Source organism: Pseudomonas parafulva, assembly GCF_002021815.1.
GTDB lineage: Bacteria > Pseudomonadota > Gammaproteobacteria > Pseudomonadales > Pseudomonadaceae > Aquipseudomonas > Aquipseudomonas parafulva_B.
The window spans coordinates 1,821,556-1,879,226 of the sequence record NZ_CP019952.1 but is presented as its reverse complement, the minus strand read 5'-3'; the positions used below and the strand labels follow the sequence as shown (position 1 = coordinate 1,879,226).

Annotated in this window: 49 protein-coding genes and 2 tRNA genes (2 of these 51 only partly in view); 34 read left to right on the top strand and 17 right to left on the bottom strand. The window is 60.5% G+C overall.

The genetic code is table 11. From position 1 onward, the window contains the following. A protein-coding gene (locus tag B2J77_RS08325) for a DUF3320 domain-containing protein (protein ID WP_078478365.1) crosses the window boundary here: on the bottom strand, positions 1–3,015 show its start. The gene continues 3,612 nt to the left of window position 1, outside the view; only the first 3,015 of its 6,627 coding nucleotides appear in the window; its start codon is at positions 3,013–3,015; its stop codon lies off the left edge, out of view. A 636-nt stretch (positions 3,016–3,651) separates the two neighbouring features. Here B2J77_RS08325 and B2J77_RS08320 point away from each other — a divergent pair. The 6 genes from B2J77_RS08320 to B2J77_RS08295 all read left to right on the top strand — a co-directional run bounded on the left by B2J77_RS08320 (position 3,652) and on the right by B2J77_RS08295 (position 12,980). Beyond that, a complete protein-coding gene (locus B2J77_RS08320) occupies positions 3,652–4,518 on the top strand; it encodes a hypothetical protein (protein WP_228385169.1) in 867 nt (288 codons plus the stop codon). Beyond that, entirely contained in the window at positions 4,502–7,570 is a 3,069-nt protein-coding gene (locus B2J77_RS08315; protein ID WP_078478363.1) for a hypothetical protein, read from the top strand. The genes B2J77_RS08320 and B2J77_RS08315 overlap by 17 nt, the downstream gene beginning before the upstream one ends. Continuing rightward, positions 7,567–9,933 (top strand): RNaseH domain-containing protein, encoded by a 2,367-nt coding sequence (locus B2J77_RS08310; protein WP_078478362.1) that lies wholly within the window; start codon positions 7,567–7,569, stop codon positions 9,931–9,933. Before B2J77_RS08315 ends, B2J77_RS08310 begins: the two co-directional genes overlap by 4 nt. A 55-nt stretch (positions 9,934–9,988) precedes the next feature. Further along, positions 9,989–11,557: an ATP-dependent nuclease gene (locus B2J77_RS08305; RefSeq protein WP_078478361.1), complete on the top strand. Its 1,569-nt coding sequence runs from the start codon at positions 9,989–9,991 to the stop codon at positions 11,555–11,557. Further along, complete coding sequence (locus B2J77_RS08300; protein WP_078478360.1) at positions 11,542–12,567, top strand: AAA family ATPase; 1,026 nt, start codon at positions 11,542–11,544, stop codon at positions 12,565–12,567. The genes B2J77_RS08305 and B2J77_RS08300 overlap by 16 nt, the downstream gene beginning before the upstream one ends. A gap of 128 nt (positions 12,568–12,695) precedes the next feature. Further along, positions 12,696–12,980 (top strand): hypothetical protein, encoded by a 285-nt coding sequence (locus tag B2J77_RS08295; RefSeq protein WP_078478359.1) that lies wholly within the window; start codon positions 12,696–12,698, stop codon positions 12,978–12,980. A gap of 164 nt (positions 12,981–13,144) precedes the next feature. Here the strand turns inward: B2J77_RS08295 and B2J77_RS08290 are convergent, their stop codons facing one another. After that, positions 13,145–13,540: a hypothetical protein gene (locus B2J77_RS08290; RefSeq protein WP_078478358.1), complete on the bottom strand. Its 396-nt coding sequence runs from the start codon at positions 13,538–13,540 to the stop codon at positions 13,145–13,147. A gap of 236 nt (positions 13,541–13,776) precedes the next feature. On the opposite strand from B2J77_RS08290, the gene B2J77_RS08285 reads away from it, so the two are divergent. Next, positions 13,777–13,968 (top strand): MbcA/ParS/Xre antitoxin family protein, encoded by a 192-nt coding sequence (locus tag B2J77_RS08285; protein WP_078479407.1) that lies wholly within the window; start codon positions 13,777–13,779, stop codon positions 13,966–13,968. A 1,042-nt stretch (positions 13,969–15,010) separates the two neighbouring features. Then, the gene (locus B2J77_RS08275) at positions 15,011–15,421 is read left to right on the top strand and encodes a hypothetical protein (RefSeq protein ID WP_078478356.1); all 411 of its coding nucleotides are present in this window, start codon (positions 15,011–15,013) and stop codon (positions 15,419–15,421) included. Between the two features lie 378 nt (positions 15,422–15,799). On the opposite strand, the gene B2J77_RS08270 is transcribed toward B2J77_RS08275, so the two are convergent. Then, positions 15,800–15,890, bottom strand: a tRNA-Ser gene (locus tag B2J77_RS08270). A gap of 30 nt (positions 15,891–15,920) precedes the next feature. Next, a tRNA-Ser gene (locus B2J77_RS21305) sits at positions 15,921–16,019 on the bottom strand. 127 nt (positions 16,020–16,146) lie between these two features. On the opposite strand from B2J77_RS21305, the gene B2J77_RS08265 reads away from it, so the two are divergent. The 8 genes from B2J77_RS08265 to B2J77_RS08230 all read left to right on the top strand — a co-directional run bounded on the left by B2J77_RS08265 (position 16,147) and on the right by B2J77_RS08230 (position 21,928). Next, positions 16,147–16,818 carry a Bax inhibitor-1/YccA family protein gene (locus B2J77_RS08265; RefSeq protein ID WP_023534840.1) on the top strand — a complete coding sequence of 224 codons (672 nt, stop codon included), beginning with the start codon at positions 16,147–16,149 and terminating at the stop codon, positions 16,816–16,818. Positions 16,819–17,044: 226 nt separating this feature from the next. Then, entirely contained in the window at positions 17,045–18,424 is a 1,380-nt protein-coding gene (locus B2J77_RS08260; RefSeq protein ID WP_078478355.1) for a nucleobase:cation symporter-2 family protein, read from the top strand. 68 nt (positions 18,425–18,492) lie between these two features. Further along, a complete protein-coding gene (gene tusD / locus B2J77_RS08255) occupies positions 18,493–18,885 on the top strand; it encodes a sulfurtransferase complex subunit TusD (RefSeq protein WP_058637907.1) in 393 nt (130 codons plus the stop codon). Next, positions 18,886–19,245, top strand: coding sequence for a sulfurtransferase complex subunit TusC (gene tusC, locus B2J77_RS08250; protein ID WP_078478354.1), 360 nt, complete (start codon positions 18,886–18,888; stop codon positions 19,243–19,245). Then, positions 19,245–19,541 carry a sulfurtransferase complex subunit TusB gene (tusB, locus tag B2J77_RS08245; protein ID WP_078478353.1) on the top strand — a complete coding sequence of 99 codons (297 nt, stop codon included), beginning with the start codon at positions 19,245–19,247 and terminating at the stop codon, positions 19,539–19,541. Before tusC ends, tusB begins: the two co-directional genes overlap by 1 nt. Then, positions 19,538–19,873 carry a TusE/DsrC/DsvC family sulfur relay protein gene (locus B2J77_RS08240; RefSeq protein WP_058637910.1) on the top strand — a complete coding sequence of 112 codons (336 nt, stop codon included), beginning with the start codon at positions 19,538–19,540 and terminating at the stop codon, positions 19,871–19,873. The genes tusB and B2J77_RS08240 overlap by 4 nt, the downstream gene beginning before the upstream one ends. Further along, complete coding sequence (locus B2J77_RS08235; RefSeq protein WP_078478352.1) at positions 19,870–20,871, top strand: glycosyl transferase family protein; 1,002 nt, start codon at positions 19,870–19,872, stop codon at positions 20,869–20,871. Before B2J77_RS08240 ends, B2J77_RS08235 begins: the two co-directional genes overlap by 4 nt. 94 nt (positions 20,872–20,965) lie before the next feature. Next, positions 20,966–21,928, top strand: a complete 963-nt coding sequence (locus tag B2J77_RS08230) for a glutathione S-transferase family protein (RefSeq protein ID WP_078478351.1) — start codon at positions 20,966–20,968, stop codon at positions 21,926–21,928. A 27-nt stretch (positions 21,929–21,955) separates the two neighbouring features. Here B2J77_RS08230 and B2J77_RS08225 read toward each other — a convergent pair whose 3' ends face one another. Both B2J77_RS08225 and B2J77_RS08220 read right to left on the bottom strand, forming a co-directional pair. Beyond that, a complete protein-coding gene (locus tag B2J77_RS08225) occupies positions 21,956–22,738 on the bottom strand; it encodes an SDR family NAD(P)-dependent oxidoreductase (protein WP_078478350.1) in 783 nt (260 codons plus the stop codon). A gap of 87 nt (positions 22,739–22,825) precedes the next feature. Continuing rightward, positions 22,826–23,857, bottom strand: coding sequence for a sigma-54-dependent Fis family transcriptional regulator (locus tag B2J77_RS08220; protein ID WP_078478349.1), 1,032 nt, complete (start codon positions 23,855–23,857; stop codon positions 22,826–22,828). A gap of 158 nt (positions 23,858–24,015) precedes the next feature. On the opposite strand from B2J77_RS08220, the gene B2J77_RS08215 reads away from it, so the two are divergent. Beyond that, complete coding sequence (locus tag B2J77_RS08215) at positions 24,016–24,939, top strand: LysR family transcriptional regulator (protein WP_058637914.1); 924 nt, start codon at positions 24,016–24,018, stop codon at positions 24,937–24,939. Between the two features lie 291 nt (positions 24,940–25,230). On the opposite strand, the gene B2J77_RS08210 is transcribed toward B2J77_RS08215, so the two are convergent. From B2J77_RS08210 to B2J77_RS08200, 3 genes are read right to left on the bottom strand one after another with little or no spacing between them, the layout of a single operon-like run. Beyond that, entirely contained in the window at positions 25,231–26,022 is a 792-nt protein-coding gene (locus B2J77_RS08210; protein ID WP_058603452.1) for an SDR family NAD(P)-dependent oxidoreductase, read from the bottom strand. Between the two features lie 12 nt (positions 26,023–26,034). Then, positions 26,035–27,915 (bottom strand): TRAP transporter large permease subunit, encoded by a 1,881-nt coding sequence (locus B2J77_RS08205; RefSeq protein WP_058603453.1) that lies wholly within the window; start codon positions 27,913–27,915, stop codon positions 26,035–26,037. Beyond that, a complete protein-coding gene (locus tag B2J77_RS08200; RefSeq protein ID WP_078478348.1) occupies positions 27,915–28,946 on the bottom strand; it encodes a TRAP transporter substrate-binding protein in 1,032 nt (343 codons plus the stop codon). Before B2J77_RS08200 ends, B2J77_RS08205 begins: the two co-directional genes overlap by 1 nt. A 388-nt stretch (positions 28,947–29,334) precedes the next feature. On the opposite strand from B2J77_RS08200, the gene B2J77_RS08195 reads away from it, so the two are divergent. The 5 genes from B2J77_RS08195 to B2J77_RS08175 all read left to right on the top strand — a co-directional run bounded on the left by B2J77_RS08195 (position 29,335) and on the right by B2J77_RS08175 (position 34,415). Continuing rightward, a complete protein-coding gene (locus tag B2J77_RS08195) occupies positions 29,335–30,504 on the top strand; it encodes an acetyl-CoA acetyltransferase (RefSeq protein WP_058637917.1) in 1,170 nt (389 codons plus the stop codon). Continuing rightward, complete coding sequence (locus B2J77_RS08190; RefSeq protein ID WP_207059809.1) at positions 30,501–32,081, top strand: acyl-CoA synthetase; 1,581 nt, start codon at positions 30,501–30,503, stop codon at positions 32,079–32,081. Before B2J77_RS08195 ends, B2J77_RS08190 begins: the two co-directional genes overlap by 4 nt. Beyond that, a complete protein-coding gene (locus B2J77_RS08185) occupies positions 32,078–32,629 on the top strand; it encodes a hypothetical protein (protein ID WP_058637918.1) in 552 nt (183 codons plus the stop codon). Before B2J77_RS08190 ends, B2J77_RS08185 begins: the two co-directional genes overlap by 4 nt. Continuing rightward, positions 32,626–33,024: a PPC domain-containing DNA-binding protein gene (locus B2J77_RS08180; RefSeq protein ID WP_078478347.1), complete on the top strand. Its 399-nt coding sequence runs from the start codon at positions 32,626–32,628 to the stop codon at positions 33,022–33,024. Before B2J77_RS08185 ends, B2J77_RS08180 begins: the two co-directional genes overlap by 4 nt. A gap of 65 nt (positions 33,025–33,089) precedes the next feature. Beyond that, positions 33,090–34,415, top strand: coding sequence for an OprD family porin (locus B2J77_RS08175; RefSeq protein ID WP_078478346.1), 1,326 nt, complete (start codon positions 33,090–33,092; stop codon positions 34,413–34,415). Between the two features lie 243 nt (positions 34,416–34,658). On the opposite strand, the gene cysG is transcribed toward B2J77_RS08175, so the two are convergent. The 6 genes from cysG to B2J77_RS08145 form a co-directional block, all read right to left on the bottom strand. Beyond that, positions 34,659–36,050 (bottom strand): siroheme synthase CysG, encoded by a 1,392-nt coding sequence (gene cysG, locus B2J77_RS08170; protein ID WP_078478345.1) that lies wholly within the window; start codon positions 36,048–36,050, stop codon positions 34,659–34,661. Next, on the bottom strand, positions 36,051–37,331 hold the full coding sequence (serS, locus tag B2J77_RS08165; RefSeq protein ID WP_058637921.1) for a serine--tRNA ligase: 1,281 nt from the start codon (positions 37,329–37,331) through the stop codon (positions 36,051–36,053). A gap of 29 nt (positions 37,332–37,360) precedes the next feature. Then, positions 37,361–37,735: a fluoride efflux transporter CrcB gene (gene crcB, locus B2J77_RS08160; protein WP_027916182.1), complete on the bottom strand. Its 375-nt coding sequence runs from the start codon at positions 37,733–37,735 to the stop codon at positions 37,361–37,363. Beyond that, entirely contained in the window at positions 37,732–39,057 is a 1,326-nt protein-coding gene (locus tag B2J77_RS08155) for a replication-associated recombination protein A (RefSeq protein ID WP_058637922.1), read from the bottom strand. Before B2J77_RS08155 ends, crcB begins: the two co-directional genes overlap by 4 nt. A 12-nt stretch (positions 39,058–39,069) precedes the next feature. Continuing rightward, entirely contained in the window at positions 39,070–39,693 is a 624-nt protein-coding gene (gene lolA, locus B2J77_RS08150; protein WP_058603462.1) for an outer membrane lipoprotein chaperone LolA, read from the bottom strand. Positions 39,694–39,754: 61 nt separating this feature from the next. Further along, positions 39,755–42,346, bottom strand: coding sequence for a DNA translocase FtsK (locus tag B2J77_RS08145; RefSeq protein ID WP_416231923.1), 2,592 nt, complete (start codon positions 42,344–42,346; stop codon positions 39,755–39,757). Between the two features lie 381 nt (positions 42,347–42,727). Here B2J77_RS08145 and aat point away from each other — a divergent pair, with 381 nt between their 5' ends. From aat to infA, 3 genes are all read left to right on the top strand, one after another. Next, a complete protein-coding gene (aat, locus tag B2J77_RS08140; protein ID WP_078478344.1) occupies positions 42,728–43,408 on the top strand; it encodes a leucyl/phenylalanyl-tRNA--protein transferase in 681 nt (226 codons plus the stop codon). A 56-nt stretch (positions 43,409–43,464) separates the two neighbouring features. Continuing rightward, positions 43,465–44,172, top strand: a complete 708-nt coding sequence (locus B2J77_RS08135) for an arginyltransferase (RefSeq protein ID WP_058603464.1) — start codon at positions 43,465–43,467, stop codon at positions 44,170–44,172. A 101-nt stretch (positions 44,173–44,273) separates the two neighbouring features. After that, positions 44,274–44,492 carry a translation initiation factor IF-1 gene (gene infA, locus B2J77_RS08130; RefSeq protein WP_002553999.1) on the top strand — a complete coding sequence of 73 codons (219 nt, stop codon included), beginning with the start codon at positions 44,274–44,276 and terminating at the stop codon, positions 44,490–44,492. An 85-nt stretch (positions 44,493–44,577) separates the two neighbouring features. Here infA and clpA read toward each other — a convergent pair whose 3' ends face one another. Further along, the gene (gene clpA, locus B2J77_RS08125) at positions 44,578–46,848 is read right to left on the bottom strand and encodes an ATP-dependent Clp protease ATP-binding subunit ClpA (protein ID WP_078478343.1); all 2,271 of its coding nucleotides are present in this window, start codon (positions 46,846–46,848) and stop codon (positions 44,578–44,580) included. Positions 46,849–46,878: 30 nt separating this feature from the next. Beyond that, positions 46,879–47,241 carry an ATP-dependent Clp protease adapter ClpS gene (gene clpS / locus B2J77_RS08120; protein WP_023534830.1) on the bottom strand — a complete coding sequence of 121 codons (363 nt, stop codon included), beginning with the start codon at positions 47,239–47,241 and terminating at the stop codon, positions 46,879–46,881. 230 nt (positions 47,242–47,471) lie between these two features. Here clpS and cspD point away from each other — a divergent pair, with 230 nt between their 5' ends. From cspD to B2J77_RS08075, 9 genes are all read left to right on the top strand, one after another. Then, positions 47,472–47,732, top strand: coding sequence for a cold shock domain-containing protein CspD (gene cspD, locus B2J77_RS08115; protein WP_145254748.1), 261 nt, complete (start codon positions 47,472–47,474; stop codon positions 47,730–47,732). A gap of 462 nt (positions 47,733–48,194) precedes the next feature. Continuing rightward, complete coding sequence (locus B2J77_RS08110; RefSeq protein WP_078478341.1) at positions 48,195–50,420, top strand: NADP-dependent isocitrate dehydrogenase; 2,226 nt, start codon at positions 48,195–48,197, stop codon at positions 50,418–50,420. Between the two features lie 95 nt (positions 50,421–50,515). Beyond that, positions 50,516–50,956 (top strand): NUDIX hydrolase, encoded by a 441-nt coding sequence (locus B2J77_RS08105; protein WP_058603468.1) that lies wholly within the window; start codon positions 50,516–50,518, stop codon positions 50,954–50,956. Positions 50,957–51,014: 58 nt separating this feature from the next. Continuing rightward, a complete protein-coding gene (gene mnmA, locus B2J77_RS08100; protein ID WP_058603469.1) occupies positions 51,015–52,139 on the top strand; it encodes a tRNA 2-thiouridine(34) synthase MnmA in 1,125 nt (374 codons plus the stop codon). Then, positions 52,136–52,762, top strand: a complete 627-nt coding sequence (hflD, locus tag B2J77_RS08095) for a high frequency lysogenization protein HflD (protein WP_058637928.1) — start codon at positions 52,136–52,138, stop codon at positions 52,760–52,762. Before mnmA ends, hflD begins: the two co-directional genes overlap by 4 nt. A 271-nt stretch (positions 52,763–53,033) precedes the next feature. After that, a complete protein-coding gene (gene purB / locus B2J77_RS08090) occupies positions 53,034–54,404 on the top strand; it encodes an adenylosuccinate lyase (protein ID WP_058637929.1) in 1,371 nt (456 codons plus the stop codon). Positions 54,405–54,485: 81 nt separating this feature from the next. Next, on the top strand, positions 54,486–55,652 hold the full coding sequence (locus tag B2J77_RS08085) for a cupin domain-containing protein (RefSeq protein ID WP_058637930.1): 1,167 nt from the start codon (positions 54,486–54,488) through the stop codon (positions 55,650–55,652). Beyond that, entirely contained in the window at positions 55,645–56,079 is a 435-nt protein-coding gene (locus B2J77_RS08080; protein ID WP_058603472.1) for a GNAT family N-acetyltransferase, read from the top strand. Before B2J77_RS08085 ends, B2J77_RS08080 begins: the two co-directional genes overlap by 8 nt. Positions 56,080–56,378: 299 nt before the next feature. Further along, positions 56,379–57,671, top strand: the 5' portion of a protein-coding gene (locus B2J77_RS08075) for a DNA topoisomerase III (protein ID WP_078479405.1). 678 nt of this gene lie beyond the right edge of the window; the window shows 1,293 of its 1,971 coding nt (coding positions 1–1,293); the start codon lies at positions 56,379–56,381; its stop codon lies beyond the right edge, outside the window.

Genomic DNA, 57,671 nt, shown 5'->3' with positions numbered 1-57,671 from the left:
CAGCAGTTCAATACCCTGCTTCGCATCGGCCACAACGCGAGAAGGCCAGAGCGGCGAAAGCTTAGCGTTGATCTCATGGTGTTGTTCAACCCACGCACAGCCATCGCTTAGCCGTTGAGAAATGGAACGGGCATCAGGGCGCAACGCGAAGCGCCAATCCTGTCCTGCTGCCGCGGGCAGTGCCTGGGAAAGAAGTGACAACCCCTCCAGTACACTCGGGGTGTAGTCCGAAGCAGGAAGCCCAGCTAATTCAACGAACCGATCAGCCGCACGCTGCACATCCAGCACAGCAGGCAATACATCGCGAGCTGCCTGCACCAGCTGTTGCTGCCAATGGGGCGACCATTCCGCCTGGCCTATAGCGGACAACGCATTGCCCACTAAGTGGCTATATCCCACAGCCTGCGCGTTTACTTCAAGACGATCGGCCAACTCACGTAGCTCGAGCATGGCCTTCTGGTCATGCATGTCAGGTGACACCCAACCAACAGGAGCAACAGCTTCATCGCCACCCGAAGTGACGGTGCCAATCGCATCGTAAATGGTGTAACCGTTGCGATGGCGCTGGTGCAGTCGCTCCACGTAAATGTTGAGGCTGTCGCGCAGCGTTGCGAGGCGCTGAGCCTCAACCTCCCATGCAGCGGAATCGACCTGTCCTTTCGCCTCCCAAGCGGACTGCAGCTGGGCCAGCACATCAGTTTTCCGAGCTTTGCTGGAGTGAAGCTCCAGACAGAACTCACCCAAGCCAATCTCGCGCAGGCGACGGTACACGACATCAAGCGCGGCGATCTTCTCTGAGACGAACAGCACGCGACGCCCTTGAGCGATCGACTGAGCGATCATGTTCGAGATCGTCTGGCTTTTGCCCGTACCGGGCGGGCCGATGAGCACGAAGTCTTTGCCCTTGGCTGCCGCCATCACTGCAGCCAACTGAGATGAGTCAGATGGCAGTGGGCAGAAAACATCGGTCGGGCCGTAATCACGATCCAGTGACTCAGCCTCTGGGAATGGTGTGTCCGAAACGAACGAATCGCGTGGGGTATCCAGGAGGTGCTGAACGACAGGGCTCTGCCGCAGATGCTCAGCGTTCTCGGCCAGATCCTTCCACATGAGGTATTTGGCAAACGAAAACATCGACAGTACGACGTCTTCGCTCAACTCCCAGCCTGGGATGTCCTTGATGGCATGTCCGACCTTGTTCCAAATGCCGGCGATATCAAGACCAGAATCGTCCCGAGGCAACTCGTGCTCCAGGGAACCCAAGCCCAACTCAAAGTCCTGCCGAAGCATCTCAATAAGGGTTGGGTTGAAGCGTGGCTCATCATCGTGGAGCACCATGGTGAAACCGGAACGAGCGCTTCTGCGCTCCAGCGTGACCGGAACCAGCACAAGGGGCGCTTTATACTTCTGCCCTGCCCTGTCCTCACGTGTCCAACTCAGGAAGCCAATAGCCAGGAAGAGCGTATTGGAGCCGCCTTCCTGCAGCGCGGTACGAGCACCTCGGTACAGCTCGGTGAGTCGAACATCCATCTCGTTGGATGTCAGCGCAACGAACACCTCTCTGCGCTTAAGTGCATCCTCGGCATGCCGGCGACGAACATCCTCACGCTCGCGTTGCTCGTAGAGAGCGCGTTCCCGCGGATCAGCACCATCCATGAGGTCTGGACGGGTGAGCAGCTTCAGCGACTGACCACTGGCCAATATGTCCTCAAGGGCTCCTGGATCCGGGGACTCCAATTTCAGTGCCCGCTTGCCCATCTTGAAGTTCAGAAGGTTGTTTCGAAGAGAAAGATCCAGAAGCTTGCGCTGCCAGCGGCCCAGACGATCCGCAGGATCGAGCTTGGAAAAGTCATCGACGACCACCTCATGAGCTTCATCAGGCATGTCCAAGCCGTCTTCAACCAGCAGCGGAGCGTTCTCGTCCGGTACTTCCGGAACAACTCGTGGTATCTGAGCCTCGGAGCTCGCCAGGGGTTTGATACGCTGCAGACGTGCGCGGCGTATGTCGAGCAGCATCTCGAAGTCGCTGTCCGAGTCTTCGGCTATCTGTTTCGCTCCGCGCTCGACGGCATAGGAGAAAGACGGAGCAAGGTTCTGAGTAACAAGGGTGGTCTCGAAAAGTATCAGCTCACGTAGCTTTACCCGTTTACGCACTGCGGTCACATCATCCACCAGAGCAGTTGTAAACTCTTCTGGCTTCATCCACAGACCCACGAAGGCATGCCCCCGGGTAAAGACGATCACAGGGTTCAGCCCAATTTGCTCAAGAGCTGCACAGAAAAGCAGAGTGAGATCCATACAGGTCGCCAAACCAGTGTCGGCGATTTGGCTGGGACTGCGCACTTTTTGGCCAGTCTGCTCAAAGCTCGCCGGTGGCAACGCGTAATCAAGCTTCATTCGTGCCACGGCGCCCCAGACTGCTGACGCCAGCTGCCAGACACGCTTCGCACCACCCTCGTAGCCATCGAGCGCCGAAGACTTCTCACTGAGGCGCAGCAATTCAGCCGTCTGCTTCAACAACCGTTCAACTGCCGGATCATTGGGTTGTACGAAAGCGGCAGTCGTATCTGGGATATGACGAAGCCCACCCCACTGGTTACGCGGCAAAAGGTCTACAACCTGCTCCAGGCGAGCAACTTCCTTCCGACCACTTTCGGACGCCTTGTCATCGGCCTCAAGGACAAAGGTAAAAGTGGAAAGCTCCGCCTCTGTAAGGCGACTAAGCAATGGGCCGTCCAAGACCAGATCAAGCCCCGGAATAACTCGAAAGCTGTCAGGTGCGACTTCGTCGATTCGCCAGACCTTGGCCTTGAACACCTCAGGCTCTGAGGTCAATGTCAGGGTCACATTGACGAAGCGTTCTTCGGTCTCGTTCGCGATGCGAAGCTCTCGGATCACGGGAATGGCGTTCTGGAAGTCGGCAAGGTTCAGCTTCGCCACCAACGTGGCCAGAATCTTGACTTCTTTAGGTGGGATTTCTTCTTGAGCAGCGAGGGGCTGAACGATGTCGTCCATGCGCAACCTTCCTTGTCGTGATGCCCAAGGGAGTGCCGGAATTGGCCGGCCAGAGGGCCCCCGCTTGAGCTAATGGCAGGATGATAGCGCTTCCTGCTTCAGTCGTAATGATCCTTTGGTCGTGAAATGCAAGACATTTCCAGGCTTCTCCAATTAAGTCAGCAGCAGTCTTTGGCTAGACCGCAATTAATGCATGACACATCCCATTGAATAGCTATCCGGATACGAATAAATCCAACTGAATTCCTTTCACGCTTACAGCCCATTCCCACACAAAACGTCACACCTTGAGTAGTGGCAAACTAAAATCAATTGTTAGATCATCGGGTTAAGCAAGACAACGCTCGGAACAGATAGACCTGCCGCGTGGCGGCCTCATCCTCGCTCCTTGACTGCTTGCCGTTGCCGGCTTTCGCACGATTGCGAGCAAGCCTGGCCCTCTTGGGATAAGGCGCAGGGGACGTACACGTGGACACCCAACGATCGGAGTACTTACTCAGGCTTCTGTCAAAGGCAGCGTCCCAGTGCGAGTCGGATCGAGGCGCCGCACTGTTGTTGCTCCGAGAGGCCCAGGCACATCTTTGGCGCCTCTCTCCCGGCGAGCCCCTCAGTTCAGCCCTGCAGCTGGAACGTCAATTGTCGCTCCCATTGGAGTCATGGCTTCCAGAGTCCGTACGGTTTGATTACACCGGCCCCCTCCTCGCTTCTGGTATCTCTACCCAGACCTGCAATGAAATGCTCCTCGAGCTCGATGTTCATCAGCTCTGGGAAGAGATCCAGTCGATCGTCCGAGAAGTACGTGACCTGTGCCAAGTGATTTCCAAAGGGGATGAGCTCTACAGGCGCTTCAGACGCTTCCTGATCGAGAACGCCGTAATCGATCCTGTGCGGGCGGCTAGCGTTTTCATCCCGCTTGGCAGGAATCTCGATGACTTTTATGAGCCCATTCCGGAGCACCTTGCTCACAACGGAAAGCTCTATCAGTGCCCAGAATGCCGCTGGCCCATGAACCCACAGCGACGAGAGGTTCAGTGCGACTCTGCCTGGTGCAGAGAGAAAAGTAGCCTGTACCGATGGATGCAAGGACGGCTGATCAATGTTGTTACCGACCAAGTGCTGGAAGGCGAAGCTGCAGGTAAGCGCCACATGCTCAAAAGCGCACTCTGGAAGTACACATTGCTGCCCGGGCTGCTCGAGCTTCAATTGGCCGAGAAACTCTCAAAGCATGGACTCGATGTCACCCTGTGGCCAGACGTAGACCGCTCAGATCTGCGAGTCACCTACGGCGGGATGACGCTCGACATTGATGCGAAGGTCTGGATATCACCGCGTGCCTTGGGCGCCTACTTGGAATCAATGCGACCAACAACGATGCGCTGGTTCGTCATCCCGGATTACCAGCAGGCTCATGTTCCATGGCTCAGAAGTGTATGCCCGGGCTTGCAGATCTTCACCCAAAGCGAATGCATCAAGGAACTGACCACTCGTGCGAACCCTTTCTGACGTCGCAACCACGCTGTTCATGGCACTGGCGGCACGCCACACTGAAGGCACGCCTTGCTTAGCAGATGCAGCTGCACTCATTGCTGGGCGCACCCACAAGTGGAGCACCTGGGACAGCCTCACTGACGAGCAGCAGATCACGATCGCAATGGGGCTTCGGCTCCGACCCTCATCGCTCGCACAGCCGGCGCGGTTCGTCGAAATTGCAGCGATCGTTCTTGCAGACGAGCTATGCCCCTTTGAACTGATTGAACCCGAGAACTTGCGGCCAAAGCTGGCCGAGGGTGATCACTACCGCATCAAAGAGATCTTGGATGTCGACCAGGTTATCCAGGAAAGCTTGGATGCGTTGAAACGTTGGCATCAGCCCCCTGCCATCGCAAAGCTGCCTGAATCCGGCAACCTAGTCTTCAAGTACATCACAGCTGAACGCACCCGTATCTTCAGCATCCCGGCCAACGAGAGGAAGCGACTACCGTCCTCGGGTCAATGCCTCAAGATTTCTGATACGCCAGCGATCTCTGATATCAGCTGGAACTACGAAAATCTCCGATCGATTGCCGAACGACTAGATGCCGCCTCGACGCCGCATACGCAACACTGCGCATCCCTTCATAACATTTGGGGCAACAGCAGCCAGCGATCGGCAAGCTCGGGCAACTTCTATCGTGTGAATGCCGCCACCGGTACTGGCAAGACGGTAGTGATGTCATTGATGGCGCTTGACGCCGCAAGTCGCGGCCACAAAGTCGTAATCGCGGTTCCTGGCTACGTGGAGCTGGACAATACCGTGAGGATCATGCGACTAGCGGCATCAGTCGTAGCGCCAAACCTGAAGGTTGCGCCATTACATTCTCTTTCTCGAACCCATGAGCGCGCGGGCGTACATTTCAAGCAGCGCAATGAGGATCATCCCTACGATTACGCTTGCTTGCTAAACGCCTACTCGACCGAGTTGGAAGCTATGCCGACAGGCTCGGAGCCTTGCTTCAAGCTTCATGTCGTGTCCTCCAAAGGCAATGCGAAGGAGGAGACAAAGCGCTTAAGTCATTGCCCCTTCCTATTCTCTTGTGGTCGGACAAAGATGCTGTCGCAAGCGCTGGATGCTGACGTGATCGTCATCAATCACCATGCCTTGCTGTCCGGCACATCGCGCATACCGCTTAACGATTCAGAACAGTTCCCGGGCCCTCGTAGCTTCATCGAGCTGTTACTACGTATCTCACCCGTGTTCTTGATCGATGAGATCGACGGGCTGCTCAAAACCGCGATCGACACAAGCGCCTTCAGCCTCCAGTTAGGCAACACGGGCGAGGCAAGCCCGCTCGTTCAGCTCTTCACGGCGATTTTCAGCAGACTGAATATTCCAGGCATCGAGGAAAGTAGCCGAATTCGCTTGTCCTTAGCCCTCGGCTTCTGCTGCACCAACGTCGATCAGTTGATGAACCTTCAACAACGCAAGTACTTCGACTGGCCCAAGAAGGAAACAACCTGGGCGGAGGCGGAAGACGGCTACATCATGACCAAGCTGGAGATTGACTTCGAGACGCTAAAGGCGCTGTACAGCAGCGGTAATACCAGCGTCCCGGAGCACCTGCGTAGCTTGCGAGAAAACCTGATCTACTGGCAGACGAATGAGATGGCCAGCAGGCCTGAAAATCAGGCGATGGAGTTGGGTCGATTGCTCACAACACTTGCGGGTAGCGGTCATCTGAAGGCAAAACTGAACACGAAAGACCTGCAGCGCCTCAAAGCAGCACTGATTCTGCGCGGCATTCTGGACAATCTTGAAGTCGCCTTACGGAATCTGCAGATCGAACTGCCCAGCTTTGCCAATGCCGAAGTCCCCTATGCTCAAGAGGTCTACAGCAATCTGAAGGGCCGCGAGCCACTCTCGTTCAGTCCCATCGGCCCACTGCATCGCACCGTCTTTGGATTCAAACGCAAGCCGGCCAGCGAGGCGACATCATCACTGAACGTTGTGGCAATGCGAGGTGACCCCCACGGCACCCTTCTAGCTCTTCCCGAGCTCGCGTCGCTTGGGTATGCCGGCGTCAGACGCATGTTCATGGGTTTCTCGGCCACTGCTTACTTCCCCGGTGCCAGTGCATACGACCTCAAGGCCAAGGACTTCATTGATGTGCCTGACGCCGCAGGCCAAGTTGCATTTGAGAATGTAGGACTCACCACGACGGTTTCAGGTGCACCTTTCTTCGAGCGAAAGGATCGGATCAAGCAACTTGCCGCCGAACTATGGCCTTGGATTGAGAAGCGCCTGAAAGCATTGGCCAAGGATCCAGTCACCGCGGATCGTGCTCGACTGCTCCTGGTTGCCAGCAGCGACGCCGATGCTGAGCTACTGGCAATCACGCTTGCTGGCCTATCTCCCACCCCAACTGTTGGCTGGGTGCGAGGTCGAGCTAGCGAGTACAAGCCCACATTGCTAAACGCTGAACACACGCTGGTGTACGACGATCTTGCGCAGTTCATTGAGGGGGTACACCGGGACAAAACGATTCTGGTCAGCGCCCTCCACCCTATGGCTCGCGGTCACAACATTGTTAACAAAGATGGCCTATCAGCGATCGGTGGCGTGGTGATCTGCGTGCGCCCATTACCTGCCTCCGATAGCCCCGAGAACAACCTTGCGCACATCAGCTACGAAACCTGGAACCGGATGCGTCCCGAGCCCAGCCTCCAGCATGTGCTGCACAAAGAACGTGCTATCGCGAGCTCAATCCTCAACGAGATTCGCACCGCTCCGCCAGCTTTTGGCCAGCAGCCCGCCAACATCCGCCATTACACCATGATGAACATACTGGTGACCCTCACTCAGTTGATCGGGCGTGGCCGGCGCGGCGGCACACCGGTGACCTGCTACTTCGCAGATGCAGCGTTCACCAATGGCCGTACGCCGTGGGCAAAACTGCTCTCGGAGTCCGTCCAAAGACTGAAAAATGAAGGCAGCTGGAATCAGTTTTTCCTGCACCACAACGGCATCGCGAGTGCTATCACGCACTACATTGATCGATCAGCTAAGGAAGCTCGATGAAGAACCTTGACCTGCGCACCAGCCTCTACAGTTTCGACCCGCAAGCCCTCGCGCATGCCTATCGTGCCCAGATCGGAGAGCACTACCTGGCTGCTTGGCAAGTCTTGCAGAACCTGGGGAAAAAGCATCACCCTGGATTGCCTACGAATGCGCTGAAAGAAATGCTGGCCGCAGTCTCGGGCGGGCCCGTTGACGTCAACCTGTTCCCCTACAAAGACAAAGGTGCGTCAGCAATCCTCATGCTGAAGCCCCTGCCCGTCGATACGATCAATCAGATCCTGTATCTCTGGTCGCTCGAAGTGATGCGCATGTGGGACGAGCAGGTTGAGGGACTGGAGGCCAAGCTCGCAGTCACGGAGCTTCATCCCCTGCTACCAGGCGACTTGATCAATTCCGACGGAGTTTCGCCCCTGGCCTACACCGTTGTTCCGTGGCTGATTGGCCAGGCAATGTGCTCGACACCTCTTGAGTCGACCCAGAACGGAAACCCCGATCCCATTCCCAAACTCATTTCCTTGCAGCAAGCCTCCGACGGCTCGCTGATTGCCTGGAACGATCCGATCATGCCCGCGGGTGATCGCAATGCCAGCGCCCTGCATGTCATCGAGCCCAGCCTGAAGCTACTTCGCGACTGTACTGAGCCTTTCATCCAACTGCGCGTGAAGCTAAGCCAGATCATGCCCAACTCGATCGGGCGTAAGCGACACGCTTGGGTGCACACTGGCCAATCGATTGTGAAAGCGGGTATTCGAAGCAAAAAGACTGACACCGGCTGGCAGACTGTTTACGACTTCCCGACCAACAAGCTGCTCGCATTCATGGGCGTTCAGCCTCTGCCCGATCTCATTGAAGGTGATATACCCGTCGACAGTCTCGTTAGGCCAATTTACGTCACACCACCACTCAAGCCCGCCATCGGCTCCGGCCCAGGGCCCCTCTTCCTCGACCAAACTTGCTTCCACCTATTGCGCAACCTCCAGGGCTCGCAGCCGCTGCTCGCTCGTAAGGCCGTTTCCAGTATTCGCGTGGCAAAAAATGTGACGGGCTCAACGCCTGTGAAGGTGCATGCTGCGGTACTGGCAGCACACTCCGAGATCATGCTGCGACTGGTCAGAGCCAGCGAGACCTTGGGCACGGCCATGCCGTTCTTCAAGAAAAACGCGCCTCCAGAAATTCTACTGACGCGCCTAGCTGTCGAAGGCGCAACCTCCATGTTGGAGGGCAGCGCTTCTTCCATTGAACTCGATGGGTGGCTTAGAAACAGCGTCGTCCCCGAAATCAAGAAGCTCGGCACATCAATCCTGATCGTTGAAACCAGTACCGTAGCTGCAGCACTCGATTCAGACAGAGACCCAAAACATTACATCCGCAGGGTACTGGCCGAGCATGGCATCGTGACTCAGTTCATCATGCATGAGGTACCAGACCCGGACAAACCGAAGCCCAAAAAAGAGTCGCGGGACTACAAGGCGCTCAACACTGTCACCGAGGTGATCCGCCTAACGGGTTACTTCCCAACCGCTTTCGTAAAGGCGAAGACCATCCCGACAGGCACAACGATTTTGTCTATTCGCCTGGATCGCATTAACGAAAAGGGTGACATGATCTACCTGCCAGTCATCACCAGGACGGTGGTTGATACTCAGAAATGCGAGGTCTACTGGTTCGTCAAGAACGACCCTAGCCGCGGGCAATGGTATCCGTTCACTGAGGGCGTCGCTGCCATTCATGCCGCGCCTTCGCTGATTAACCCTGAGGCCATCAACAAGCTCGTGACGTGGTCGATGCTGGTGGCCACGGATGAGGCAGACACCCCGCTGATTGTCTGCCTCGATAGCAATTTGCGAACATTCTATCGGGGGCTGAAGGACAGCCCCGACAACGGCCTGCCGCCCGTCCCGGCCAATGCGGCCATTGTGCGAATCAGGGTTGATAACGACATTGCTCAGATGTCCGGCAATCACTCCGAGCACCCTAGCCAGCCCCAGTACATTGGGCAGAAAATCGGCGTCTTCCAGTCACTTCGAAGCCCTGCCGTTTATTACTTCGTATCGCCTTCAAAGATCTACAGCAAGGCTGAAGGCCAGCGTAAAAACACCCGCTATCAGGTCGGTGATTTCTTGTTGGCAGATCCCTGGCAGCAACTCGGCGTTACCGAAATCACCGTCATAGAGCCGGCTTCCTTTGCCTCATCAACCGCGATCGCAGAACAAGTCGCCCTGCTCTGCCGTAACGCGCCCTTGTGGGACGGTCAGCTCAAACTGCCAAGCCCCATGCACCTGGGGGCTCAGATCGCCAACGACCACCCCATCATGGAAATGCGCCGAAAGAGTGATGCCAATCGCCTGGCCGAGAAGGCCTGACCACTCGATATCCGCTAGCCAACCTTGAACTCAAACACTGTGGGAATGATTTGAGATGCCTGCCATCAAGAAAGTGATGCTCCAAAACTTCAAGAAATTCGAGTCGCTTACGCTTGAGTTCGATGCTGGGGTGAATGTACTGATCGGTGACAACGAGACGGGCAAAAGCAGCGTATTGCTTGGCCTCGATCTCGCACTCAGTGCCAGCCGTAGTCACGTTGAAACCATCGGGTACGAGTCATTGTTGGCGCAGTCTGCGGTAAAGGCTTTTCAGCAGGGGCCACGTACGCTCGACCAGTTGCCAGAATTGGTCGTGGAGGTGTTTCTCGAGGAAGGCGATGATCAAGGCTACTACGGTACGCAGAATCTAGCCGGCGCCATGACTGACGGCATTGGGATGAAGATTGCTCCGCTGATCGAGGAATTCGGCACAACGATCCATCAGCTCTTGCAAGACGACCCGGAAGGTTTCCCATACGAATATTACGGCGTGAAGTTCTACACCTTCTCGGGTGGCCCCCATGTCAGCTATCGCCGCCCGGTGAAGCACCTTCTCTTGGACAGCTCTCGTATCGACAGTGAATACGCGGCGAGGGAGTACACCCGCACAGTGTTCAGCTTCAACGCTGAGCCGCCAGAACGTTATAGCCTGGAAAACCGCTACCGTCGCGGCAAGGAAGCTTTTCGCGACAATCAATTGGCCGCACTCAATGCCGACCTGGGCGCCTACCAATTTGGTGTGAGAACCAGTATCCGCTCCAATCTCGAAACCGACCTCGTCATCACCAAAGATGGCATCCCGATCGAGAATCGAGGTAAGGGTGAGCAGTGCTTCATCAAGACCGAGTTCGCGCTGCGCCGGCATGAAGCCAAGGGCGAACTCCATGCCCTCCTCCTGGAAGAACCTGAGAATCACCTCAGCCACACAAAGATGAAGCTACTGGTTGAGCAACTGGCCGCCACGGCAGGAACGCAGCTTTTCATTGCCACTCACAGTAGCCACATCTGTTCGCGACTCGACCTCCGGCATGCACTGCTCTTGGGTAGCGACCAGCAGGCTGGTCGTCTGAAGGCGCTCACCGAGCCGACTGCCAGCTTCTTCATGAAAGCACCGGATAACAATGTCCTGGAGTTCGCGCTCTCCAAGAAGGTCATTCTGGTGGAGGGTGATGCCGAGTTCATCCTGATCGAAGAGCTCTACAAGAAGCACTCCAATGGACGTACGCCACACGCCGATCAGGTGCACATCATTTCGATCGGTGGCACGAGCTTCAAACGGTATCTGGAGCTCGGGAAGCTACTGGGCATCCGAGTCGCAGCGATCCGTGACAATGACGGCGACTACCAGCAGCACTGCGTGGAAAACTACAAAGACAGCCTGTACAAGGGCGCACAGATCTTCGCTGACAGGGATGACGCACGTTCGACGTTCGAGATCGGGTTGTACCAGGACAACAAGGCGGCTTGCGATGAGCTGTTCGCAGCCGGACGTAAGAAGCTGACCGTCCAAGAGTACATGCTGAAAAACAAGGCCGACGCTGCGTTCGAGTTGCTCAGGAAGAAGTCTGCCGCGCTTGTAGCCCCTCAGTACATCAAGGATGCGATCGCATGGATAAACGAGTGATCTTTGCGGTGGCTGGGTCGGGCAAAACGACCCACCTCATCAGCAAGCTCAGCCTTGAGAAGCGCGCCCTGATCATCACCTACACGGAGAACAACTACAGCCATCTGCGCAACAGCATCATCAAGAAGTTCGGCACCCTTCCGTCGAACATCACCGTCATGACGTACTTTGCGTTCTTACACGGTTTCTGCTTCCGACCATTCATGCAGAACGAGATGAACACTAGAGGCCTGAATTTCAGGAGACCGCCGCAGCGTAATTACGCACTGACCGATAGAGAGCGGTACCGTGATCCGAGTGGTCGGCTCTACCACAACCGACTGGCCAAGCTGATCGAGGTCGAGGGATTGCTACCTGGGGTCAAGGCGCGAATCGAGCGTTTTTACGACTCAGTCTACGTTGACGAGGTTCAGGATTTTGCCGGCCATGACTTTAACCTGCTGCTTCAGGTATCAGCCGCTAACACCGAGATGCTGTTCGTAGGTGATTTCTACCAGCACACCTTCGACACCAGTCGCGATGGTTCGGTGAACAGCACCCTGCACGACGACATCACAAAATACGAGAAGCGGTTCGCCAAGGCTAAAATCAAGGTGGACAAAGAGACCCTGAGCAAGAGCTGGCGTTGCGGTACGACAGTTTGCGATTTCATCAGTACCCACCTGCAGATCAAGATTGACTCCCACAAAGGCAGGGTGACCCAGATCATCAAGGTCGAATCTCAGGAGTTTGCAGACCGTCTGCATGCTGAACACGGCATCGTTAAGCTGTTCCAGGAGCAACACTACAAGTACGACTGCTACTCGCAGAACTGGGGGGCCAGTAAGGGCCAGGATCACTACGAGGATGTCTGCGTTGTCTTGGGCATCAAGGCATGGAAACAGTACCTGGATGGCAAGCTTCATGAGGCTGTGGCTCAGACGCGGAACAAGCTTTATGTGGCGTTCTCACGAGCCAGAGGGGAGGTTTATGTTGCGCCGGACAAGCTGTTCAAGGCTTATAAATCATAAGCTGGATTCAGCTGCACATTCGCATCAAAAGCAGGCGTGAGAGCGGGGTCAACGAAGGAGCAACAGAAGCTTGAAAAGCCTTCGATTAACCTCGATCATGCCATTATCAGCTAAAAAAGGAGCGATCGATGGCGGTATTTATGGTGACATGGAACCTGAACAATGAGCGTAGCAATTATGCTCAGGCGCGAACCGCTTTCATCCAACATATAGAACGCTACCAAAATGTCAAAGACCCTGGATTGGAGTCCGTGCGCTGGGTCAGCGTCAATGCGACGGCCGAGCAGGTCTGTACCGACCTTAGAGCCAAGCTCGATGCCAATGACCGTATTTTTGTGACTCAAATTACTGCCAGCACCCATCAAGGGTGGCTTGGAAAAGCCGTTTGGGACTGGATCAACGCACGTCTCTAAAGCATTCCGGAGCGCTTCCCTGTACAAGCGCCCTGAATCATCTCTCATGAATCTCTCGTGCGCGGAAGCGTGGTACGAGCACAACCGCACTCAACAACATCGCTAAAGGAATTATCGAGCAGGTAACTCCCGGGTTCAGGCTATTTCTTACCCGCCTACAACCTTTAGCCAGTGCAATGAAGAGCCACCCGACGGGAATTGCAGAATTCTTGATTAGGCCAATAATTTTGGAAGATGTTGTAGTCCAGTCGTAGAGCTACCTCCCGGGCTTTATTGTCCACTGCCGCCCATGCCGCGCGCATCCGCTCTTCCCAGCTCTGAGCGGCTAGCAATCGGTCTACAACCTCACTAGCCCACCCTTCTCCGCCAAAAATCCCCCGCGCAACGCTAATAGCAGATTGCCCTAATTCCTGACTTACCTGAATAGCTGAATCCAGCATATGATAAAGAAGCCCTAACGCTTGAAATTTCGACAGTTCCTCGCTCTCTTGCCTTTCGATGCTGTGCTTGATGTTCAACTTACCATCGGAAATTTCAAAAAAAATCTTGAACTGCGACATGGCGTGCCCCTTATTATTTTTCTTTCTTATAAGATATCGTTGAGCTCTCGCCTAAACAAGCTTAGCGATGCAAATAAATCTTATCGGATTAGGGCGGCATTCATATCTAAACTCTTACCAGCGCCTCCGCCAAAGATACCTATTGCGCTCACTGAACTGCTTGCCGCACTATGAGGGAGATAGCAACCCATGTCGAAATGAGCACGGCTGGAGCTGCGGATAACAAGGGAGACTACATGGACTATGTGAACCACATGCTGGCTGAGGCCGAGAGCGTATTTGGTGACAAACAAAAAGCTGCCGCATGGCTTTCTAAGCCACGTCCTGCTTTTGGCGGATGGACTGCCTTGGAGCTCGCGCACGATCAGCCAGGACACCAGAAGGTGATGGAAGAACTGAAGCGCCTGGGGCATGGTTACGGCTGCTAGTGCCGGCTAACCCCAGACGCGCTTGAGGCTTAAACTCGATTAACCTAAAGCCTTGATGATTGGGTGCCTTCGGCGCAACTGATTAGTAACCTGCTTAAAGCACCCTGTGACCACAAACACTGTGGCGCACACAGCAACATAGGGGAAAGATTCCCAGAATGTCATACCGTGGATAAGCTCATGAGTGGCCCCCGCAAGCTTCCACATTTCCTTGCCTGCCATGGCCAGGCATCCGGGAATGAGTACCCAGGCACCGAACACCTTGGCTTGTTGGGTTTGGGTGTATCTGAACAGCTCACATAGGGTTTTCACCTTTGCCTCCTTTGGCGCTTAGAAGGCCAGCAGATTGACTCATATTCCGAGCGATGGCGAACCAAAATGGGGGGGCGAAATTCGTTGCCAGCCCCTCTCCGTCGCTTCCAGAAAGGCAACCACGCAGGCCTGACCAGGCATCACGCGAGCGCAGCACATTGCTCGATGCTCCCTAGCCAGGCTCACGCAACGACATGGGCCGTAACGGTCGTTGTGACGCTCGGTTAGTGCTTCAGTGCTTGATAATTTTTGCTTGTTGAATAGCCAATCTAAAATGCCCCCTGCTCCCCTGGAAAATTGAGCGCTTCGTGATTGGTTACGGATACATCCGAGGCAATGAGTTCTCGGCTGGGCTGCCCCTAAACTGGGGATGGCCCCAGTTCTGACCTCGCCTCGGGCATTACGCGGGTAGCCACTAAAGGGCTGGAGGCCCTCAGATCAGTTGAGATGGTGTGCGCTGATCTGATTGAAGCCGAAGAAAGCGTTTGCTCGAACGCTGCAAAGCCGGTCGTGATGGTGGCGGGGGGGATCCTCTAGGCCGAGCATTGGCCAGATAAGCCCTTTCTAAGCTTTTCGCCCATTGACGCTTACCGGATGCGTCTTTCGGAACAGCAGTGTCTAGGCTGGTCGTACATCCACCGCCTCAAGCCCCTGCCTGACGAACCTGAGCCATTGCTGTCTCAGGTAGACTACCTGCCTTCCACCATTAGAAGTAAATGAGCAAACACCAATGCTACATGACGAGCGCAGCGCGCAGCTCAGCGCCACCCTCTATGACATCACGATCATCGAGATCACCTGCAGATCAATTTCACCCGAATCGCTCGCGCAGGAGATCGATGCCTTCTTTTTTGATTTTATTGATGATCAATCCAGCTCCGACGCGATGATTGATCTGTCGAGATTACCTTCGGAGCACGCCCAAGCCCTCTTTGATGCCTTCATGGCCGTATCCCAAGAGCGCGGCTATCGGTTCGGAATTGCATACCTAGGCTGTCTGTCAGACTACGAGGGATGGTGTGTTCCTCTTGATCACTATCCCCTAAGACAATTTGCTCAGCATCTCCTGGGCGCTATGGACTCTGACGCCCTTCACCCAGAGCTTCGCGATTTCAAGTTCGCTGCAGATTTGGGTCTGTAACGATCTGAACGGCACAACGACCCTTTCACTCTACGTTCATCAGCCGACTTTTTCTTGAGGTTTTTTGAGGGGCTCAGCAAGGAACAGGCGCAATGGTAAGCCGGGTCGCCAACGAACAACAGTTCAGGTGCTGAGTGCAAAACAAGGGGGGGGGGGTACGAGACTATGCGGGGAGTCCAGGAAATCTGCGGCCTGCAAAGCATGCAGTCGAAATCTCTCTCATTCCAAAGCGCGCAGCAAGCGGCAGTAGCGTGCAGCTAGTGAAATGCACCCTTGGCCTTCCGAGGCGCAGGCCGTGCCTAGGTCTGCAGGGAATACAAGAAATGATCGGCCATAAAAAAGGGCCTAGATCGCTCTAAGCCCTGATTTTACTGAGTTTGGCGGGAAACCAGGGATTCGAACCCTGGGTACGCTATTAACGTACGCCGGTTTTCAAGACCGGTGCATTCAACCACTCTGCCAATTTCCCGATGCATGCACGGCTGATGAAGGTGTAGTGTGCAGCTGGGAACCACCTTAGATAAGAACTCTAGGATAGTTGCCCATCGACGGTTTTCAAGACCGTTGCCTTAAACCACTCGGCCACGCTTCCAGCTGCTTTGCGGCCGCCATAATACCGGAATGAAACACGCTGTCAAACTCTCTGTGTCGCGGGTTGCAGGAGCTCTGGTAGACTCCTACCATCTTCGACGTTTCATATCACAGGTTCACCAAGGAGTGTCGCCATGCGCGAACAGGATTATGCCGTACACCACGGCCAGCAGGTCGAGCAGCAGGAGATCAGCAAGGTCCTGCGCAACACGTACAGCCTGCTGGCACTTACCCTCGCATTCAGCGGCCTGATGGCCTTCATCTCACAACAGATGCGGTTCGCCTACCCGAACGTGTTCGTCGTGCTGATCGGCTTCTATGGCTTGTTCTTCCTCACCGCCAAGCTGCGCGACTCGGTATGGGGCCTGGTCTCCACCTTCGCCCTCACCGGCTTCATGGGCTTCATTCTCGGCCCTATCCTCAATCGCTACCTGGGCATGAGCGGCGGCGCCGAAGTGGTCAGTTCGGCCTTTGCCATGACGGCGCTGGTGTTCGGTGGCCTGTCTGCCTACGTGCTGATCACCCGCAAGGACATGAGCTTCCTCAGCGGCTTCATCACCGCAGGCTTCTTCGTCCTGCTGGGTGCGGTCGTGGCCAGCTTCTTCTTCCAGATCAGCGGCCTGCAACTGGCCATCAGCGCCGGCTTCGTGCTGTTCTCGTCGGTATGCATCCTGTTCCAGACCAGCGCCATCATCCACGGTGGTGAACGCAACTACATCATGGCGACCATCAGCTTGTACGTTTCGATCTACAATCTGTTCATCAGCCTGCTGCAGCTGTTCGGCATCATGGGTCGTGACGACTGATCCAACGTGTGTCCAAAGAAGCCCGCTTACGCGGGCTTTTTTGTGCCTGCGTTTTTTATCGAACATGCACGGTTTGAAAGCGGTACAGCGCCCATACTTATTGACCTAAAAGTCAGGTAACAAAGGCGATGATCGTCGAACAGGCGGCTAACCGGTATTCCCCTACCGCATTCCCTATTCTGCCCGTAGAATGCGCTCCTTTTTTATAGACGGGCAGCGCTGCGCAATGAGCTCACAGGAACACAGCCCAGGTGCAACAGCGCCTGACAACGAACTGGTACTGGGTCTGGAAGACAAGCCACGGCTGCTCATCGGCTTGCTGGCAGCGCTGCAACACCTGCTGGCGATCATTGTGCCGATCGTCACCCCTGGCCTGCTGATCTGCCAGGCGTTGGGCGTCTCTGCCCGGGATACCAACCTGATCGTGTCCATGTCTCTGGTCATCTCCGGCATCGCCACCTTCATCCAGTGCAAACGCTTCGGCCCTTTCGGTGCCGGCTTGCTGATCGTGCAAGGCACCAGCTTCAACTTCGTCGGCCCGCTGATTGCTGGCGGGGCCTTGATGGTTAAGCAAGGCACGCCTGTGGAAGGCGTCATGGCCGCCATTTTCGGCGTGGTCATCGCAGGCTCTTTCGTCGAGATGGGCGTGTCTCGCATCCTGCCCTTCGTCAAACGGCTGATCACCCCGCTGGTGACCGGCATCGTGGTGCTGATGATTGGCCTGACCCTGATCAAGGTCGGCCTGATCAGCATGGGCGGTGGTTTTGGCGCCATGGCCAACGGGACCTTTGCCAACGGCGAGAACCTGCTGCTGTCAGGCGTGGTACTGGCGATCATCGTCATCCTCAACCGCATACCGGTGGTCTGGCTGCGCAGTTGCGCCATCGTCATCGCGCTGGCGGCGGGCTATGCCCTGGCCGGCTATCTGGGCCGCCTGGACTTCACCGGCATGCACGAGGCGGCGCTGTTCCAAGTGCCGACACCCTTGCACTTTGGCCTCGGTTTTTCCTGGGCACTGTTCATCCCGATGCTGGTGATCTACCTGGTGACCTCTCTGGAGGCCATCGGTGATGTAACCGCCACCAGCAAGGTCTCGCGCCAGCCCGTGGAAGGCCCGGTATGGATGCAGCGCATCAAGGGTGGCGTGCTGGTCAACGGCGCCAACTCACTGCTGGCTGGCGTGTTCAATACGTTCCCAAGCTCGATCTTCGCCCAGAATAACGGCGTCATTCAGCTGACCGGTATCGCCAGCCGTCACATCGGCGTATGGATCGCGGGGATGCTGATACTGCTGGGCTTGTTCCCAAGCGTTGCCGGGGTGATTCAGGCGGTTCCAGAGCCTGTGCTGGGCGGCGCGGCCATGGTCATGTTCGGCGCAGTGGCAGCCTCGGGTATCAATATCCTGGCCAGCACCCGGCTCGATCGCCGCGCCTTGTTGATCATCGCCGTATCGCTGGCCTTGGGCCTGGGCGTGGCGCAGGTACCCGAATTCCTTGCCCATATGCCAGCGGCGATTCGCAACGTGATGGAGTCAGGAGTTGCTACCGGAGGCATCTGTGCCTTGGTACTCAACTGGTTCCTGCCCGAGGGCCAGGCAAAGGCCTGAATACCACGGGCCTGCAGCAGTCAGGCCTTTTTGTTTATCATGGCGCGATTCAATAGCACGAGTTCGCCATGAAATTTGCTATCGCGGTGTTTTCCCCCGCACAGGCACCCGCTTCCCGCCGGGCGCTGCGCTTCGCCGAGGCAGCGCTGGCTGCGGGGCACGGCATCACCCGCTTGTTCTTCTACCAGGACGGGGTGCACAGTGCATCGTCCAACGTGGTAGCCCCTCAGGACGAACAGGACATTGCGCAGCAATGGCGCACGTTCGTTCAGGCCAATCAGCTCGATGCAGTGGTGTGCATCGCCGCCGCCCTGCGTCGTGGCGTACTGGACGAACGCGAAGCCAGCCGCTATCAACGCCCTGCCGTGAATCTGCAGCAACCCTGGGAACTGTCCGGGCTTGGTCAGTTGCATGAAGCGGCGCAAACGGCCGACCGGCTGATCTGCTTTGGAGGCGACTGAATGGCCAAGTCCATGTTGATCATCAGTCGCAGGGCGCCCTGGAGCGGGCTGTCTGCCCGCGAAGCGCTGGATATCGTCCTGGCCGGCGGCGCCTTCGATCTGCCGCTGGGCGTGCTGTTCCTGGACGATGGCGTGTTCCAGCTGGCCTGCGACCAGCACCCCGCCGCCCTCGAGCAAAAAAACCTGGCTGCCAACCTGCAGGCACTGCCCATGTTCGGCGTAGACGCGTTGTACGTCTGTGGCCATAGCCTGGCTCGGCGCGGCATGACGCACGCAAGCCTTGGCCTGCCGGTAGAGGTACTTGACGATGCGCAGCTTGCGGCTTTGATCGCACAGTTCGACGAAGTGGTGACGCTCTGATGACAACCTTGCATGTGATAGCCCACTCCCCGTTTGGTGACGAACGCCTTCACAGCTGCCTGCGCTTGCTCGGCAGCGAAGACGCCGTGCTGCTGTGTGGCGATGCGGTCTACGCCCTGCTCCCAGGCAGCGAGCCGTTGCGTTTGCTGGAGCAGGCCCAGTTAATCGGTCGCCTTTATGCACTGGAAGAAGACATTCACGCCAGGGCCATTGCGTCCTCGCTGGCAACGACGGTCGACTACCCAGGCTTCGTTGCGCTGTCCCTGCACCATGACAAGGTCAACAGCTGGTTATGAACACACTCGATATCGAAGGCAAGGCCATTGCCCTGGACAAGGACGGCTTTCTGGTCAACCTTGAGGATTGGTCACCGGCCACCGCGCAAGGCTTGGCTACCCGCGAAGGCATTGACCTGACGCCTGACCACTGGGAAATCCTGTCATTGCTGCGCGCGTTCTATCTGGAGTATCAGCTCTCGCCCGCCACGCGTCCGCTGATCAAATACGCAGCGCTCAACCTGGGCCCGGAAAAGGGCAATAGCGCCCATCTCAATCGCCTGTTCAATGGCACTCCCGCCAAACTTGCCGCCAAACTGGCGGGCCTGCCCAAGCCGACCAATTGCATATGACCAGCCTACGCCCGCTTACCCTGGAAACCCCCGCTGAACACCCCTTCGCCGAGTACGTGCGCATCCTCGGCAAAGGCAAGCGTGGCGCGCGCGGCCTGACACGCGAAGAAGCCCGCGCCGCCATGACTTTGCTGCTTGAGGGTAAAGTCGAAGACGCGCAGCTGGGCGCCTTTCTCATGCTGCTACGGCACAAGGAAGAAAGCGCAGAAGAGCTCGCCGGCTTCACCGAAGCGCTGCGCGCGCACTTGCAAGCGCCTGCCATGGCCGTGGACATCGACTGGCCGAGCTATGCCGGCAAGAAGCGCCATCTGCCCTGGTACCTGTTGGCCGCCAAGTGCCTGGCCGGCAATGGGGTGCGTATCCTGATGCACGGTGGCGGTGCGCACACCGCAGGCCGCCTGTACAGCGAGCAACTGCTCGCGCTGCTGCACATACCTCTGTGCCGCGGTTGGCAGGCCGTCAGTGAGGCCCTGGACCAGCACCACCTGGCCTTTTTCCCACTGCAGGACTGGGCGCCTGAACTTCAGCGCATGATCGACCTGCGGAACATTCTGGGCCTGCGCTCGCCGATCCACTCCCTCGCACGGGTGCTGAACCCGCTCGGCGCACGCTGTGGCCTGCAGAGCATCTTCCACCCGGGTTACCAGGCCGTACACCGCGAGGCCAGTCGCTTGTTGGGCGATCATGCGATCGTGATCAAGGGTGATGGCGGCGAAATCGAGGTGAACCCGGATGTGCTCAGCCATCTCTACGGCACCACTGACGGCAAAGCCTGGGACGAAGAATGGCCTGCCCTGAGCGAGCGGCGCCACGTCAAGCCGGCAGCGCTTGAGCCTGAGCACATGCTGGCCTTTTGGCGTGGTGAGGTTGAAGACAGCTATGCCCAAAAAGCAGTGCTAGCCACCATGGCGCTGGCGCTTCGTGGGTTGGGGCAAGACCGCGAGCAGGCGTTTGCCCGTGCGCAAGCGTGGTGGGCTGATCGCAATCGATCGATTTAACCGATCATACCGCCCCACTCTTTGCGCTATTGCTTCGAACGTCTTTCTCTAGACTGGGCTCCAAAGACAAATCGCTTTTGTTAAGGAGCTCATCATGGGCCTGTTGGTCGACGGTCGCTGGCATGACCAGTGGTACGAAAATGGCAAGGATGGCGCGTTCAAGCGTGAGGACTCACAGCGGCGCAACCCATTGCCTTCCGCTGAGCCGGGGCGTTACCACCTGTACGTTTCGCTGGCCTGCCCCTGGGCTCATCGCACTCTGATCATGCGCGCGCTCAAAGGCCTCGAGCCGCTGATCGACGTGTCGGTGGTCAGCTGGTTGATGCAAGGTGACGGCTGGACCTTCGACCGCCAGAACGGCTCTTCGGGCGATCACCTCGACGGGCTCCAGTACCTGCACCAGCGCTACACCCAGGACGACCCTCATTACACCGGGCGCGTGACCGTACCGGTGCTGTGGGACAAACAAGAGAACCGCATCGTCAACAACGAGTCGGCGCAGATCGTGCGGATCTTCAACCATGACTTCAATTCGCTGACCGGCAACCTGCTCGACTTCTACCCGCAACCGTTGCGAGCGGACATCGACGCCTTGAACGAACGCATCTACCCGGCCATCAACAACGGCGTTTACCGCGCAGGCTTTGCGACGACACAGCAGGCCTACGAAGCGGCCTTCGACGAGGTGTTCAGCGAATGGGATCACCTCGAAGATGTGCTTAGCCGACACCGCTACCTGGCAGGCGAGTACCTCACCGAGGCCGACGTACGCCTGTTCACCACGGCGGTGCGCTTCGATGCCGTTTACCACGGCCATTTCAAGTGCAACCTGCGCCGTCTGAGCGACTACCCCAACCTGACCCACTGGCTGCGCGAGTTGTATCAATGGCCAGGGGTAGCCGACACGGTGAACATGCAGCACATCCAGAACCACTACTACCTCAGCCATACCACCATCAACCCCAATGGCATCGTGCCAAAGGGGCCGCTGCTGGACTTCAGGCTGCCCCATGATCGCGCACGCTTGCCCGGCAAGGGTATATGGGGTGGGAGCTGAACTAGCCTGTGCCCTGCCCAGACCGAATCAGTCGCGCATGAACCCGCCATCGACGTCCATGATCTCGCCGGTCACGAACCCGGCCTCCCGCGAGGCCAGGAAGCATACGGCGGCGGCGATGTCGCGGGGCGTGCCGGCGCGGCCAAGCGGCATCTGTGCGAGCACTTCTGCCCTGGCCTGAGGCGCCAGCGCGCTTGTCATCTCGGTGTCGGTCAGTGCCGGCGACACCGCGTTGACGGTGATGGCATAGGGGCCGGCTTCTCGCGCCAGTCCTTTGGTCAAGGCGATCACCGCGCCTTTGGCCGCCGCGTAGCAGCTATTACCCAGCAAGCCACCCCCACGCTTACCTGCCACCGATGCGATATTGATGATGCGCCCGCTTTGGCGCGCTATCATGCCCGGCAGCACGGCCTTGGCGCAGAAAAACACGCTGTTCAGGTCAATGGCCATCACCCGGTTCCATTCCGCGGTGGTGACCTCCAGCAAAGGGCCAGTCGAGACGATGCCTGCGTTGTTGACCAGGATGTCGACCCCTCCCAACAAGGCTTCCACCTGGTTCACCATGGCCTGAACCTGAACCTCATCGGCAACATCCGCTCCCACGCCAACCGCCTCGATCCCGGCTTCTCGCAACCGAGCCGCAGCCGCCTCGGCCGCCTCGGCATCCAAATCGCACACCCCTACTCGGGCACCGGCCTGGCCCAGTGCCGTGGCGATCGCATGACCAATGCCACGGGCGGCGCCCGTTACCAGGGCCGTGCGGCCGGTCAGGGTGAAATTGAGTGCAGCATGCACAACGGGAGTGCTCATGGTCGTCATCCATCGAAAATGGCCGCAGCCAGGCGCGCCTGCTCATTGGCAGCAGGCGGTCGTCTAAGGTGCTGGAGGGTCAGGGCATCACGCGGTGCCGCAGGCGCCGAGCGCCAACTGCTCCTTGAGCGGGGGAATGTCCAGCCGGCGCATTACCCGGTACAACGAAGGCCGGCAGATCCCCAGAGCGCGGGCCGCCGCCGACATGTTCCAGCGGCAGCTCTGCAAGGCCTGTAACACCTCACTGCGCTCATCGCCTGAAGGCGCCGCCCGGCGGATGGGCGTGATGTTGGCAGGCAACGCAGCCGGGGTCTGGCACTGCTCGATGAAGTCCAGCGGCAGATCGCTGCGCAGCATGCGCGGGCCTTCCATCACGGCGCAGGCGTAACGCACGACCGCCCGCATCTGGCGCAGATTCCCCGGCCAGGAGTGGGCCATCAGCAAGCTCCACACCTGCGCCAGTACCTGGCGTGGATCACAGCCTGGCAATTCATGGGTCACCATGTTGCACAACAGCTCGCCACGGTCCTGGCGCTCGCGCAGCGGCGGTAACTGCACCACGCCCGTGGCGATGCGATAGAACAGGTCCTCGCGGAAACTGCCCTCGGCAACCCGTGCCGAGAGGTCCTGGTGCGTCGCGCAGACCAGCGCAAAGTTGACTGGGATGCTGCGCTCGGCACCCAGGGGCGTTACCTCACGTTCGGCAATCACCCGTAGCAGGCGCGTCTGTTGTTCCAGAGGCATGTCGCCGATTTCATCGAGAAATAGCACGCCGCCATCGGCTTGCTGAACCTTGCCTTTCTTGCCGCCCGGTAAAGCACCCGAGAACGCCCCGCGGCTATAGCCGAACAGCTCGCTTTCGATGAGGGTTTCGGGAATGGACGCGCAATTGAGCGCCACCAGTTGTGCACCGCGGCGTTGACTGTGCGCGTGCAGGGCGCGGGCGAGAATTTCCTTGCCGGTACCGGTCTCCCCGCGGATCAGTACGGCAATGCCACGCTCTATCAGCCGCAAGGCCCGGTTAAAGGCCTGACGCACCACAGGGTCACTGTCTTGAGCGATGTTGCACGCCTCCACGACGGGTTGGAGCGCACGAACGGCAGGGTTACAAGCGGTCATTAGCGTCACCTTTTTCTTGTTCTATAGCTTTTGACTATGTCGACTGGCGGGCTTGTGACGCCGCCTCGGCCGAATGACGTTGCACGGTTCACATTAGGGAGGCGCAGTTATATTTTCCAATACATAATCATGCATCGACTGATACCTTTGAGAGCATCATGATTGAGCTCAGGCATCTGCAGTACTTCCGCACGCTGGCCGAAACCCTTCACTTCGGCCGAGCGGCCGAGCGCCTGCATATTTCACAGCCACCGCTGTCGCGGCAAATTGCGCTTCTGGAGGAAGAGCTTGGGGTCAAGCTGTTCGACCGCTCCCGGCGCAGGGTCGAGCTGACGGAGGCCGGCCAGCGCTTCTACCTCGATACCGGCACGGTGTTCGCAGCCTTCGAGCAAGCCAAGCGCAATGCACTGGCCGCCGCGCGCGGTGCGGCGGGGGCACTTTCCGTGGGGTTCATGATGTCCACCGCTTACAGCATCACACCGGCGATCACCCGCCGTTATGCCGCGCTGTTCCCCCAGGTGAACTTGAAGTTGACCGAGACGCTGCCATTGGACCTGGCCCAGGACATTACCAGTGGCAACAAGGATGTAGCGATCATGTACCGGCCTCAGGACTGCACAGGCCTGGAAACCGTCACGCTGTACCGCGAGGAAATGACCCTGGTACTGCCGCCCGGCCACCGCCTGGCCGAGCAAACCGTCGTGGAGCCACGTGAGCTTGCCGGTGAAACCTTCATCATCGTGCCACGGCGTATTGCCCCTGCCCTGCATGACATGATCTGCAACTACTGCCTACAGCATGGAGTCACCCCCAACATCGGCCTTGAGATCAACATGCAGCAGACCATCGTCAACCTGGTGGGCGAAGGCCTGGGGGTGGCGATGGTCCCCCGGTCGATGCGCAACATGCGCCTGGCCAGTACCAGCTTCAGGCCCCTGCGCGAAGCACCGGTGATCGAAGTGGTGGCCGTGTGGAAGGCCGACAATCACAACCCCTGCATCGCCACCTTCGTCGAAACGGCCTTGCAAGCCGGGGAACAGGCGACCCGAGAGGATGAGGCGCAACGCGGTTCAGAGCAGTGAGTATCTGGTCTGGAGGCCGGCGACCGGCCATGTGGGGCTGAAATCCTGGGGCCGCTGTGCGGCCCATCGCGGCGCGAGGCCGCTCCCACAGGTATTTGAGCTGCGCCCCAAATGTTGGACATCCGTCCACTTTTAGGGCGCAGCTCAATTGCTCACCCTCGATACTTTGCTCTCTGTGGGAGCGGCCTCGCGCCGCGATGGGCTGCACAGCAGCCCTAGAATTTCGGCGTTCACACCGGTCCAAACCCGTTTACCGCTACGACCCCGCCACCTCTCCCACGCTGCCCCCGCTTAAATCTCCAGAATCCCGGACGCCATGAACCCCCCATCCACCGGGATCACATGCCCACTGATGTAAGACGCATCATCGGACGCAAGAAACGCCACCGCCCCCGCCATCTCCGCCGGTGTGCCGTAACGGCGCAAAGGCACCGCACGGGCATAGGATTCGCGTGTCGCCGCAGAATGCAGTGCCTGTGTCAAAGGCGTGTCCACCGGGCCCGGGGCAATGCCGTTGACCGTGATGCCATGTTCGGCCAGCTCGATCGCCATCTGCCGAGTCAGGCCGATCACCGCTGCCTTCGACGTGCCATACGCAGTGCGCCCCATGCTCGCCCGCATGCCGCTGATGGAGGCAACGTTGATGATGCGCCCCCACCCGTGCTCGCGCATCACGTGCGCAGCCTGCTGGCTGCACAGCAGTGTGCCGGTCAGGTTGACGTTCATCAGCCGCTGCCAGCCTTCCAGGTCCGTGTCCAGAAACGACTGGGTGCGGGCGATACCGGCATTGTTGACCAGTACATCACAGCGTCCACAGCGTGCACGCAGCTCATCGAACAACGCCGTGATCGACGCTGCGTCACCAATGTCGATCGCCAGTGCCAAGGCATCGATGCCCTGCTCACGCAACCCCTCCACCCTGAGTTCGGCAGCCTGCAGGTCGATGTCGGCCACCACTACCGTGTGGCCATCATGCCCCAGGCGTTCGGCGATGGCCGCGCCGATCCCCATGGCCGCACCTGTGACCAGCGCCACGCGGCCCACGGCAGTTGCAGGCAAAGTCTTTTTTGCAAGTTGGCTCATGTCAGCGCTCTCTTAAAGGAAACCGATAGAAATCCATGGGAAACAGGCAACGATCACCAACGCCACCAGCAATGCCCCGAGGTACCCCCAGACGCGGCGAATGACATGATCGGACGACGTCTTGCTGATGGCGCAGGCAGCGTAGAAACCCACACCCAAGGGCGGTGCGAACAACCCGATGCCCATGGCCAGGATCACGACCATGGCGTAGTGCACCGGGTGAATGCCGAGCATTTCGGCCAGGGGGAACATCAGCGGGCCGAACAGCACGATGGCCGGGATACCCTCCAACACACTGCCCAGAATCAGGAAGGTGAGGATGGTGACCACCATGAAGCCCATCACCCCGCCTGGTATCTCCTCGATCAGTTCCACCAGCGACTGCGAGAAGCCCGACTGCGTCAGCGCCCAGGCCATCGCCGAGGCCATGCCGATGATCAGCAGGATCGCCCCGGACAAAGCCGCCGCTTCCAGCAACATCGGGTACAACCGGCGCCATTCGATATGGCGCATGAACAGGTGCATCACCAGCCCCACCAGCACCACGTAGGCCACACCAATGGTCGAGACCTCGGTAGCGGTGGCCGCCCCTTCCAGCACCGCCACCCGGATCAGCAACGGCAGCGCCAGGGCCGGCAGGGCAATCAGGAACGTCTTGGCCACGCGGGACAAAGGTGCCCGCGCAATCGCCGGCGCCTCGTCCTTGCGCGAGCGCCACCAGCACACCACCGCAATGGCCAGGGTGGCCACCACCGCAGGCATCAACCCGCCGATGAAAAGCGCCGTGATCGACACGCTGCACACCGCACCGATGGTGATCAGCACCAGGCTCGGCGGTATGGTCTCGGTCATCGCCCCCGTGGCCGACAACAGCGCTGCCAGCTCTTCAGGCTTTGAGCCGCGCCGCTTCATTTCAGGAAACAACGCCGGGGCCACTGCGGCCATGTCGGCAACCTTCGACCCTGAAATACCCGACACCAGGAACATCGCCCCCAACAGCACATACTGCAGACCGCCACGCACGTGCCCCAGCAGCGAAGCCATGAAATCGATCAGCGTGCGGGCCATGCCCGACAATTGCAGCACCACACCCAGCAACACGAACAGCGGCACGGCCAGCAGGACCATGTGGGACATGCCCTCGTCCATGCGGCCGACCACGATCGACAGGGGCGCGTGGGTCGCCAGGGCCAGGTAGGCCATGGTCGCCGTGCCGAACGCAAAGGCGATAGGGATGCCGCCAAACACGCAGGCGCCCAGCAGCACCAGGAAGAACACCACCAGGTTGTAATTGCCCATCGCTGCCAGTATGGGCTGCGCCAGCCACAAGGCCGCGGCCACCGTGGCCACCACCGCCAGCCCGGCCATGAACTGGCGCACGGTCGAATAACGGGCCATACGCGCGACGGCCGCCAGCAGCATCAGCACAGCCCCTACCGGCAGCGCTGCAGCACGCACGCCGTCGGGAATCCCCAGCGCCGGTGTGGTGATCCACATCTGTTCATGGGAATGCTGCATGGCCGGCGAGATGATCATCGCCACGAACAGGCAGACGATCAGCGCCGACAAGGTTTCGCTGAATCCGCGCCAAGCCTGCGGCAGCTTGTTGACCAGCGCCGACATGCGCATGTGCTCGCCACGGTCCAACGCCAGCACCGCGCCGAACATGGCCAGCCAGATGAACAGTGACGAGGCCAGTTCGTCGGACCAGACCAACGGGCTATGCAGCACGTAGCGGGCAATCACGCCGGCCAGCAGCACGAAGGTCTCGATCACCATCAGGGCAACCGCGATCACGCCCACTAGGCGCATGGCCCACTGGTTGAGGCAGATGAGCACCCGGGCCGGCAGGCGCTGCGAAACGGTGGAGGCCGGTAGCGCTGGCGCGCGCATCACGCCAGCTTCCCGGCGTATTGCTCAAGGATGCCCCAGGCCTGGTCGCCGAACTTGTCGTGCCACTGGGCGTAGTAATTAGCACTGCGCAGCTTGTCGCGAAACGGATCGGCAGGCGCCTCGACCAGTTCCAGGCCTTGCCCTTTCAAGGTATCGCGGGTACTGCCCTCGAGCTTGGCCAGGTCCTGGCGTTGACCCATCACCGCCGCGTCGATGTGCTTGCGCAGGATCGCCTGCATATCCGCCGGCAGGCGCCCGATCGAGGCACTGTTGCCGAGCATCCAGAAGCCATCCCACACGTGATTGGTCAGCGAGCAGTACTTCTGCACTTCATACAGCTTGGCCGTCGACACCAGGGTCATGGGGTTCTCCTGCCCTTCGACGATGCGGGTCTGCAAGGCCGAATACACCTCGGCGAAGTTGATACTGGTCGGCGCAGCATCCAGGACGCGGAAGATCGACATGATGATCGGGCTAGGCGGAACACGCAGCTTCATGCCGCGCAGGTCGTCCGGGCTTGCGACCGGCCGGGTGCTGGTGGTGGTGACGCGAAAGCCGTTGTCCCACATGTGGTCGAATGCGAACAGGGTGCCGGTCTTGGCGATCTCCGCACGCACATGCTCGCCCAAGGCACCGTCCATGGCGCTCCACACTTGCTGGTAGTCCTTGAACGCAAAGCCCACAGCGCTGATCTGCACCGATGGAACCAGGGTGCCCAGGATCACGGGCGAGAGGGAAAACAGATCGACCGCACCGGAGCGCACCTGAGCAAGGGTATCGGTGTCGCTGCCCAGCTGGCTGCTTGGAAACACCTGCACCACCAACGCGCCGTTGGTCTCCTCCTTGATGGCCTTGGCCATGGCCCGAGCACGCACGTTCATGGGGTGGCTGATGGGCAGGTTGTTGGCAAACTTGAGTTTGAAGTCGGCAGCCCGGGCGCCAGTGCTATACAGGCCCAGGCCGGCAGCGGCGACGGCGGCCGATGCCAGGGAGGCCGTCTTGATGAAGGAACGGCGGGTGAAATCGCTCATGAAGCTCTCCTGACCTATTTGTTCTTATTGATCGAGTGGGATACGGCGATGGTGCAGATGACATTGCAATTGAGGTGCCACACTCAAGCGGGTGCACGGGATAGCGTAGTGGGCATCCACAAAGCGCGCTTAACTGACTGATTTTGAAGTGCTAAATAAAATCTCCTGGGGCGTGGTGCTGCGCCAATGGGCATTTCGGGCCTGCTTGAGGGTGTAACAGGTGTCTCTCTTGAGTGTCGCCTGCCACGTCAATGCGACACCTGTAGCACGTGTTCGCTACCCGCAACCACCGTCGAACGTGCCACGAATGCGCATGGCAGAGCGCTTGCCGCAGGCCTGGCACCGTTCTTGCCATCGACCTCGCCAACCCCGAGCGAGGATTACTCTCATGCATTCACCCCTCATCAACGGCTGGTACCACGCCCCCTTCGGCAAGTTTCCCGACATCGACCCCGAGCGCATGATGGCTGACGCGGCCCTGGGCGCCCTCGACCACGCAGGGCTCGATGCGCAGCAGATCGATTCGGTACACGTAGGCCACTTCAATGCAGGGTTTCTCTACCAGGACTTTCCATCCGCGCTGCTCGCCAATCACTTGCCAGCGCTGCGTTTCACCCCGGCCGTGCGCGTGGAGAACGCCTGTTCCACCGGTTCGGCAGCCATTCACTCGGCCTTGCACGCCGTACTGAGCGGACAATCGCGCCATGCCCTGGTGGTGGGTTTTGAAAAAATGAACAGCCTGCCTACCGCCGAGGTGGGCAAGATCCTGCTCAAATGTTGCTACACCCCCGAAGAAGCCAACATCGAGAACGGCTTTGCCGGGGTGTTCGGCAACATCGCCAGCGCCTACTTCGAACGCTACGGTGATCAGTCCGATGCACTGGCCATGATCGCCGCCAAGAACCACGCCAACGGCGCACTCAACCCGTATGCGCACATGCGCCGCGACGTGGGCTACGACTTCTGCCGCACACCTTCGGACAAGAACCCCTTCGTGGCGGGCCCCCTCAAGCGCAGTGACTGCTCGCTGATCAGCGACGGCGCGGCCGCCCTGGTGATCAGCCGGGGCGATCAACCGACCGGGGGCGGTCAAGCCGTTCGTTTTCGCGCGGCCGTCCAGGTCAACGACTACCTGCCATTGTCACGGCGCGACCCCACGGTCTTCGAAGGCGCTGCACGGGCCTGGCAGCAGGCGCTGAGCCAGGCGCGCCTCACACTGGACGACCTGTCCCTGGTGGAGACCCATGACTGCTTCACCATTGCCGAGCTGCTCGAATACGAGGCCATGGGCCTGGCCGAGCGCGGTCAAGGCGCACGGGTGATCGCCGAGGGCGTGAGCCGCAAGGACGGCAGGCTCCCGATAAACCCCTCCGGTGGCCTCAAGTCCAAGGGCCACCCCATTGGTGCGACCGGGGTCTCGATGCACGTGATGGCGGCCATGCAGCTCACCGGCCAGGCCGGCGACATGCAACTGCCGCGCGCAGACCGGGCTGGCGTGTTCAACATGGGCGGGGCGGCCGTGACCAACTACGTGAGCATTCTGGAGAGCGTACGATGAACGGAATCGACAATGTCATGAACCTGGGGGAGCTGCTGGGCCAGGTGGCTCGGCGTTTGCCTGACCTGCCGGGCTTCATTCGCGGCGAGCAACAGGTGTCCTGGCGTCAACTGCTGCACCGTGTAGACAGCGTCGCTGCCGCGCTGCGTGCACGCGGCCTGGGCAAGGGCGACCGCTTGCTGGTGCACTCGCGCAACAACCTGCCGCTGTTCGAAAGTGCCTGGGTGGCCTTTCGCCTGGGAATGGTCTGGGTGCCCACCAATGTGCGCATCACCCCCCCTGAAGCTGCCTACCTGGGCAGTTCCAGCGGCGCAGTGGCGATGCTCTACGACGAGGGCTTTGAGCATTACGTGGACGCTGTGCGCCAGGCATCACCGGCACTGCGGACCGTGATTGCCATGGCTGCGCCCCGCGCGGGTGAACTGGCCTACGATGCCCTGCTCGATGAAGGCGCCCCGCTTCAGCCTGGTTTTCGCCCGGCTGAGGTGAACTACAACGATCCGCTGTGGTTCTTCTACACCTCCGGCACCACCGGGCACCCCAAGGCAGGGGTACTGACCCACGGGCAAATGGCGTTCGTGGTCAACAACCACCTGGCCGACCTGATGCCCTGCCTGAGCCAGCAGTCACGCTCGCTGGTGCTGGCTCCCTTGTCCCACGGGGCCGGTATCCATGCACTGGTCAACGTAGCCCGGGGTGCTGCCTGCGTACTCCCTGTCGGGGACCGGCTGGACTGTGACGAGGCCTGGCGCCTGGTGCAGCAGCACCGTATCGACAACCTGTTCACGGTGCCGACCATCGTCAAGATGCTTACCGAAGACCCGGCCGTCAGCCGTTACGATCACAGCAGCCTGCGCTACGTGATCTACGCAGGTGCCCCCATGTACCGCGCCGACCAGTGCCATGCGCTACGCACATTGGGCAAGGTGCTGGTGCAGTATTACGGCCTAGGCGAAGTCACCGGCAACATCACGGTGCTGCCCGCCGACTGCCATGATGCCGACGATGGCCCTCAGGCCAAGGTCGGTTCCTGCGGCTACCCACGCACCGGCATGCAGGTGGCCATACTCGATGAACAAGGCCGCGAGCTGCCCACCGGTACGGACGGCGAAATCTGCGTGCGCGGCCCGGCCGTGTTCGCCGGCTACTACGACAACCCCCAGGCCAATGCCGAATGCTTCCGCCATGGCTGGTTCCATACCGGCGATCTGGGGCATGTGGACGAGCACGGTTACCTGTTCATCACCGGGCGCGCCTCGGACATGTACATCTCCGGCGGCTCGAACGTGTACCCGCGCGAAGTGGAGGAAGCGTTGCTGACCCACCCTGCTGTCACCGAAGTGGCCGTGCTCGGCATGCCGGACGACAAATGGGGCGAATGTGGTTGCGCGGTGATCGTCACCACTGCCCAGGTCAGCGATGACCAACTGCTCGCGCACCTGGAGCCCCGCTTGGCACGCTACAAATGGCCCAAGCAGTTTGTACGCTGGCATGAGATGCCAAAGTCCGGCTACGGCAAGATCGTCAAGAAACACATCCGCACGTTGCTCGAGACCGGCACGGAGCAACCGGCATGACGCCCCATTTCGAACTGCGCGGCGGGGTGCGCCACTTCAACCATGCAGGCCCGGCCCGCCTACCCAGGCTGCTCGACTGTGAAGTCGCGTGCAGCCAGGAGTTGCGCGTCGAGCTTGCCCCCGGCAGCCAGGTGGGCGAAAGCCTGCTGTCAGTGCTCGAGCGCTGTCGCTACCAGAGTGCAGTCGGCCGCGTGTTGTGGGGCAGCGCGTGCACCTTGGCCTACCACCGCATGGTGACCACAAGCGACAGCCAACGCCCTTACGACTACGGCAAGCCCGTGGTGCTTACAGGCCCTGTCACCTTCATCAGTGGTGCATTGACTGTCGGCAGGGATGCCAGCGGCGCCCCGCTGCTGCATTGCCATGCCGGCATGCTCGACAGCCTTGGGCAACAGCACGGCGGGCATCTGGTATTGCAGCGAGTCGTGGTCGGTAGCGAACCCCTGGTATTGCGGCTATGCCTGTTCGAGCATGTCGCCTACCAGGTACAGCCAGACACCGAGACCCAATTCAACCTGCTGCACCCTGTGCTCAAGGAGGCCTCATGACACCTGCCCTGCCCTCTACTACCACGCAGGTCCAGCAAGGCCGTCTCGGGCGGCTGGTGGTCGCCCGCCTAAAGCCCAACGAGGATGTGATCGACAGCGCCGAAGCCCTCTGCGCCAGCCACGGCATCGCCTGCGCCGTGGTCCGTGGCGGGCTGGGCAGCCTGATCGACGGCGAACTGCGTTACCACGGCGAGCGCGGCCATCAAGCCATTCATGTACCCGGGCCTGGTATCGAGATCCTCAGCCTGAGCGGTGAGGTCATCGCCGGCCGAAGCCACCTTCAGGCAGTGCTCGCCGATGCCGACGGCAAGCTCTTCGCCGGCTGCCTGCAACGGGGTCGGAACCTGTCCTTCATTACCGTGGAGCTCACCCTGCAGGAGTGGCTGCCGGACTGACTGCCCACACTGCAGCACCCTTGGCGCCCGCTCTCTGGGCGCCTATCACCCTCAGGAAGAAAACAATGACAAGAAAGCCCTACGTGCCCCTGTACCTACTCACCTTGACCACCCTGGCCGTTCCGGCTGCCAAGGCGGCCTTCATCGAGGACGGCAAAGCCAACCTGCACCTGCGCAACTACTATTTCAATAACGATTACCGCGACCGCCCCGGCCCTGCCGGCCAGAGCAAGACGGCCGAATGGGCGCAGGGCTTCATGCTCGACTACAAGTCCGGTTTCACCGACGGTACCGTGGGGTTCGGCGTTGACGCCCTTGGCTTGCTGGGCCTACGCCTGGATGGCGGTGCAGGCAATCACCGAGGCAGTTCGATGATTCCGGATGCCAGCGATGGCAGCGCGGTGGACGAATGGAGTCGCCTGGGCTTGACCGGCAAGGTCCGTTTTTCCCAGACCGAGGCACGCTACGGTACGCTGCAACCGAAACTGCCGATTCTGGTGGCCAACGATGGGCGCTTGCTACCGCAGACCTTCGAAGGCGGGATCGTCACCTCGAAAGAAATCGATGGCCTGACCCTGACCGGAGGCCGCCTGGAGCATACCACCGGCCGGGGCTCGACCAACCGCTCAGGCCTGGCCGTGGCGGGGGGTACACGCGAGAGTAATGCGTTTGTGTTTGCCGGGGCCGATTACCAGCTCACCCCCGCCTTGAAGCTGCAATATTACGGCGCCCAGCTGGAGGATTACTATGTCCAGCATTTTGCGGGGCTCGTGCACACCTGGGCCCTGAGCGACAACCAGTCGCTGACCACCGACCTGCGCTACTTCAAGACCGACGCGGATGGACGCAACGACTCAGCCAGCGGGCGCGCGGCAGGGTATCGCGTCACCGGCCTGGGCGATACCGCAGGCAAAATCGACAATGATACCTGGAGTGCCATGTTCACCTACGCCATAGGTGGCCACTCGGTCTTGCTTGGCCATCAGCGGGTCTCGGACAGTGGCAATTTCGTGCAGATCAACCAGGGCAATACAGGCGAAGGCGCAGCTGGCTCGAGCCTGTATCTGTTCACCGACCGGCTGGTGACCAGTTTCACCCGTGCAGGTGAACGCACCACCTTCGGCCAATACAGCTACAACTTTGCGGCATTGGGCATGCCCGGCCTGATTGCCTCGCTCACCTACCTCAAGGGCACGCACATCCGCACCGCTGCCGGCGGTGACGAAAAGGAATGGGAGCGTGACATCGCCCTGGACTATGTGGTGCAGGACGGTGCGCTCAAGGGGCTGGGCTTGAGCTGGCGCAACGGCATGCTGCGCAGTGGGTTGCCCAGCGAGTGGGCACAGGATCAGAACCGGGTGACCGTCAGCTACACCGTGCCGTTGTTCTAGGGCACTGATGTCCGTGTTCAAGCAGCCTTGTGCGTGCTCAGCCTTGTGTGGGAACGGCCTCGCGCCGCGATGGGGCGCGAAGCGGCCCCAGGATTTCAGCGTCGCCGCTAACGTTGCCGGGGCCGCTTTGCGGCCCATCGCGGCGCAAGGGCCGCTCCCACAGGAGGGCTGCATTGGATCTGCAGGCTTGAGGACCATGAGGGACAACTGCCTTGCTCACCCCCTCAAAGCGTTCGCAGACTGTCAGCCGTGCTGTGCCCCCTCGAACCACGCCAGCTTCTCGCGCAGTTGCACCACCTCGCCCACGATCACCAAGGTAGGCGCATGCACTTCATGGCGTGCAACCAGCGCTGGCAAATCTGCCAAGGTACCGGTGAACACACGCTGGTTGCGCGTCGTGCCTTGTTGGATCAACGCCGCCGGCGTGCTCGCTGCCCGCCCGTGGCGGATAAGTTCTTCGCAGATGGTCGGCAAGCCGACCAGACCCATGTAGAACACCAGCGTCTGGGCAGGCGCGACCAAGTCGTCCCAAGGCAGGTTGCTGCTACCGTCCTTCAAGTGCCCGGTGACAAAGCGCACCGACTGGGCATGATCGCGGTGGGTCAGCGGGATGCCGCCGTAAGCGGCACAACCGCTGGCAGCGGTGATACCCGGCACCACCTGGAACGGGATGTTGTGCTCGGCCAGCTCCTCGATCTCCTCGCCGCCACGGCCGAAGATGAACGGGTCACCACCCTTCAGGCGCAGCACCCGCTTGCCTTGCTGGGCGAGGTCCACCAGTAGCCGGTTGATCTGGTCCTGAGGAACGGCATGGTCTGCACGACGCTTGCCGACATAAATGCGCTCGGCATCCCGACGGCACATGTCGATGATCGCAGGCGCCACCAGGCGGTCGTAAAGCACCACATCGGCCTGCTGCATCAACCGCAGCGCGCGAAACGTCAGCAGGTCCGGGTCTCCCGGGCCAGCACCGACCAGGTAGACTTCGCCGCCCTGCTGCACCGGCGCGCCATCGACCATCGCCTGCAGCAACCGCTCGGCCTCTGCGCCCTGCCCGGCCAGTTGGCGCTCGGCAATCGGCCCCTGGAAGACGGTTTCCCAGAAACCCCGGCGCTGGTTTACATCCGGGTACAACGACTTGACCGTATGCCGGAAACGCGCCGCCAACCCGGCCAACTCACCGTAGGCAGCAGGGATCCAGGCTTCGAGCTTGGCCCGGATCAGGCGTGCCAGGACCGGTGCATCGCCCCCGCTGGACACCGCGATCACCAAAGGCGAGCGGTCGACGATGGCCGGAAAGATGACCGTGCACAAAGCCGGCGCATCGACCACGTTGACCGGCAGGCTCAAGGCCTGGGCATCGGCCGATACCTGGGCATTGAGCCCAGGATCGTCCGTGGCGGCGATCACCAGCCGGCAACCTGTAAGGTCACCCGGCTGGTAACCGCGCACCAGCACCTGGCCACCGCCTTCACGCGCCATGCTGGCCAGCTGGCCATCGATTTCTGGCGCCACCACACGCAGCGCGGCGCCAGCATCGGCCAGCAGACGCGCCTTGCGCAACGCGATCTCGCCACCACCAACCACCAGCACCAAGGCGCCCTGCAGTTTGTGGAACAGCGGCAGGTAGTCCATTTAGCGGATCACCTCAACGCCACCCATATAGGGCTTGAGCACTTCGGGCACCCGGATCGAGCCGTCGGCCTGCTGGTAGTTTTCCAGCACCGCGACCAACGTGCGGCCCACGGCCAAACCGGAACCGTTGAGGGTGTGCACCAGTTCCGGCTTGCCGGTTTCCGGGTTGCGCCAGCGCGCTTGCATGCGGCGGGCCTGGAAGTCGCCGCAGTTGGAGCACGAGCTGATCTCGCGGTATTTGTCCTGGCTGGGCACCCACACTTCCAGGTCAAAGGTCTTGACGGCGCTAAAGCCCATGTCACCGGTGCACAGTGCCAACACGCGGTACGGCAGCTCGAGCAGTTGCAGCACACGCTCGGCATTGGCCGTCAGGCCTTCGAGCGCTTCCATCGACTTGCCGGGCTCCACCACCTGCACCATCTCGACCTTGTCGAACTGGTGCTGGCGGATCATGCCGCGCGTGTCTCGGCCCGAAGCACCGGCTTCACTGCGAAAGCACGGCGTGTGCGCCACGAACTTGAGCGGCAGTTGCTTGGCGTCGAGAATTTCCCCAGCCACCAGGTTGGTCAGCGACACCTCGGCGGTCGGGATCAGGTAGAAGTCCGCCTCGCCTTCGCGGGTGATCTTGAACAAGTCTTCCTCGAACTTGGGCAACTGGCCAGTGCCCTGGAGGGCTGGCGCCTGCACCAGGTACGGGGTGTAGTGCTCTTCGTAGCCATGCTCACCGGTGTGCAGGTTGATCATGAACTGCGCCAGTGCGCGGTGCAGCCGTGCGATTGGGCCGCGCAGTACGGCAAAACGCGCGCCAGACAGCTTGGCCGCCGCTTCGAAGTCCAGGCCGCCGCTGAGTTCGCCCAGGGCGACATGGTCCTTGATCTCGAAATCGAACGACTTGGGCGTGCCCCAGCGACGCACTTCGACGTTCTCGTCTTCGCTGGCACCGACCGGCACACTGGGATCGGGCAGGTTGGGAATGGTCAGCACGATGCTGTCCAGTTCTGCCTGGATACCGTCCAGCTCGGCTTTGCCGGCGGCCAGCTCATCGGCCATGCGCTCCACATCAGCCATCAGCGGGGCAATGTCCTCGCCCTTGGCCTTGGCCTGGCCGATGGATTTGGAACGGGCATTACGCTCGGCCTGCAGTTGCTCGGTACGGGTCTGCACCGCCTTGCGACGCTCTTCCAGTGATTCGATGCGCGCGACATCCAGGCTGAAGCCACGGGAGGCCAGGCGATCCGCCACTTCCTGAAGTTGGCCGCGTAACAGTTTGGAATCGAGCATATCGTTCTCTCGTTATGTGTAGGTGTTGGTCAGAATCGAGTGAGGGACAATCCCGCCCAGGTCGCGAGCAGCCCGCCCACGACACTGATGGCCGAATAGCCCAACGCCAGAGGCACCTGCCCGCTTTCCAGCAAGCGTACGGTGTCCAGCGAAAAGGAGGAAAACGTGGTCAGGCCGCCCAGAAACCCCACGATCAAACCAGCCCGCAACTCGGCCGGGACCATGGGTTTGTGCAGAAACAGGCCATACAGCAGGCCGATCAACAGACAGCCCACCAGGTTGACGGCAAGCGTACCTATATAGAAGTGCCGCGGCCAGTGGGCGACCACCCAATTGCCTGCGGCAAAGCGCAACAGGGTACCGGCGATACCGCCGGCACTGACGGCGGCGATCAGCGTGATCATGGCTTTCTCCGCTGTCGCGGGCTACTGCGATCAAGATCGGCCAAGTGCCGGAGTTTTTCGCCAATCTTGAGCTCGAGCCCGCGCGGCACGGGTTGGTAATACTGGCGTGGCTCCAGCGCTTCGGGAAAGTAGTCTTCACCGGCTGCGTAGGCATCCGGTTCGTCGTGGGCATAGCGATACTCATCGCCGTAACCCAGCTGTTTCATGAGTTTGGTTGGCGCATTGCGCAGGTGCAGCGGCACCTCCAGCGAACCATGCTCGGCCGCCTCGCGCAGGGCAGTCTTGAAACCGACGTAAACGGCGTTGCTCTTCGGGGCGCAGGCAATGTAGGTGATGGCCTGTGCCACTGCCAGCTCACCTTCAGGGCTGCCCAGCCGCTCCTGCACGTCCCAGGCAGCCAGGCACAGGCTCAGGGCGCGGGGGTCGGCGTTACCGATGTCTTCGCTGGCCATGCGCACCACCCGGCGCGCAATGTAGAGGGGGTCGCAGCCGCCATCGAGCATGCGCGCAAACCAGTAGAGCGCCGCGTCAGGGTCCGAACCCCGTACGGATTTATGCAACGCCGATATTTGGTCATAGAATGCTTCCCCGCCCTTGTCGAACCGGCGACGACTGTCTCCCAGCAGGCTTTGCAGCAGATCGACGTCGATCTCACTGCCGTCCTCGGCCAGGTCAGCAGCATTTTCCAGGAGGTTGAGCATGCGCCTTCCGTCACCATCGGCGGCAGCCCTGAGCATGTCGAAGGCCTTGTCGCCAACGCGCAAGTGACGTTTGCCTAGCCCCCGCTCCTCGGTGAGGGCGCGGTCTACAAGCTTGCGCAGCGCAGGCTCATCCAGGCTCTTGAGCACGTAGACACGCGCCCGTGACAACAGCGCGTTGTTCAGTTCGAAGGACGGGTTTTCGGTGGTAGCCCCGATGAACAGCAAGGTGCCGTCTTCCACGAAAGGCAGGAAGGCATCCTGCTGAGACTTGTTGAAACGGTGCACTTCGTCGACGAACAGGATGGTACGACGCCCGTACTGGCCGGCCTGCTGCTTGGCCACTTCCACCGCCTGGCGGATTTCCTTCACGCCCGCCAGTACCGCCGACACCGTTTCGAAATGCGCATCGCAAAATTGCGCCAGCAGCCGCGCCAGGGTCGTCTTGCCAACCCCCGGCGGGCCCCAGAAGATCATGGAGTGCAGTGCACCCTGCTCCAGTGCTTCACGCAGCGGTTTACCGCGGGCAAGCAGGTGCTCCTGGCCGACATACTCGTCCAGGTTGGACGGGCGCAGACGGGCGGCCAGGGGCTGGGCGACAGGTTCGCTTCGAAACAGGTCCATGACAGGCTCTGGTTACTCCTTGATGACGTCTGCACCTTTGGGGATGTCGAACTTGAAGGTACTGTCCGCCACCGCCTGGTTGGCCTTGACGCCATTGAACAGGATGTTGGTACGCTGGCCAACGCTGTCGATCAGCTGCATGTCATTGATCAGCCCCTTGCGGAACGATACACGCAGCGAGTCGAACAGGGTGTCCTTGGTCTTGGGCTTGAGGGTAAAGTCCATCACATCGCCCTGCTGACGGGAGACGATATCGAAGCTCTGGCTGATCTTCGACACATCACCGGAAAGCAGCAGCGCCGGCGTCTGGTTCAGGCGCACGTCGAGTTTCTTGACGGTAGCCTGCTCGAGGTCCGGGTCCCACAGGGTGACGTTCTTGCCGTCCGATACCACCACCTGCTCTTGGGGCGCATTGGTGTGCCAGTAGAACAGGCCTGGGCGCTTGACCGTCATCTTGCCAGACGTTTCCTGCAGGCTGGTGCCGCCTGCATCCAGGGTCAGCTGGGAGAAATTGGCTTCGATGGTCTGCGACTTTTCCAGCAACTGGGTCAGGCGCTGGACATCCTGCTCGCCGGCGAACGCCGAGACCGGGCCCAGGGCAAGGGCCGAAACCAACAGCATGCGAATAGCGCGCATGGGAATCCTCATTGAGCGTTGAATGGGCCGAGCACCACCGTTGGCGCCCGGCAGGGTGATATCAATCGCGTGGGCCGCCTGGAGCAATCACTTCCCGCGAGCCGTTGCTGTTCATCGGAGTGACCACGCCGGCCATCTCCATGGCTTCGATCATGCGGGCCGCCCGGTTGTAGCCGATCTTGAGCTTGCGCTGCACGGCGGAAATGGACGCGCGGCGGCTCTCGAGCACGAACTGTACAGCTTCGTCGTACAGGGCATCGCTTTCGGAATCGTCGCCATCACCACCGCCACTGCCACCTTCGAAGCCGCTGCCGGCTTCTTCAACACCGTTGAGGATGTCGTCGTTGTAGTCAGGGGCACCGCGCTGCTTCCACGCCTCGACCACACGGTGCACTTCATCATCGGACACGAATGCGCCGTGGACACGGATCGGCAGGCTGGTGCCAGGCGGCATGTACAGCATGTCACCGTGGCCCAGCAGCTGCTCGGCACCGCCCTGGTCGATGATGGTACGCGAGTCGATCTTGCTCGACACCTGGAACGCCATGCGCGTCGGGATGTTGGCCTTGATCAGGCCGGTGATCACATCCACCGACGGTCGCTGGGTCGCCAGGATCAAGTGGATACCGGCAGCCCGCGCTTTCTGCGCGATGCGCGCGATCAGTTCCTCGACCTTCTTGCCGACGATCATCATCATGTCAGCGAATTCGTCCACCACCACCACGATGGTCGGCAGCGTCTTCAAGGCAGGCGGTTCATCCTCCATGCTTTCGCGGCGATACAGCGGGTCGTGGATGATTTCGCCGGCTTCCTGGGCATCCTTGACCTTGCGGTTGAAGCCCGCCAGGTTGCGCACGCCCATGGCGGCCATCAGTTTGTAGCGCCGCTCCATTTCCGCCACGCTCCAGCGCAGGGCATTGGCCGCGTCCTTCATGTCGGTGACCACGGGGCACAACAAGTGCGGAATGCCTTCGTAGATCGACAATTCGAGCATTTTCGGGTCGATCATGATCAGCCGTGCATCTTCGGGGCTGGATTTGAACAGGATCGACAGGATCATCGCGTTCACGCCCACCGACTTACCCGAGCCGGTCGTACCCGCCACCAGCAAGTGCGGCATCTTCGCAAGGTCGGTGATGACCGGCTTGCCGCCGATATCGTGGCCCAGGGCCAGGGTGACCGGCGACTTCTGGTCGTCGTACTGCGGGGTGGCAAGTACTTCGGAGAAACGCACCATCTGGCGATTTTCGTTGGGAATCTCGATACCCACAGTGGTCTTGCCCGGGATCACCTCGACCACCCGCACACTGGTCACGGCGAGCGACCGCGCCAGGTCCTTGGCAAGGTTGGCGATGCGGCTCACCTTCACCCCGGCGGCCGGTTGGATTTCGTACCGGGTAATCACAGGCCCTGGATGAATGGAGTCCACCGCTACCTCGACACCAAACTCCTTGAGCTTGATTTCCAGCAGTTGACCAACACCAGCCAAGGACTCGGGGGAATACTCGATCTTTTTCTGTTCAGCCGGGTCCAGGATGGAAATCGGCGGCAAGGTGCCTTCCACTGCGCTGTCGATGAATTGCGGCGCCGGGGTTTCTCTGGCGATGCGCTTGACTGGCTCGGGCGCCTTGGCAGCCGAGGGTGGCACGATGTTGGAGATCAGGGCCGGCGCGGCCGCTGGCGCGGGCGCCGAAGGCCGGGCCGGTGCCGGTTCGCGTGTGATCACAGGTTCGCGCTGCACCACCCCTTGCTCACGCGCAACCGGGTCACGCATCGTCACAGGCTCACCGCCCAGGGTCGGTTCGCGCGGCTCGGGCTGAGCAGGCGCAGGCTCGCGCTTGAACAAGCGTTCGCGCAGTGCAGGCTTGGCCGGCTCACGGGGTTCGGGCGCCACAGGCTTGGCCTTGATGACGGGCTCGTCCTCGCGCAGCTGCGCTTCCAGGCGCTTGCGTTCGTTACGCGCCTCCCACCAGCGCGAGGCCGCGCCCTGCACCAGTTCCAGCAGATCCAGCGTGATCTTGCCGGTCATGTCCATCACCTTGAACCACGACAGGTCGGTGAACACCGTCAGCCCGAACAGGAACAGGGCGATGAACATCAGGGTGCTGCCCTGCACGTTCAGGAAGTTGCGAGCCAGGTCGCCCAGGCTTTCGCCCAGGGCGCCGCCGGCTGAGAACGGGATGCTTGCCGGAGGATGGAAGTGGATATGGGCCAGCGCGGCCCCGGACAACACCAGGAATATCAGGCCTATCAACCGCCAGGAGAACAACCAGCCGCTCCAGTCCCAGGGCTGATGGCGCTGGCGGAAAATCTGCCAGGTCTTGATCGCCAGCAGCAACGGGAAGATGTAGGCGAAGTAGCCCAGCACCATGAACAGGATATCGGCGAAATAGGCGCCGGCTCGCCCGGCGGCATTCTGCACCTGGTCGACGGTGGCGGTGTGGCTGAAGGCCGGGTCCGAGGTGTCGTAGGTCAGCAGCGCCATCCACAGGTACAGGCACAGGGCGCCGACAGCGATCAGCGCACCCTCCTTGAGACGGTAGTGCAGCTGCTGCCGCCACAGGGGCACGGGCAAGGGAGCTGGGGTTGCGGTGGATTTCTTCAAAACGCGTCTATTCCTGCGCGTGGTGCGCGTCCAATAGTGATCGGCCAGGGCCGAAGCCAACGGATCACTACTTTTAACATTACTGCCCGCCAGCCGCCATGGCGGCACGCCGTCTGGGGATCTGGCCGGGGGCGACTTTCCAATAGCTGCAATTTGAGCACGCATTGTCTTCTGTGACAAAGGCTTATGCTGTGTTTTTGCACAGGTGTGACAGCAAATGTCGCCGATGGTGCCGGCCGTAGCTGTAATGTGTCCGAAATTGTCCAGATCACTGCGAGACACTGCCTACACCGGCCCTGCCCATGGCCCGCAGTTCCGCACAAGCCACTCGATCACTGGCGCAGCGCTCAATCGCGACCTTGAAGCAATTGACCCCATTTGCCCATCGCGCCATGCTGGCCACCCCCCTCCCCTACCGCATGACCGACCATGTTGACCTGGCTGAAACGCGATTCCTTGACTTTCCCCGCGCTGGACCGCGCCTTGCAAGAGCCCAACGGCCTGCTCGCCGCAGGCGGCGACCTGACGCCCGAGCGGCTTGTCCAGGCTTACCGTCACGGCTGCTTTCCGTGGTACCAGGATGGCCAGCCGATCCTGTGGTGGTCGCCTGACCCGCGCACCGTGCTGGCGCCTGCTCGATTGCATGTGTCACGTTCGTTGGCCAAATGGATGCGCCAAGGCCGCTACCAGGTCAGCTTCGACACCGACTTCGCCGCAGTCATCGCAGCCTGCGCGGCGCCGCGCGATTACACCAACGGCACCTGGATCACCGACCCCATGCGCATGGCCTACTGTGAACTGCACGCACGCGGTATTGCCCATTCGGTCGAAGTTCGCCAGGACGGTGAGCTGGTGGGCGGCCTTTATGGCCTGGCCATGGGGCAGCTGTTTTTCGGGGAATCCATGTTCAGTCGCGCGGACAATGCCTCGAAGGTTGGCTTCGTGACGCTGGTCCGGCACCTGGAAGCAGCCGGCTTCGTGCTGATCGACTGCCAGATGCAGACCGATCACCTGCAGAGCCTGGGCGCCCATGCCATCAGTCGGCGTGAATTCGCAGGCTATCTGGCACGCTACCTCGATCAGCCCAACACCGCCACCTGGGTTTGCTAGGCGCGTTTTCCACACCTGGCTTACACTTAGGCAAAGTCTCACCGAAGGGGTTGACCATGACAGAGCTGGCGCGGTTGAAGTTCTATGCCACTCAACCCCACACCTGCAGCTATCTGCCCGACGAGCAGGCCACCACGTTGTTCCTGGATCCCAGCCAGCCAATGGACGTTAACGTGTATGCCGACCTTTCGGAGATGGGGTTTCGCCGCAGTGGCGATCACCTTTATCGCCCTCATTGCCAGAACTGCAACGCGTGCGTGCCTGCGCGCATACCGCCGGCACGGTTTGTGCCCAGCCGTCAGCAGCGTCGAATTCTCAAGCGCAACGCCGATGTAACGGTGACCGCTGCACGTCCCGCCTTCAAGGAAGAGTATTTCGATCTGTACCGGCGCTACATCGAGGCGCGTCACGCTGACGGGGACATGTATCCACCCAGCCGCGATCAGTTTTCCACGTTTCTGGTTCGCCAATTACCGTTTTGCTGGTTCTACGAATTTCGCGCCAGCGGCCGGCTGCTGGCAGTCGCCGTCTGCGACCTGCTGCCCAATGGCCTGTCTGCCGTGTACACCTTCTACGAGCCTGATGAAGAGCGCCGCAGTCTGGGCCGGTTTGCCATCCTCTGGCAGATTGGCGAGGCGTTGCGACTCGATCTGGACGGCGTTTATCTCGGCTACTGGATCAAGAACTGCAAGAAAATGAACTACAAGACGCAGTATCGGCCTATCGAGTTGTTGATAAACCAGCGTTGGGTTGCCCTCAACTGAAAGCATTGGCTTGACACACAGTTTTCGGGCATAATCCACGCCACTTTTTTGCCCGGTGCGGTTATGCGTCGGGCCAACACTGGATCCGAGGGCTCTACTGCATGTCGAAAGAAGACAGCTTCGAAATGGAAGGCACTGTCGTCGACACCCTGCCCAACACCATGTTCCGCGTGGAGTTGGAAAACGGGCACGTCGTAACCGCGCACATCTCCGGAAAGATGCGCAAGAACTACATCCGTATTCTCACTGGCGACAAGGTTCGCGTCGAACTGACGCCGTATGACCTGAGCAAGGGCCGCATCACGTACCGTGCGCGCTAAGCTCCAGCCATGAAAAAGCCCGGCATGTGCCGGGCTTTTTTGTGCCTGTGTGGATAAGGAAGGGGCCGCATGCGGCCCCTGAGGCTTAGGCCACCTCGGCAGTGGTCTCGTAGTCGAAGACCAGTTCGCCATCGCGCAGGTCCACGTGCACCACACCACCGTGCTCGGCCAATTCGCCGAACAAAATCTCCTCGGCCAAGGGCCGCTTGATCTTGTCCTGAATCAGTCGACCCATCGGCCGCGCCCCCATCTGCACGTCGTAGCCCGACGCCGACAGCCAGCCACGCGCCGCGTCGCTGACCTCCAGAAGCACGCGCTTGTCCTCAAGTTGCGCCTGCAGCTCGATGAGGAACTTGTCAACGATACTCTTGATGGTCTCGGTGCTCAGGCGGCCGAACTGGATGATGGTATCCAGGCGGTTGCGGAACTCCGGTGTGAAGCTCTTGCGGATGACTTCCATGGCATCGGACGCATGGTCCTGGTGGGTAAAGCCGATGGACGCCCGCGCAGCGGTTTCAGCACCCGCGTTGGTGGTCATGATCAGGATCACGTTGCGGAAGTCCGCCTTGCGCCCGTTGTTGTCGGTCAGGGTACCGTGGTCCATGACCTGCAGCAGCAGGTTGAAGACTTCCGGGTGGGCCTTCTCGATCTCATCGAGCAGCAACACGCAGTGCGGCTGCTTGGTGATGGCCTCGGTCAACAGACCGCCCTGGTCGAACCCGACGTAGCCAGGTGGCGCACCGATCAGGCGCGACACGGTGTGACGCTCCATGTACTCGGACATGTCGAATCGCACCAACTCGACCCCCAGCGCCTTGGCCAACTGACGCGCTGCCTCGGTCTTGCCCACGCCGGTAGGGCCGGCAAACAGGAACGAACCCACAGGCTTGTCAGGCGACTTGAGCCCTGCACGCGACAGCTTGATGGCGGTCGCAAGCGAATCGATGGCTGCGTCCTGACCGAACACGGTCAACTTCAGATCCCGCTCCAGGTTACGCAGCAACTCCTTGTCGGAACTGGTGACATGCTTGGGTGGAATACGGGCGATCTTGGCGACGATGTCCTCGACCTGAGGGACGTCGATCCGCTTCACGCGATTGGCCTCAGGCTGCAGGCGCTGGTAGGCGCCAGCTTCGTCGATGACGTCGATGGCCTTGTCGGGCATGTGCCGGTCATTGATGTAGCGCGAGGCCAGCTCCGCCGCTGCACGCAGCGCTTCGTCGCTGTACTCGATGTTGTGGTGGCTTTCGAAACGCCCTTTCAGGCCGCGCAGGATACCAACGGTGTCCTCCACGGAAGGCTCGCTCACATCGACCTTCTGGAAGCGCCGCGCCAGAGCCCGGTCCTTCTCGAAGATCCCGCGGAATTCCTGGAACGTCGTGGAACCAATGCAGCGAATTTCGCCCGACGACAACAACGGCTTGAGCAGGTTGGAGGCATCCATGACGCCGCCAGACGCTGCGCCGGCACCAATGATGGTATGGATTTCGTCGATAAACAGGATTGCCTGTGGCCGCTTGCGCAGTTCACCGAGCAGCGCCTTGAAGCGCTTCTCGAAGTCGCCGCGGTATTTGGTACCGGCCAGCAAAGCACCCAGGTCAAGGGAGTAGACCACGCTCTGGGCCAGCAGATCAGGCACCTGACCATCGACGATGCGCTTGGCCAGGCCCTCGGCAATGGCAGTTTTGCCCACGCCGGCCTCACCTACCAGCAGGGGATTGTTCTTGCGGCGACGGGCCAGGATCTGGGCCACGCGCTCGACTTCCTGTTCGCGCCCAACCAACGGGTCGATACGCCCGGCGCGGGCCAACTCGTTGAGGTTGCTGGCGTAGGCGTCCAGTGGATTGCTCGAAGAGGTGGTTTCACCGCCCTCATCGTCCGGCATTTCCTGGTCGCTGTCCGAATGCGGCCCATGGCCGGGCACCTTGGAGATGCCGTGGGCAATGTAGTTGACCACATCGATGCGGGCCACGCTCTGCTGCTTGAGCAGGAACACGGCCTGGCTTTCCTGTTCGCTGAAGATCGCCACCAGCACATTGGCACCGGTGACCTCGCGCTTGCCGGAGCTCTGCACATGGAACACCGCACGCTGCAGCACACGCTGGAAGCCCAGGGTCGGCTGCGTCTCGCGGTCTTCATCGCTGACGGGAATCAAAGGGGTCGTAGAATCGATGAACTCTTGCAGATCATGCTTGAGCTTGTCGAGATTGGCGCCACAGGCGCGCAGAACGGTCGCGGCAGCCTCATTGTCAAGGAGCGCCAGCAGCAGATGCTCGACCGTCATGAACTCATGACGCTTCGAACGGGCCTCCTTGAAGGCAAGATTGAGGGTGACTTCGAGCTCGCGGTTTAACATAGCTTCACCTCATACCCAAGTGGTCGGCGATTAACCGTCCTTCTCGATTTCACAGAGTAGCGGATGCTGGCTTTCCCTGGCGTATTGGTTGACCTGCATGGCCTTCGTTTCGGCGATGTCGCGGGTAAACAATCCGCATACTGCCCGCCCCTCGGTATGGACGGTCAGCATGATCTTGGTCGCCAGCTCGCGGTTCAGATTGAAAAACGTTTCGAGCACTTCGACGACGAAATCCATCGGCGTGTAGTCATCGTTGAACAAAACCACCTTGTACATAGGTGGCGCCTGCAGGATCGGCTTGGCTTCCTGAACCGCCAGACCAGCGCCATCGTCCTCGTTGGATTGAGGGCGATCCTGATTGAATGTTAGTCGAATCTGGCTGTGTGCATGCATGGAAAGAATTTCATCACATCGACAGGATAAGGTTATGGGTTGACCCTGCAGCAAGCGGTACGGCCTGGCCGCTGCATGACCTTGACTATCGGCAAAACGGTGTTACAACCAATAGGAACACACCGTGGTCAAGAAAGATCCGCGCAGTCAACCCGATTTTTTCCGAAGGTTCGTATGCGGATGACGTGGATGATACTCCAGTGATGGAGTCCTTGCAGAGGGACATGGGGATGGCAAGCGGTAAAGTCAAGTGGTTCAACAACGCCAAAGGGTATGGATTCGTGGTCGAGGACGGCAAGAGCGAAGACCTCTTTGCCCATTTTTCCGCAATCCAGATGGATGGCTACAAGACACTCAAGGCCGGGCAGTCCGTTCAGTTCGATGTCATCCAGGGCCCGAAGGGACTGCATGCTGTCAACATCCGTACCGAGGAAGCCGTGCAGGCGCTGTCACGTGACGCGACGCCGGTAGCCAGCACTGTGGGTGCGTGACGCCCGTATTTCCATCCTCGGAGGATCGTACGCACGATGATCACCAGCGTGCGGCGTATCTGTACGCATGAAGTTACAACTTCTTCATCCAGACTATCCTTAGCGCCTGCACGGGCTGTGATGCAGCTCCGTGCGACAACCGGTCACATTGTCGCTACGTCTTTGGTCTTATAAATGGGCCGATATCACTCAGTCTTGATGATTAGGCTGATTGGTTTGATATACTGCCCCGCGACCGCAGGGTCACCGGGGCGATCCCTAGGAAAATGCGGACCGTCCCAGGCCATCTCAGGCCACTAAGCCCGGGTTGTTACCGCAGCTCGGCACTTGACGCTCGACTGATGCATCCACCATCACAGCTCGCAGCCTCTCGACTTTCCGCCCATGGCGCTGCCAGGGCGGTGCGCCTACCCGGTGCACCACGAGACTCGAGCACGCTCAGCACACAGAGAGTTAGCCCGCATGCCCACCCGTTCCAAGATCATCTATACCTTCACCGACGAAGCTCCTGCCCTCGCCACCTACTCGCTGCTGCCGATCATCGAAGCCTTCACCGCTTGCGCTGACATTGCCGTCGAAACCCGCGACATCTCCCTGGCAGGCCGTATTCTTGCAGCCTTCCCGGAGCAACTCGGCGCAGAGAAACAGGTAGGCGATCACCTGGCGGAACTGGGCCAGCTGGCCACCACCCCTGAAGCCAACATCATCAAGCTGCCTAACATCAGCGCCTCGGTCCCGCAGCTCAAGGCTGCGATCAAGGAGCTGCAAGGCAAGGGCTTCAACATCCCGGACTACGCCGACGAACCGGCTACCGCCGAGGAAAAGGAATCACGCACCCGCTACGACCGCATCAAGGGTTCGGCCGTGAACCCGGTCCTGCGCGAAGGCAACTCCGACCGCCGCGCACCGCTGTCGGTGAAGAACTACGCACGCAAGCACCCTCACAAGATGGGCGCCTGGGCGGCCGACTCCAAGTCGCACGTGGCTCACATGAGCCAGGGCGACTTCTACGGCAGCGAGAAGGCTGCACTGATCGAGGCTGACGACAGCCTGCGCATCGAGCTGGTCGGCGCCGACGGCACCACCACCGTTCTGAAAGAAAAAACTGCCGTCAAGGCAGCTGAGATCATCGACTGCGCCACCATGAGCCGCAAGGCCCTCAAGGCCTTCGTCGCCGAGCAGATCGCCGACGCCAAGGCATCGGGCGTGCTGCTGTCGGTGCACCTGAAAGCGACCATGATGAAGGTTTCCGACCCGATCATGTTCGGCGTCATCGTCGAAGAATTCTATAACGATGTACTGGCCAAGCACGCTGCCGCCCTGGCCGACGTAGGCTTCAATGCCAACAACGGCATCGGCGACCTGTACGCCCGCATCAAGGACTTGCCAGCCGAGAAGCAGGCCGAAATCGAAGCGGACATCCAGGCCCTGTACGCCGAGCGCCCCGCCCTGGCGATGGTCAACTCCGATAAAGGCATCACCAACCTGCACGTGCCAAGCGACGTGATCGTCGACGCCTCGATGCCGGCCATGATCCGTGATTCGGGCAAGATGTGGAACAGCGCAGGCGAGCTGCAGGACGCCAAGGCGATCATCCCTGACCGCTGCTACGCGGGCATCTACCAGGCCACCATCGAAGACTGCAAGGCCAATGGCGCCTTCGACCCGACCACCATGGGCAGCGTGCCGAACGTTGGCCTGATGGCGCAGAAAGCCGAGGAATACGGCTCCCACGACAAGACCTTCCAGATCAAGACCGATGGCGTCGTGCGCGTTGTCGACACCAAGGGCAACCTGGTGCTGGAACAGCAGGTCGAGGCGGGTGACATCTTCCGCATGTGCCAGGTCAAGGATGCGCCTATCCAGGATTGGGTCAAGCTGGCTGTCAACCGCGCCCGCCTGAGCGATACCCCGGCCGTGTTCTGGCTGGACCCGGCTCGCGCCCACGACAGCGCCATGATCGAGAAGGTGCAGACCTACCTCAAGGACCACGACACGTCCGGCCTTGATATCCGCATCATGTCCCCGGTCGAGGCCATCAAGTTCTCCCTGGCTCGCATCCGCGAAGGCAAGGACACCATCTCGGTGACCGGCAACGTGCTACGCGACTACCTCACCGACCTGTTCCCGATCATGGAACTGGGCACAAGCGCCAAGATGCTGTCGATCGTGCCGCTGATGAATGGCGGCGGTCTGTTCGAAACCGGCGCTGGCGGCTCGGCACCCAAGCACGTGCAGCAGTTGGTGGAAGAGAACTTCCTGCGCTGGGACTCGCTGGGTGAATTCCTGGCCCTGGCCGCATCCCTGGAGCACCTGGGCAACACCTACGACAACCCACGCGCCAAGGTGCTGGCCCAAACCCTGGATCAGGCGACCGGCAAGTTCCTTGACACCAACAAGTCGCCTTCGCGCAAGGTCGGCGGCATCGACAACCGCGGCAGCCATTTCTACCTGACCCTGTACTGGGCACAAGCACTGGCAGCCCAGGACGACGATGCGGCCCTGAAAGCTCGCTTCGCTCCGCTGGCCAAGGCCTTGAGCGACAACGAAGAAAAAATCGTTGCCGAACTCAACGCGGTCCAAGGCAAGCCAGTGGACATCGGTGGCTACTACGCCCCTGACGCCGATCTGACTGCCAAGGTCATGCGCCCAAGCCAGACCCTGAACAGCGCCATCGCTGCCCTGTAAGGCTCGCTTGACGTAACCCACGAACCCCGGCCACGCACCGGGGTTCGTGCTTTCTGGGCCGCAGAACGGCCAACTCGCTCACCCTGGAGCATTGCATGACCTGGCACCCCCATATCACCGTCGCCACCGTTGTCGAAGACAACGGCAGGTTTCTGTTTGTCGAAGAGTTCAAGGCCGGGAAACATGTTTTCAACCAGCCTGCCGGTCACCTGGAACCCAATGAAACCCTGGCCCAGGCGGCGCTGCGTGAAACCCTGGAAGAAACGGCTTGGGAAGTCGAGCTGACCGGACTGGTTGGCATCTACCTGTATACGGCCCCGAGCAACGGCGTGACCTACCAGCGCATCTGCTTTGCCGCCCGCCCGGTCCGTCATCGGGTCGACAGCCCCCTGGACAGCGATATCGAGCGCGCCTTGTGGCTGACGCGTGACGAGCTGCTCGCCGACCCCGCGCGCTGGCGCAGTGAACTGGTGCCACGCTGCCTTGACGACTACCTGCAAGGCCCGCTGCATAGCCTCGACCTGCTGCGCGACTGACGCGCCGCTGCGGGTTTGGTAGTATCGGCGTTTTTCCTCTTGATCTACATCGGTAACCATGACCAGCCCAGCACTCAAAGACCCCGCCAAGACCCGCGTCATCGTCGGCATGTCCGGCGGCGTGGACTCTTCCGTCTCCGCCCTTCTGCTCATGGAGCAGGGCTACCAGGTGGAAGGGCTGTTCATGAAGAACTGGGAAGAGGACGACGGCACCGAATACTGCACGGCCCGTGAAGACTTGGCAGATGCCCAGGCTGTTTGCGACCGCATCGGCATCACCCTGCACACCGCCAATTTCGCGGCCGAGTACTGGGACAACGTGTTCGAGCACTTCCTTGAGGAATACAAGGCCGGCCGCACCCCGAACCCCGACATCCTCTGCAACCGCGAGATCAAGTTCAAGGCCTTCCTGGACTACGCCCTGTCCCTGGGCGCCGACCTGATCGCCACCGGTCACTATGTGCGCCGCCGCGACACGGGCGAGCTGACCCAATTACTCAAAGGCCTGGACCCGAACAAGGACCAGAGCTATTTCCTGCATGCCGTGGGCGGCAAGGAAATCGCCCGCACCTTGTTCCCGGTGGGTGAGTTGGAAAAACCCGAGGTGCGCGCCATTGCCGAGAAACACGGCCTGGCCACAGCCAAGAAGAAAGACTCCACCGGCATCTGCTTCATCGGTGAGCGGCGTTTCAGCGACTTCCTCAAGCAGTACCTGCCGGCCCAACCCGGCGACATCGAAACCACCGACGGTGACGTGATCGGTCGCCATCATGGCCTCATGTACCACACCATTGGCCAGCGCCAGGGCCTGGGTATCGGCGGTCTGAAGGATGCCGGGGACGAGCCTTGGTATGTACTGCACAAGGACCTGACCCGCAATGTGCTCGTGGTCGGCCAAGGCAATGAACACCCTTGGTTGTTCTCCCGCGCCCTGCTGGCTTCCGAAATCTTCTGGGTGAACCCGGTCGACCTCGACAGCCCACGCCAGCTCACTGCCAAGGTTCGCTACCGACAACACGACCAGCAGTGCACCCTTCACCGCACGGCCACTGGTTATCGGGCCGTGTTCGATGAGCCGCAGCGCGCCGTCACGCCTGGCCAGTCGGTGGTGTTCTATGACGGCGAGGTCTGCCTGGGCGGCGGTGTGATCGAAGCAGCCGAGCCCTGGAGCCCACGCTCGTGAACCGCGTGCAGGAACAGTTGATCGCGCTGGGTGGCGTGTTCCAGGCGGCCGTGCTGGTGGACCGCATCGCCCGTACCGGGCAGGCCAGCGAAGCCGATATCGGCTGCATGCTGGGCAGCCTGCTGGTGCGCGACCCCAAGGATACGCTGGAGGTATTCGGTGGCGACGACCTGAACTTGCGCGACGGTTACCGCGCACTGGTCGGGGCGCTGGAGCGCGACCCCAGCAGCCTGCAGCGCGAGCCTTTGCGTTATGCCTTGTCAATGCTGGGCCTGGAGCGGCAGTTGAACAAGCGCGGCGACCTGCTCGAGACCATCGGCAACCGTCTGCCGCAGATCCAGTCCCAGGCCGATCACTTCGGCCTGGTGCACGAGAACGTCATTGCGTCGAGCGGCGCGCTGTACCAGGACACCTTGAGCACCTTGCGTCAGCGCATCCAGGTGCACGGCGACATGCGCTTCCTGCAACAGCCCAACAACGCCTCCAAGATCCGTGCGTTGCTCCTGGCCGGTATCCGCGCTGCACGGCTATGGCGTCAGCTGGGCGGGCACCGCTGGCAATTGGTGTTCAGCCGGCGCAAATTGCTCAAAGAGCTTTACGACATGATGCGCACAGCGCCCTGAGACCCGCCCACCTACCCAGGCGCGCAGACCCGAACCTTTTTGGCTGACCACATCCCTGGTAGGAGGGGCCTTGTGCCCCGATGGGCTGCACGGCAGCCCCGGCGCGCGCTCACAGAGATCAGTCATGGCGTTTTCCCCGCTACCGAATCGGTGCAGCGCCCGCTCAGCAAACCGAGCAGATTCAAGCAACCTTTGGTCAGCCCCCCGACTCCAGCGCATTTTTCATGTATGATATGCGCCCTCCAAAAGCCTGACTGTCCGAGAACACCCCATGCAGCTTTCTTCGCTCACTGCGGTTTCCCCTGTAGACGGCCGTTACGCCGGCAAAACCCAGGCCTTGCGCCCCATCTTCAGCGAATTCGGCCTGATCCGTTTCCGCGCCCTGGTCGAAGTGCGCTGGTTGCAGCGCCTGGCCGCCCACCCGCAGATCAGCGAAGTGCCGGCGTTCTCCGCCGAAGCCACCGCGCTGCTGGACAACCTGGCCACCGATTTCAAGCTCGAGCACGCCGAGCGAGTCAAGGAAATCGAGCGCACCACCAACCACGACGTCAAGGCGATCGAATACCTCCTCAAGGAGCAGGCCGCTCAGCTGCCTGAGCTGGCCAAGGTCAGCGAATTCATCCACTTCGCCTGCACCAGCGAGGACATCAACAACCTGTCCCACGCCCTGATGCTGCGCGCCGGCCGTGACGAGGTGCTGTTGCCGCTGATGCGCCAGATCGCCGACGCCATTCGCGCCCTGGCCCATGCCCACGCCGACGTGCCGATGCTCTCGCGCACCCATGGCCAGCCTGCCTCCCCGACTACCCTCGGCAAGGAGCTGGCCAACGTCGTGTACCGCCTGGAACGCCAGATCGCCCAGGTCGCTGCCGTGCCGCTGCTGGGCAAGATCAACGGCGCCGTGGGCAACTACAACGCCCATCTGTCGGCCTACTCGCAGATCGACTGGGAGCAGAACGCCCGCGCCTTCATCGAAGACGAGCTGGGCTTGCAGTTCAACCCCTACACCACTCAGATCGAGCCGCACGACTACATCGCCGAGCTGTTCGACGCCATCGCGCGCTTCAACACCATCCTCATCGATTTCGATCGGGACGTGTGGGGCTACATTTCGCTGGGCTACTTCAAGCAGAAGACCGTTGCCGGCGAAATCGGCTCTTCGACCATGCCGCACAAGGTCAACCCCATCGACTTCGAAAACTCCGAAGGTAACCTGGGCATCGCCAACGCCCTGTTCCAGCACCTGGCCAGCAAGCTGCCGGTTTCGCGCTGGCAACGTGACCTGACCGACTCCACCGTGCTGCGCAACCTGGGCGTGGGCTTTGCCCATAGCGTCATCGCGTATGAAGCCAGCCTCAAAGGCATCGGCAAGCTCGAAGTGAACCATGCCCGCATAGCCGCCGACCTGGATGCCTGCTGGGAAGTGCTGGCCGAGCCGATCCAAACCGTCATGCGTCGCTTCAACATCGAGAACCCCTACGAGAAGCTCAAGGAGCTGACCCGCGGTAAAGGCATCACGCCAGACGCCCTGCTCAGCTTCATCGATGGGCTGGACATGCCCGCCGAAGCCAAGGCCGAACTCAAGCAACTCACCCCCGCTACCTACATCGGTAACGCGGCAGCGCAGGCAAAACGCGTCTAACGCGCGCTCTGCGCCCAACGCCCGGCCTGGCCGGGCGTTTTTATTCCCGTCTGAAAATTACGTTTTTTCAATAGGTTGAAGATGAATCCTGATACTCCACTGCAGCTGCTGGGCGGCATTACGGCCCGTGAATTCATGCGCGACTACTGGCAGAAAAAGCCGCTGCTGGTGCGCCAGGCCTTCCCCGATTTCATCAGCCCGATCGATCCGGACGAGCTGGCTGGCCTGGCGCTGGAGGATGAAGTCGAGTCCCGTATCGTGCTCGAGCACGGCGCGCACCCGTGGGAGATGCGCCGCGGCCCGTTCAACGAGGACACGTTTGCCGAGCTGCCAGAACAGGACTGGACGCTGCTGGTACAAGCCGTAGACCAGTTCGTACCGGAAGTTGCAGAGCTGCTGGAGAACTTCCGCTTCCTGCCCAGCTGGCGCATCGACGACGTCATGATCAGTTTCGCAGCCCCCGGCGGCAGCGTTGGTCCGCACTTCGACAACTACGACGTGTTCCTGCTGCAAGGCCATGGGCAGCGCAACTGGAAGATCGGGCAGATGTGCGACAGTGACAGCGCCCTGCTCGAACACAGCGACCTGCGCATCCTGGCCGATTTCAAGCAAAGCGGCGAGTGGACTCTGGAGCCTGGCGACATGCTGTACCTGCCGCCGCGCCTGGCTCACTACGGGGTTGCCGTGGACGAATGCCTGACCTACTCGGTCGGTTTCCGCGCACCGAGCGCCGCCGAGGTGCTCACCCACTTCACCGACTTCCTCGGCCAGTTTCTGCCGGACGAAGAGCGCTACAGCGACGCCGATGCACAGCCGGTCAGCGACCCTCACCAGATCCAGCATGATGCCCTGGACCGCCTCAAGGCCCTGCTGGACAAGCACATGGGGGACAAGGATTTGCTGTTGACCTGGTTTGGCCAGTTCATGACCGAGCCGCGTTATCCGGAGCAGATCGTTGGCGAAGAATTGTCCGAGCAGGAACTGCTCAACGCCTTGCAGCAGGGCGCCATCCTGATTCGCAACCCGAGCGCCCGCATGGCCTGGTCCGAGTTCGAGAGCGATTTGTTGCTGTTCGCCAGCGGACGTAGCTGCCCGCTGCCTGGAAAGCTGCGCGACCTGCTCAAGCTGGTATGTGCTGCCGACGCCTTGCATATCGAGAATCTCGGCCAGTGGTTGCAGGATGAAGATGCAGTGATGCTGATCCAGCAGTTGGTCAAGCAAGGCAGCCTGGGTTTCGCCGATGAATAAGATTCGGGTGCGCTTGGCCGATTGGGTCAAGGACAACGCCGACATTCGCCGCATCCGTGAGGCGGTGTTCGTCGCCGAGCAGCACATCCCGGTCGAACTGGAGTTCGACTCCGAAGACCAGGATGCCTTGCATTTCCTGGCTCTGGAGGGCGACTACCCGATCGGCACCGCGCGCTTGCTCGCCGATGGCACCATCGGCCGAATCTCGGTGCTCAAGGATTGGCGCGGCTTGAAAGTGGGCGACGCGCTGGTCAATGCCGTCATCACCGAAGCGCAAGGCCGTGACCTCAAGCCGCAACGGCTGAGCGCGCAGGTGCACGCCACACCGTTCTATGAGCGGCTGGGCTTCAAAGTGGTCAGCGAGGAGTTTCTCGAAGCCGGCATCCCTCACGTAGACATGGTGCGCGAGTCGCACTTGCCTTCGTGAAACGTGCCAGGCCTGCGTGCCTCTGAACCACGGCGTGCTGGGGTGATTGCCGCTCTTGTCCATACGGGAGCGGCTCGAGCCCACGTGCCCAGGTGTCCCGGTCAGAAGCTGCTTGCCGGCCGCAGGCTGACCGGTAGCCGTATTCAATCACGCTGATATCGCGCCAATCCTGTGCCGGCTCTTATCGGCCGGCACATCCGGATACGCCTTGCACTGTACATCCATCCACATAAAACTTGCCTACTTCGTTGCGCACCCGCATCCTAGCGCTCATATCCATCGATGAAGCGTCAGTGGCCATGCGGCTGTTTCTGTGTGAAAAACCCTCCCAGGCAAAAGACATCGCCAAAGTGCTCGGCGCCAATCGCAAAGGCGATGGCTGTTGGCAAGGCACCGACGTGTGCGTGACCTGGTGCATTGGCCATCTGCTGGAAACGGCCCCACCCGACAGCTATGACGAGCGCTACAAGCGCTGGACCCTGGCCGACCTGCCGATCATCCCGCAACAGTGGAAGATGCTGGTCAAGCCCAAGACCGCCAGCCAGTACAAGGCGGTCAAGCGTTTATTGGGCGAAGCCCGCGAGTTGGTCATCGCAACCGATGCCGACCGCGAAGGCGAAATGATTGCCCGCGAGTTGGTCGAACACTGTCGCTACCGTGGCCCGGTACAACGCCTCTGGTTGTCCGCGCTCGATGATGCGTCGATTCGCAAGGCGCTGGCCCGCCTGCTGCCGGGGCAGGAAACCTTCAACCTTTACCACTCGGCGCTGGGCCGTTCACGTGCCGACTGGCTGATCGGGATGAACATGAGCCGGCTGTTCACGCTGCTGGGGCGTCAGTCCGGCTACCAGGGCGTACTCCCGGTGGGTCGCGTGCAAACGCCGACCCTGCGCCTGGTAGTGGACCGAGACCGCAGCATCGCACAGTTCGTACCCGTGCCCTTCTGGGCCATCGATGTCCGTCTAAGCCACGCCAACCAGGCGTTCATGGCCCAGTGGCGGGCGCCGGAGGATGCCTGCGACGACCAGGGTCGCTGCCTGAACCAGGCATTGGCGCAGCAAGCAGCTGCCGCCATCGAGCAGGCCGGTGTCGCCCAGGCCGTTAAAATTACAACGGAATGTGTACGCGAAGCCGCACCCCTGCCCTTTGACCTCGGTACCCTGCAAGAGCTGTGCTCGAAAAAGTTCGGCCTGGGCGCTCAGGAAACCCTGGATATCGCCCAGGCGCTCTACGAGACCCACAAGCTGATCACCTACCCGCGCAGCGACTGCGGTTACCTGCCGCTGAGCCAGCACGGGGAAGCGCCGGCCATTCTGGCGGCGCTGCAGCGGGCCGATGCCAGCCTGGCCCCCTTGCAACCTCATCTTGAGCCCCAGCGCCGTTCACGTGCCTGGAACGATACCAAGGTCAGTGCCCACCACGGCATCATACCGACGGTCGCCGCCAGCGACCCAGGGCGCCTGCCAGCCAAGCACAAGTCGGTGTACACCCTGATCCGTGCGCGTTACCTGGCACAGTTTCTACCCCACCATGAATACGACCGCACCCAGGCAGACTTCGACTGCGCAGGCCACGCCTTGCGCGCCGTGGGT

What these genes read in the sequence shown, in the direction of transcription:
- B2J77_RS08200 (WP_078478348.1), bottom strand. Translation starts at nt 28,946, where the DNA reads ATGAGCGATTTCACCCGCCGTTCCTTCATCAAGACGGCCTCCCTGGCA.
- B2J77_RS08210 (WP_058603452.1), bottom strand. Translation starts at nt 26,022, where the DNA reads ATGAGCCAACTTGCAAAAAAGACTTTGCCTGCAACTGCCGTGGGCCGC.
- B2J77_RS08215 (WP_058637914.1), top strand. Translation starts at nt 24,016, where the DNA reads ATGATTGAGCTCAGGCATCTGCAGTACTTCCGCACGCTGGCCGAAACC.
- B2J77_RS08195 (WP_058637917.1), top strand. Translation starts at nt 29,335, where the DNA reads ATGCATTCACCCCTCATCAACGGCTGGTACCACGCCCCCTTCGGCAAG.
- B2J77_RS08085 (WP_058637930.1), top strand. Translation starts at nt 54,486, where the DNA reads ATGAATCCTGATACTCCACTGCAGCTGCTGGGCGGCATTACGGCCCGT.
- tusD (WP_058637907.1), top strand. Translation starts at nt 18,493, where the DNA reads ATGAAATTTGCTATCGCGGTGTTTTCCCCCGCACAGGCACCCGCTTCC.
- B2J77_RS08155 (WP_058637922.1), bottom strand. Translation starts at nt 39,057, where the DNA reads ATGGACCTGTTTCGAAGCGAACCTGTCGCCCAGCCCCTGGCCGCCCGT.
- B2J77_RS08190 (WP_207059809.1), top strand. Translation starts at nt 30,501, where the DNA reads ATGAACGGAATCGACAATGTCATGAACCTGGGGGAGCTGCTGGGCCAG.
- B2J77_RS08265 (WP_023534840.1), top strand. Translation starts at nt 16,147, where the DNA reads ATGCGCGAACAGGATTATGCCGTACACCACGGCCAGCAGGTCGAGCAG.
- B2J77_RS08180 (WP_078478347.1), top strand. Translation starts at nt 32,626, where the DNA reads ATGACACCTGCCCTGCCCTCTACTACCACGCAGGTCCAGCAAGGCCGT.
- B2J77_RS08240 (WP_058637910.1), top strand. Translation starts at nt 19,538, where the DNA reads ATGAACACACTCGATATCGAAGGCAAGGCCATTGCCCTGGACAAGGAC.
- cysG (WP_078478345.1), bottom strand. Translation starts at nt 36,050, where the DNA reads ATGGACTACCTGCCGCTGTTCCACAAACTGCAGGGCGCCTTGGTGCTG.
- clpS (WP_023534830.1), bottom strand. Translation starts at nt 47,241, where the DNA reads ATGCATGCACACAGCCAGATTCGACTAACATTCAATCAGGATCGCCCT.
- lolA (WP_058603462.1), bottom strand. Translation starts at nt 39,693, where the DNA reads ATGCGCGCTATTCGCATGCTGTTGGTTTCGGCCCTTGCCCTGGGCCCG.
- aat (WP_078478344.1), top strand. Translation starts at nt 42,728, where the DNA reads ATGTTGACCTGGCTGAAACGCGATTCCTTGACTTTCCCCGCGCTGGAC.
- B2J77_RS08175 (WP_078478346.1), top strand. Translation starts at nt 33,090, where the DNA reads ATGACAAGAAAGCCCTACGTGCCCCTGTACCTACTCACCTTGACCACC.
- B2J77_RS08225 (WP_078478350.1), bottom strand. Translation starts at nt 22,738, where the DNA reads ATGAGCACTCCCGTTGTGCATGCTGCACTCAATTTCACCCTGACCGGC.
- B2J77_RS08185 (WP_058637918.1), top strand. Translation starts at nt 32,078, where the DNA reads ATGACGCCCCATTTCGAACTGCGCGGCGGGGTGCGCCACTTCAACCAT.
- B2J77_RS08305 (WP_078478361.1), top strand. Translation starts at nt 9,989, where the DNA reads ATGCCTGCCATCAAGAAAGTGATGCTCCAAAACTTCAAGAAATTCGAG.
- mnmA (WP_058603469.1), top strand. Translation starts at nt 51,015, where the DNA reads ATGACCAGCCCAGCACTCAAAGACCCCGCCAAGACCCGCGTCATCGTC.
- B2J77_RS08205 (WP_058603453.1), bottom strand. Translation starts at nt 27,915, where the DNA reads ATGCGCGCGCCAGCGCTACCGGCCTCCACCGTTTCGCAGCGCCTGCCG.
- B2J77_RS08110 (WP_078478341.1), top strand. Translation starts at nt 48,195, where the DNA reads ATGCCCACCCGTTCCAAGATCATCTATACCTTCACCGACGAAGCTCCT.
- purB (WP_058637929.1), top strand. Translation starts at nt 53,034, where the DNA reads ATGCAGCTTTCTTCGCTCACTGCGGTTTCCCCTGTAGACGGCCGTTAC.
- B2J77_RS08275 (WP_078478356.1), top strand. Translation starts at nt 15,011, where the DNA reads ATGCTACATGACGAGCGCAGCGCGCAGCTCAGCGCCACCCTCTATGAC.
- infA (WP_002553999.1), top strand. Translation starts at nt 44,274, where the DNA reads ATGTCGAAAGAAGACAGCTTCGAAATGGAAGGCACTGTCGTCGACACC.
- B2J77_RS08230 (WP_078478351.1), top strand. Translation starts at nt 20,966, where the DNA reads ATGGGCCTGTTGGTCGACGGTCGCTGGCATGACCAGTGGTACGAAAAT.
- crcB (WP_027916182.1), bottom strand. Translation starts at nt 37,735, where the DNA reads ATGATCACGCTGATCGCCGCCGTCAGTGCCGGCGGTATCGCCGGTACC.
- B2J77_RS08300 (WP_078478360.1), top strand. Translation starts at nt 11,542, where the DNA reads ATGGATAAACGAGTGATCTTTGCGGTGGCTGGGTCGGGCAAAACGACC.
- B2J77_RS08080 (WP_058603472.1), top strand. Translation starts at nt 55,645, where the DNA reads ATGAATAAGATTCGGGTGCGCTTGGCCGATTGGGTCAAGGACAACGCC.
- B2J77_RS08310 (WP_078478362.1), top strand. Translation starts at nt 7,567, where the DNA reads ATGAAGAACCTTGACCTGCGCACCAGCCTCTACAGTTTCGACCCGCAA.
- B2J77_RS08260 (WP_078478355.1), top strand. Translation starts at nt 17,045, where the DNA reads ATGAGCTCACAGGAACACAGCCCAGGTGCAACAGCGCCTGACAACGAA.
- tusB (WP_078478353.1), top strand. Translation starts at nt 19,245, where the DNA reads ATGACAACCTTGCATGTGATAGCCCACTCCCCGTTTGGTGACGAACGC.
- B2J77_RS08220 (WP_078478349.1), bottom strand. Translation starts at nt 23,857, where the DNA reads ATGACCGCTTGTAACCCTGCCGTTCGTGCGCTCCAACCCGTCGTGGAG.
- clpA (WP_078478343.1), bottom strand. Translation starts at nt 46,848, where the DNA reads ATGTTAAACCGCGAGCTCGAAGTCACCCTCAATCTTGCCTTCAAGGAG.
- cspD (WP_145254748.1), top strand. Translation starts at nt 47,472, where the DNA reads ATGGCAAGCGGTAAAGTCAAGTGGTTCAACAACGCCAAAGGGTATGGA.
- B2J77_RS08105 (WP_058603468.1), top strand. Translation starts at nt 50,516, where the DNA reads ATGACCTGGCACCCCCATATCACCGTCGCCACCGTTGTCGAAGACAAC.
- B2J77_RS08290 (WP_078478358.1), bottom strand. Translation starts at nt 13,540, where the DNA reads ATGTCGCAGTTCAAGATTTTTTTTGAAATTTCCGATGGTAAGTTGAAC.
- tusC (WP_078478354.1), top strand. Translation starts at nt 18,886, where the DNA reads ATGGCCAAGTCCATGTTGATCATCAGTCGCAGGGCGCCCTGGAGCGGG.
- B2J77_RS08135 (WP_058603464.1), top strand. Translation starts at nt 43,465, where the DNA reads ATGACAGAGCTGGCGCGGTTGAAGTTCTATGCCACTCAACCCCACACC.
- B2J77_RS08295 (WP_078478359.1), top strand. Translation starts at nt 12,696, where the DNA reads ATGGCGGTATTTATGGTGACATGGAACCTGAACAATGAGCGTAGCAAT.
- B2J77_RS08235 (WP_078478352.1), top strand. Translation starts at nt 19,870, where the DNA reads ATGACCAGCCTACGCCCGCTTACCCTGGAAACCCCCGCTGAACACCCC.
- serS (WP_058637921.1), bottom strand. Translation starts at nt 37,331, where the DNA reads ATGCTCGATTCCAAACTGTTACGCGGCCAACTTCAGGAAGTGGCGGAT.
- B2J77_RS08285 (WP_078479407.1), top strand. Translation starts at nt 13,777, where the DNA reads ATGGACTATGTGAACCACATGCTGGCTGAGGCCGAGAGCGTATTTGGT.